At 60.5% G+C, this 42612-nt stretch carries 44 protein-coding genes; 26 read left to right on the forward strand and 18 right to left on the reverse strand.

Going from position 1 to position 42612, the window contains the following annotated elements; translation table 11 throughout:
* Positions 1-92: 92 nt before the first annotated feature.
* Positions 93-2717 carry a GNAT family N-acetyltransferase gene (locus G5221_RS19775; protein WP_421263763.1) on the reverse strand — a complete coding sequence of 875 codons (2625 nt, stop codon included), beginning with the start codon at positions 2715-2717 and terminating at the stop codon, positions 93-95.
* Positions 2718-2790: 73 nt separating this feature from the next.
* Positions 2791-2982 (reverse strand): hypothetical protein, encoded by a 192-nt coding sequence (locus G5221_RS19780; protein WP_005339486.1) that lies wholly within the window; start codon positions 2980-2982, stop codon positions 2791-2793.
* Between the two features lie 192 nt (positions 2983-3174).
* Here G5221_RS19780 and G5221_RS19785 point away from each other — a divergent pair, with 192 nt between their 5' ends.
* Positions 3175-4035 (forward strand): hypothetical protein, encoded by an 861-nt coding sequence (locus G5221_RS19785; RefSeq protein ID WP_421207222.1) that lies wholly within the window; start codon positions 3175-3177, stop codon positions 4033-4035.
* On the opposite strand, the gene ilvY is transcribed toward G5221_RS19785, so the two are convergent.
* Entirely contained in the window at positions 4024-4917 is an 894-nt protein-coding gene (gene ilvY / locus G5221_RS19790; protein ID WP_005342097.1) for an HTH-type transcriptional activator IlvY, read from the reverse strand. The two genes, G5221_RS19785 and ilvY, sit on opposite strands and share 12 nt — an antisense overlap.
* Before the next feature lie 221 nt (positions 4918-5138).
* On the opposite strand from ilvY, the gene ilvC reads away from it, so the two are divergent.
* A complete protein-coding gene (gene ilvC / locus G5221_RS19795) occupies positions 5139-6620 on the forward strand; it encodes a ketol-acid reductoisomerase (RefSeq protein WP_421207224.1) in 1482 nt (493 codons plus the stop codon).
* A gap of 252 nt (positions 6621-6872) precedes the next feature.
* Here ilvC and pgi read toward each other — a convergent pair whose 3' ends face one another.
* The 5 genes from pgi to coaBC form a co-directional block, all read right to left on the reverse strand.
* Positions 6873-8522 (reverse strand): glucose-6-phosphate isomerase, encoded by a 1650-nt coding sequence (gene pgi, locus G5221_RS19800; protein ID WP_247823751.1) that lies wholly within the window; start codon positions 8520-8522, stop codon positions 6873-6875.
* Positions 8523-8859: 337 nt separating this feature from the next.
* Positions 8860-9696 carry a mechanosensitive ion channel domain-containing protein gene (locus G5221_RS19805; RefSeq protein WP_088868140.1) on the reverse strand — a complete coding sequence of 279 codons (837 nt, stop codon included), beginning with the start codon at positions 9694-9696 and terminating at the stop codon, positions 8860-8862.
* A gap of 165 nt (positions 9697-9861) precedes the next feature.
* Positions 9862-10458: a nucleoid occlusion factor SlmA gene (gene slmA, locus G5221_RS19810; RefSeq protein ID WP_005339495.1), complete on the reverse strand. Its 597-nt coding sequence runs from the start codon at positions 10456-10458 to the stop codon at positions 9862-9864.
* 67 nt (positions 10459-10525) lie between these two features.
* A complete protein-coding gene (gene dut, locus G5221_RS19815) occupies positions 10526-10984 on the reverse strand; it encodes a dUTP diphosphatase (protein ID WP_005355985.1) in 459 nt (152 codons plus the stop codon).
* Between the two features lie 81 nt (positions 10985-11065).
* Positions 11066-12268: a bifunctional phosphopantothenoylcysteine decarboxylase/phosphopantothenate--cysteine ligase CoaBC gene (coaBC, locus tag G5221_RS19820; RefSeq protein WP_421263764.1), complete on the reverse strand. Its 1203-nt coding sequence runs from the start codon at positions 12266-12268 to the stop codon at positions 11066-11068.
* Positions 12269-12415: 147 nt separating this feature from the next.
* Here coaBC and radC point away from each other — a divergent pair, with 147 nt between their 5' ends.
* The 6 genes from radC (at position 12416) to G5221_RS19850 (ending at position 16078) form a co-directional block, all read left to right on the forward strand.
* Positions 12416-13090, forward strand: coding sequence for a RadC family protein (radC, locus tag G5221_RS19825; protein ID WP_252657257.1), 675 nt, complete (start codon positions 12416-12418; stop codon positions 13088-13090).
* Between the two features lie 136 nt (positions 13091-13226).
* Positions 13227-13463 (forward strand): 50S ribosomal protein L28, encoded by a 237-nt coding sequence (rpmB, locus tag G5221_RS19830; protein WP_005307492.1) that lies wholly within the window; start codon positions 13227-13229, stop codon positions 13461-13463.
* Positions 13464-13474: 11 nt separating this feature from the next.
* On the forward strand, positions 13475-13642 hold the full coding sequence (gene rpmG / locus G5221_RS19835) for a 50S ribosomal protein L33 (RefSeq protein ID WP_005307500.1): 168 nt from the start codon (positions 13475-13477) through the stop codon (positions 13640-13642).
* A gap of 93 nt (positions 13643-13735) precedes the next feature.
* Complete coding sequence (locus tag G5221_RS19840) at positions 13736-14191, forward strand: hypothetical protein (RefSeq protein WP_421263765.1); 456 nt, start codon at positions 13736-13738, stop codon at positions 14189-14191.
* Positions 14192-14215: 24 nt separating this feature from the next.
* The gene (mutM, locus tag G5221_RS19845; RefSeq protein WP_005357390.1) at positions 14216-15028 is read left to right on the forward strand and encodes a bifunctional DNA-formamidopyrimidine glycosylase/DNA-(apurinic or apyrimidinic site) lyase; all 813 of its coding nucleotides are present in this window, start codon (positions 14216-14218) and stop codon (positions 15026-15028) included.
* A gap of 114 nt (positions 15029-15142) precedes the next feature.
* Positions 15143-16078 carry a VirK/YbjX family protein gene (locus tag G5221_RS19850; RefSeq protein ID WP_421263766.1) on the forward strand — a complete coding sequence of 312 codons (936 nt, stop codon included), beginning with the start codon at positions 15143-15145 and terminating at the stop codon, positions 16076-16078.
* A gap of 91 nt (positions 16079-16169) precedes the next feature.
* Here the strand turns inward: G5221_RS19850 and coaD are convergent, their stop codons facing one another.
* Positions 16170-16655 carry a pantetheine-phosphate adenylyltransferase gene (coaD, locus tag G5221_RS19855; RefSeq protein WP_071914926.1) on the reverse strand — a complete coding sequence of 162 codons (486 nt, stop codon included), beginning with the start codon at positions 16653-16655 and terminating at the stop codon, positions 16170-16172.
* A gap of 134 nt (positions 16656-16789) precedes the next feature.
* Between coaD and G5221_RS19860 the strand changes: the two genes are divergently transcribed.
* Entirely contained in the window at positions 16790-17827 is a 1038-nt protein-coding gene (locus G5221_RS19860; protein ID WP_144716160.1) for a glycosyltransferase family 9 protein, read from the forward strand.
* A gap of 51 nt (positions 17828-17878) precedes the next feature.
* On the opposite strand, the gene G5221_RS19865 is transcribed toward G5221_RS19860, so the two are convergent.
* Complete coding sequence (locus tag G5221_RS19865; RefSeq protein ID WP_421263767.1) at positions 17879-18655, reverse strand: glycosyltransferase family 2 protein; 777 nt, start codon at positions 18653-18655, stop codon at positions 17879-17881.
* A 49-nt stretch (positions 18656-18704) separates the two neighbouring features.
* On the opposite strand from G5221_RS19865, the gene G5221_RS19870 reads away from it, so the two are divergent.
* The 6 genes from G5221_RS19870 to G5221_RS19895 all read left to right on the forward strand — a co-directional run bounded on the left by G5221_RS19870 (position 18705) and on the right by G5221_RS19895 (position 23195).
* A complete protein-coding gene (locus G5221_RS19870; protein WP_216952387.1) occupies positions 18705-19097 on the forward strand; it encodes a hypothetical protein in 393 nt (130 codons plus the stop codon).
* Positions 19098-19135: 38 nt separating this feature from the next.
* A complete protein-coding gene (gene waaF / locus G5221_RS19875; RefSeq protein ID WP_124243350.1) occupies positions 19136-20170 on the forward strand; it encodes a lipopolysaccharide heptosyltransferase II in 1035 nt (344 codons plus the stop codon).
* Between the two features lies 1 nt (position 20171).
* Positions 20172-21437, forward strand: coding sequence for a lipid IV(A) 3-deoxy-D-manno-octulosonic acid transferase (gene waaA / locus G5221_RS19880; protein WP_421263768.1), 1266 nt, complete (start codon positions 20172-20174; stop codon positions 21435-21437).
* 95 nt (positions 21438-21532) lie between these two features.
* A complete protein-coding gene (locus G5221_RS19885; protein ID WP_421263769.1) occupies positions 21533-22513 on the forward strand; it encodes an MDR family oxidoreductase in 981 nt (326 codons plus the stop codon).
* A 74-nt stretch (positions 22514-22587) separates the two neighbouring features.
* A complete protein-coding gene (locus G5221_RS19890) occupies positions 22588-22725 on the forward strand; it encodes a hypothetical protein (protein WP_216952376.1) in 138 nt (45 codons plus the stop codon).
* A 137-nt stretch (positions 22726-22862) separates the two neighbouring features.
* Positions 22863-23195 (forward strand): DUF2799 domain-containing protein, encoded by a 333-nt coding sequence (locus tag G5221_RS19895; protein ID WP_216952374.1) that lies wholly within the window; start codon positions 22863-22865, stop codon positions 23193-23195.
* An 18-nt stretch (positions 23196-23213) separates the two neighbouring features.
* On the opposite strand, the gene G5221_RS19900 is transcribed toward G5221_RS19895, so the two are convergent.
* Both G5221_RS19900 and G5221_RS19905 read right to left on the reverse strand, forming a co-directional pair.
* Positions 23214-23378, reverse strand: a complete 165-nt coding sequence (locus G5221_RS19900) for a hypothetical protein (protein WP_216952372.1) — start codon at positions 23376-23378, stop codon at positions 23214-23216.
* A gap of 112 nt (positions 23379-23490) precedes the next feature.
* Positions 23491-23931, reverse strand: a complete 441-nt coding sequence (locus tag G5221_RS19905; protein ID WP_216952370.1) for a flagellar basal body-associated FliL family protein — start codon at positions 23929-23931, stop codon at positions 23491-23493.
* Between the two features lie 145 nt (positions 23932-24076).
* Here G5221_RS19905 and G5221_RS19910 point away from each other — a divergent pair, with 145 nt between their 5' ends.
* Positions 24077-24613: a chorismate--pyruvate lyase family protein gene (locus G5221_RS19910; protein WP_005339534.1), complete on the forward strand. Its 537-nt coding sequence runs from the start codon at positions 24077-24079 to the stop codon at positions 24611-24613.
* Complete coding sequence (ubiA, locus tag G5221_RS19915) at positions 24610-25479, forward strand: 4-hydroxybenzoate octaprenyltransferase (RefSeq protein WP_005339536.1); 870 nt, start codon at positions 24610-24612, stop codon at positions 25477-25479. Before G5221_RS19910 ends, ubiA begins: the two co-directional genes overlap by 4 nt.
* A 69-nt stretch (positions 25480-25548) precedes the next feature.
* Here ubiA and plsB read toward each other — a convergent pair whose 3' ends face one another.
* A complete protein-coding gene (plsB, locus tag G5221_RS19920) occupies positions 25549-27972 on the reverse strand; it encodes a glycerol-3-phosphate 1-O-acyltransferase PlsB (RefSeq protein WP_058057057.1) in 2424 nt (807 codons plus the stop codon).
* A 204-nt stretch (positions 27973-28176) separates the two neighbouring features.
* On the opposite strand from plsB, the gene lexA reads away from it, so the two are divergent.
* From lexA to dinF, 4 genes are all read left to right on the forward strand, one after another.
* On the forward strand, positions 28177-28800 hold the full coding sequence (lexA, locus tag G5221_RS19925; protein WP_005339540.1) for a transcriptional repressor LexA: 624 nt from the start codon (positions 28177-28179) through the stop codon (positions 28798-28800).
* Between the two features lie 483 nt (positions 28801-29283).
* Positions 29284-29499 carry a hypothetical protein gene (locus G5221_RS19930; protein ID WP_019446524.1) on the forward strand — a complete coding sequence of 72 codons (216 nt, stop codon included), beginning with the start codon at positions 29284-29286 and terminating at the stop codon, positions 29497-29499.
* 210 nt (positions 29500-29709) lie between these two features.
* Positions 29710-30336 (forward strand): SCO family protein, encoded by a 627-nt coding sequence (locus G5221_RS19935; RefSeq protein WP_421263770.1) that lies wholly within the window; start codon positions 29710-29712, stop codon positions 30334-30336.
* Between the two features lie 2 nt (positions 30337-30338).
* Entirely contained in the window at positions 30339-31700 is a 1362-nt protein-coding gene (dinF, locus tag G5221_RS19940) for an MATE family efflux transporter DinF (RefSeq protein WP_421263771.1), read from the forward strand.
* A 13-nt stretch (positions 31701-31713) separates the two neighbouring features.
* On the opposite strand, the gene trmL is transcribed toward dinF, so the two are convergent.
* From trmL to G5221_RS19955, 3 genes are all read right to left on the reverse strand, one after another.
* The gene (trmL, locus tag G5221_RS19945; protein ID WP_421263772.1) at positions 31714-32178 is read right to left on the reverse strand and encodes a tRNA (uridine(34)/cytosine(34)/5-carboxymethylaminomethyluridine(34)-2'-O)-methyltransferase TrmL; all 465 of its coding nucleotides are present in this window, start codon (positions 32176-32178) and stop codon (positions 31714-31716) included.
* Positions 32179-32252: 74 nt separating this feature from the next.
* Positions 32253-33623, reverse strand: a complete 1371-nt coding sequence (locus G5221_RS19950; protein ID WP_421263773.1) for an ATP-binding protein — start codon at positions 33621-33623, stop codon at positions 32253-32255.
* Complete coding sequence (locus G5221_RS19955) at positions 33605-34300, reverse strand: response regulator (protein WP_227341731.1); 696 nt, start codon at positions 34298-34300, stop codon at positions 33605-33607. The genes G5221_RS19950 and G5221_RS19955 overlap by 19 nt, the downstream gene beginning before the upstream one ends.
* A gap of 85 nt (positions 34301-34385) precedes the next feature.
* On the opposite strand from G5221_RS19955, the gene G5221_RS19960 reads away from it, so the two are divergent.
* The 4 genes from G5221_RS19960 (at position 34386) to G5221_RS19975 (ending at position 37842) form a co-directional block, all read left to right on the forward strand.
* On the forward strand, positions 34386-35297 hold the full coding sequence (locus G5221_RS19960) for a cation diffusion facilitator family transporter (RefSeq protein WP_216952360.1): 912 nt from the start codon (positions 34386-34388) through the stop codon (positions 35295-35297).
* 8 nt (positions 35298-35305) lie between these two features.
* A complete protein-coding gene (gene cysE, locus G5221_RS19965; protein WP_005339552.1) occupies positions 35306-36085 on the forward strand; it encodes a serine O-acetyltransferase in 780 nt (259 codons plus the stop codon).
* A gap of 20 nt (positions 36086-36105) precedes the next feature.
* The gene (locus tag G5221_RS19970; RefSeq protein ID WP_421263774.1) at positions 36106-37386 is read left to right on the forward strand and encodes a hypothetical protein; all 1281 of its coding nucleotides are present in this window, start codon (positions 36106-36108) and stop codon (positions 37384-37386) included.
* 246 nt (positions 37387-37632) lie between these two features.
* Positions 37633-37842, forward strand: a complete 210-nt coding sequence (locus G5221_RS19975) for a cell division protein ZapB (RefSeq protein WP_005339554.1) — start codon at positions 37633-37635, stop codon at positions 37840-37842.
* A gap of 72 nt (positions 37843-37914) precedes the next feature.
* Here the strand turns inward: G5221_RS19975 and elbB are convergent, their stop codons facing one another.
* On the reverse strand, positions 37915-38565 hold the full coding sequence (elbB, locus tag G5221_RS19980; protein ID WP_216952358.1) for an isoprenoid biosynthesis glyoxalase ElbB: 651 nt from the start codon (positions 38563-38565) through the stop codon (positions 37915-37917).
* A gap of 400 nt (positions 38566-38965) precedes the next feature.
* Between elbB and polA the strand changes: the two genes are divergently transcribed.
* Positions 38966-41731 carry a DNA polymerase I gene (gene polA, locus G5221_RS19985; protein ID WP_421263775.1) on the forward strand — a complete coding sequence of 922 codons (2766 nt, stop codon included), beginning with the start codon at positions 38966-38968 and terminating at the stop codon, positions 41729-41731.
* 88 nt (positions 41732-41819) lie between these two features.
* Here the strand turns inward: polA and G5221_RS19990 are convergent, their stop codons facing one another.
* Entirely contained in the window at positions 41820-42359 is a 540-nt protein-coding gene (locus tag G5221_RS19990) for a gamma carbonic anhydrase family protein (protein ID WP_421263776.1), read from the reverse strand.
* Positions 42360-42612: the final 253 nt, after the last annotated feature.

A 42612-nucleotide genomic window follows, 5' to 3' on the forward strand; every position in this document is an offset into this window, starting at 1 on the left:
TTTTGTATTTTTAGCGCCTTAAACCACCAATATCTGGCTTTTCTCTGCCAAGTAAGAGTGCCAGATAGCCGATTATTCCCACCATTTTCTGGCTATATCCGAGCCTTATCAGCCATTTGAGCGAGTTTACAGGCGGCCAAATCAGCCTTCTGCTGGTTGCAGGGCAGTTCCATATTGACCACCCCCTCGTCCATCTGCACATCGATCTTGAAGCCAAGCCGTTTGGCGAGGTTGACCATGCCGCGATTGCTGGGCATGGTCATGCCGGATAGCTGGCCAATCCCCTGCTCTTTGGCGTAACGGATGATCTTCTCCATCATCAATTTGCCGAGCCCCACCCCTTTCAAGTCCGATCGCACCAGAATGGCAAACTCGGCATCGCTCAGGTCCGGGGTCGAGATAGCGCGTACCACGCCGAGGATTTGATCCTGCAGCTCGCCATCTTGCCCCACCGCTACGAAGGCCATCTCCCGGTCGTAATCGATCTGGGTCATGCGGGCCAGCTCTTCGTGACCCAGTTCGCCGACATCGGCGAAGAAGCGTTTGTACCTGTCTTCATCAGAGACTTGCAGCACGAACTGCTTGTGAGCCGGTTCATCTTCCGGCCGGATTGGGCGCAGCAGGATATGGCGCTGATCTTTAAGCCAGGCACCCTCCTCCAGTTCGGTGGGATAGGGGCGGATCGCCAGTCGGTTGATTATCGGGATGGCGGGGTCAGTCAGTGTGAGGCTGGCATCCAGTACCACCATCTCGGTACCGCATGCTTGCAGCGGGTGCAGGTCCAGCTCCTGAATCTCCGGAAAGGCGAGCAATAGCTCTGAGAGCTGGCAAAGCACTTGGCCCAAGGCATCGATATCCAGTCGTTCCGGTGTGGCCTGCTCACGGATCTTGCGACTCTTGAGTGCGCCGATGATCTGGTAACGGGCCAGTGCCTGATTGAGCGGTGGCAAGGCAGCCACCATCTCCTGCGGTTCCGCACCCGACTCACCCAGCAGAATGACGGGGCCAAAGATGGCGTCTTGCTGGATGCGTACCCGCAGTTCGAGGCCGCCGCTGCGGCGAGCCATGCGCTGTACCAGCAGCCCTTCGATACGGGCGCCCGGATCATGCTGTTTGACCCTGTCCAGAATGGCATCTGCGGCTTGCGCCACTTCGGCCGAGGTGCGCAGATTGAGTACCACTCCGTGTACGGCAGACTTGTGCAGGATATCGGGCGAGCGCAGTTTTACCGCTACTGGATAGCCGATCTGCTCGGCGGTGAGGGTCGCCTCGATGGCGTCGGTGACGATCCAGGTTGGCAGGGTCGATAGACCGGCGGCTTGTAAAATCGGGTGCACCAGATGGGTATCCAATCTTAGCTGTTTGCGCTCCTGCGCTTGGCGGATCAGCTGCTGGCACAGATCTACATTGAGCTGGTTGCCATGCAGGGATGCCGGTGTCTCCATCAACTGCTTCTGGTTGCGGCGGTATTCCACCATGTGCATGAAGGCGGCCATGGCGCTTTCCGGCGTGCGGTAGGTCGGGAAGCCCGCCTCGGTAAAGAGTTTGCGCCCCTCCTGCGCCGAGTATTCGCCCGCCCAGTTGGTGAGGATGTTGAAACGGCGCGCTCTGGGATGCTGTTTCAGATGGGCAATAAGATGGCTGGCCAGCGGCGCGCTCGGTGCCGTGAGCGAGGGGGCGTGGATGATCAGGATGGCGTCGATGCCATCTTCCTGCAACACGTTGTCCAGTGCCTCCTGATAGGTGGTGATGGTGGCATCGCTGCCGATATCGAGTGGCGGGCGAGCCAGCTTGCCGCCCCGCTCCAGCAGCACATCCACCGCCATATTGGCCAGTCCGCGGCCGTTGGAGATGATGGCGAGTCGCTCTCCCTTGAGGGTCATGGAGTGGCTGAGGGTTTCCACCGCGGCAAACAGTTCGTGGGTATCCCGTACCCGCAGCATGCCGGCGCGACGGATGGCGGCATCATAGACATTGTCGAGACCGTGGGCCGGATCGTGGCGCCCGCTTTTCAGCACCAGGATCGGCTTGTTGCGCGAGGCTGCCCGCGCCGCCGAGAGAAAGTGGCGGGCGTCGTGCAGCTTGTCCATGTAGATCAAGATGGCGCGGGTGACGCTGTCGCGGGAGAGCTGATCCAGCAGCTGGCCGAAGTCGATGTCGCAGTGATCACCCAGGGAGATGAAGGCGGAGAAGCCCAGCTCATGCTGCTTGGCCCAATCCAGAATGGTGGTGCTGACGGCGGCGGATTGCGAGAGAAAGGCGACCTGCCCCGGCTTGGCGGCAATGGGGGAAAAGCTGGCGTTGATCCCCTGGCCGGGCAGCAGCATCCCCATGCTGTTGGGGCCGAGCAGGCGAATGCCATATTGTTGGCAGACCCGTTTCAGCTCCAGTCGCTCCTCGGGGGAAAAGTCGGCGGCCAGTATGATGGCCGCCCCCGCGCCCTTCTGGCCGAGCGCTTCCAGCAACGGCAAGACCCGCTCCCGCCTGGTGCAGATGATGGCGAGATCCGGGGTCAGCGGCAGGCTGGCGATATCGGGATAGGCCAGCACGCCGGCGATGGCCTTGTTGCGCGGGGTGACGGGGAGGATGGGCCCTTTGAACTGGCCCGCCAGCAGGTGGCGCACGATCACATGACCCGCCTTGAGCGGGTCGGTCGAGGCGCCGATCACGGCGATTGAGTGGGGTTTGAACAGCCGATCCAGACCGCTTGCTTTCATGGGCACTCCCGACAAAAGGGGGAAGATACCAGTCTAATACGCCTTTGCTGCGGGTTCTGTGACCGGATCCTGATCACCGTTTGTTGAGGGCATTGGCACGCAGATAAAAGCGCAGTTCGCCTTGCACCCGGCGAATGGCTCCCAGGTGGCGTTCCTGCAGATAGATATCCTGCTCCCGGTCGAGCGCCGTGCTGGGCACGCCCATGCTTTGCAGATACTCGTCAAACAGGGTTGAACCCTTGATCTCTACCAGATGCTGTTTCATGGCTCTCCTCCCTGCGCCTTGGCGTTTGTTGATGAACGCCCAGTCTGCGATGACCTGTCGGGTTTGCCTATTGTCACTTTTGACACGAGATTTGACACGAGAGCGCTCACACATCTTTCAGAGAGGGCGCCGTTGAGGTGCTGGCTGGCGTTATAGTATGGCGAGGAGCATGAGGCACGGATGGTGCGCAGGATGATCAGAGTCTGGTGGTGGTGCATGGCACTGTGGACGGTTGGCGCAACGGCAACCGAGCAGCCTATCCGCGCCTGGAATCTGCTGCTGGATCATCCCAACCCCGCCGTCGTCCAGTTGCTGCGCCTCTCCCTCGATCTCACCGTGCCCGAATATGGCCCCTACCAGCTGGTTTCCAGCCCGCAGATGGAGCAGGGGCGGGCAGTGAAGGAGCTGCGCAGCGGCGAGCTGGTTCAGGTCGGTGTCTTTGCCCCCGATGGTGAGCGAGAGCGGGAGTTGCTGGCAATCCACATTCCGCTGGCCAAGGGGCTGCTGGGGTGGCGGGTGTGTCTGGTTCGGCAGGGGGATGAGGGGCGTTTTGCCGCGATCGGATCGTTGGCGGACTGGCATCGCGCCGGGCTCTCCATCGGTCAGCATAGATCCTGGCCAGACACCCAGTTGCTGCGGGCTAACGGCCTCAAGGTGACGGTGGGCAATCTCTATGAGGCGCTCTTCAACATGCTGCGCAAGAAGCGCTTTGACTGCTTCCTGCGCTCGGTCATCGAGGTCGAGGATGAACTGCGGCAGCACACGGATCTCGCCATCGAGCCCCGTCTGGTGTTTCGCTATCCGCTGGCGCTGCTCTTCTTTGTCTCGCCAAAATATCCGGAGCTGGCGCAGCGCATCGAGCTCGGCCTGCAGCGGGCGCGGCAGTCTGGTGCTTTTGACCGGGTCTTTGAAGAGGGATTTGGCAGCACCATTCGGCGGCTGAAACTGGATGAGCGGGTGCGCCTCGAGCTGCACAACCCCGACTTGCCGCTGCCCAGCCGCATCATGATGGCCGATCCGGCCCTTATCTATAATCCGGTGTCAGCGCAGTGAGCCCTGATTCTGCGCGGTATCCCAGAAGGCGCGGATCAGCGGCTCCTCCAGCCGCTTCTTGAGCACCCCGATCCCCACATCAAATGGCTTGAAGGCTGGCTTGAGGTCGATGATACGCACCTTGTCGCCGAGCGGGCTGTGGTCGATCACCGCCGCTGGCACCAATCCTACGCCACAGCCGAGCGCCACCATGGCGACGATTCCCTCGTTACCCGCCACTTCGGCATAGATGTTGGGGGCGATCCCCTTGTTGCGAAACCACTGATCGCTGCGTTTGCGGGCCAGCCCCTGCTCGGAGAGGATAACTGGCAGCTGCTCCCAGTCCGGCTCGCCCTGACGGAACCACTGGTTCAGCTGCGGGGCATTGCGCGGCGCGATAAAGACCAGCGGCACCAGTTGCAGGCTGGCGAACTCCAGCTTGGCGGGCAGAGCATCGGGACGGGCGGCGATGGCGAGATCGGCCTCGTCGGCCAGAATCTTGTCCACCGCCAGCGCCGGGTCGCCGGTCTCCAGCTTGATCTCCAGCTGGGGGTAGCGGCGGCGAAAGCGCTCCAGTACCTCGGGCAGCAGAAAGTAACTGGCGGTGACCGAGCAGAACACCCGCAGCCGCCCCTGCAGCGGTTCATCGCTGCGTTTGAGCTCCTGCTTGAGCTGGCGCCACTCCTGCAACAGGCCGCCACCAAACTCCCGCAGTTTCTCGCCGGCGGGGGTAAGCCGCACCGAGCGGTTGTCCCGCTCGAACAGGATGCAGCCGGTCTCCTGCTCCAACCGCTGGATGGCGCGACTCAGGGTGGAGGGGCTGACCGCCATGGCATCGGCGCTCTTGCCGAAGTGGAGGGAGTCGGCGAGGTGGAGAAACAGCTCGAGATTGCGAAGATCCATCTTTCAGCTCCTGGCGCGGCATGTGTGCCCGATATCCAGCGGTTGGCGGCTTGTTTCTGCCATCTCGCGGTACATTCAGCAGGCAATTATGAAGGGTGAGCGTTTCAGTTATTGCAACGTACTGTTTCGAATATATCAGTTCAGGCAATAAGTGTCCCGCGCTATAGTGGTTCAGACAACGCCGCTATCCGGCATGGAATCAATCGAACGGAGCAATCACCATGGCTAACTATTTCAACACCTTGAACCTGCGTCAGCAGTTGGCCCAATTGGGCAAGTGTCGTTTCATGCAGCGCGAAGAGTTCGCGGACGGCTGCAACGTGCTGAAGGGCAAGAAGGTGGTGATTGTGGGCTGTGGTGCCCAGGGTCTGAATCAGGGTCTGAACATGCGCGACTCCGGGCTGGATATCTCCTACGCCCTGCGCAAGGCTGCCATCACCGAGAAGCGTGCCTCTTGGCAGAAAGCCACCGACAACGGCTTCGTGGTCGGCACCTATGAAGAGCTGATCCCGACCGCCGATCTGGTGCTGAACCTGACTCCGGACAAGCAGCACTCCGACGTGGTGAAAACCGTGATGCCGCTGATGAAGCAGGGCGCCGCGCTGGGTTACTCCCACGGTTTCAACGTGGTGGAAGAGGGTCAGCAGATCCGCTCCGACATCACCGTCGTGATGGTGGCGCCCAAGTGCCCGGGTACCGAAGTGCGCGAAGAGTACAAGCGTGGCTTTGGTGTGCCGACCCTGATCGCCGTTCACCCGGAAAATGACCCGAAAGGCGAAGGCATGGCCATCGCCAAGGCGTGGGCCTCTGCCACCGGCGGCGACCGTGCCGGGGTGCTGGAATCCTCCTTCGTGGCGGAAGTGAAATCTGACCTGATGGGCGAGCAGACCATCCTCTGCGGCATGCTGCAGGCCGGTTCCCTGCTCTGCTACGACAAGCTGGTTGCCGAAGGGACAGACCCGGCCTACGCCGGCAAGTTGATCCAGTTCGGTTGGGAGACCATCACCGAAGCCCTGAAACAGGGTGGCATCAGCCTGATGATGGATCGCCTCTCCAACCCGGCCAAGCTGCGTGCCTTCGAGCTCTCCGAGCAGCTCAAGACCCTGATGCGCCCGCTGTTCGAGAAGCATATGGACGACATCATCGCCGGTGAGTTCTCCCGCGGCATGATGGCCGACTGGGCCGAAGACGACATCAAGCTGCTGACCTGGCGCGGAGAGACCGGCAAGTCCGCCTTCGAGAACGCCCCGGCGTTTGACGGCAAGATCGCCGAGCAGGAGTACTTCGACAAGGGTCTGGTCATGGTGGCCATGGTCAAGGCCGGGGTCGAGCTGGCGTTCGAAACCATGGTGGCCTCCGGCATCTACGAAGAGTCCGCCTACTACGAATCCCTGCACGAGCTGCCGCTGATCGCCAACACAGTTGCTCGCAAGCGTCTGTACGAGATGAACGTGGTCATCTCCGACACCGCCGAGTACGGTAACTACCTGTTCGCCAACGCTGCAGTGCCGTTGCTGCGCGAGCACTTCATGCCGACCCTGAAAGCGGGCGATCTGGGGGCCAGCAAGGCGGAAGGGCAGAGCGTGGATAACCTGGCGCTGCTGGCGGCCAACGAAGCGACCCGCAACCACCCGATCGAGAAGATCGGTCAGGTACTGCGTGGCTACATGAAGGACATGAAACGCATCGCCGTTGGCGGTTAATCAGGTATGACCCGCAACCATGCCTGGTGCGAGAAAATCGGCCAGGTACTGCGTGGTTATATGAAAGACATGAAACGCATTGCCGTTGGCGGTTAAGCCCGCATCGGGCTGGAGGATGAAGGGGCGGGGATGACGATCCCCGTCGCCGGTCGGACTGGACACCCGACCGGCCAGCCAGAAAAATCAGCCCGACAATCATAAAAAAGCCCCGCTCATCGAGCGGGGCTTTTGCATTCAGAAAGGCTGGATAAATCAGGCTTTCCACGCTTTCCAGGTGTTGATCAGACCGTTGGTGGAGCAGTCGTGGCTGGTGACAGCTTCGTTGTTGCCCAGCTCCGGCAGGATCTTGTTGGCCAGCTGTTTGCCCAGCTCCACGCCCCACTGGTCGAAGGAGAAAATGTTCCAGATTGCGCCCTGTACGAAGATCTTGTGCTCGTACATGGCGATCAGGGCACCCAGGGTTTTCGGGGTCAGGCTCTTGAACAGGATGGAGTTGGTCGGGCGGTTGCCTTCGAACACCTTGAACGGCACCAGATCCTTGACCTGCTCCAGGGTTTTTCCAGCCGCCAGGAACTCGGCTTCAACCTCTTCCTTGCTCTTGCCGAAGGCCAGTGCCTCGGTCTGGGCGAAGAAGTTGGCCAGCAGTTTCGGGTGGTGGTCACCGATCGGGTTGTGGCTGATGGCTGGTGCCAGGAAGTCACAGGGGATCAGCTTGGTGCCCTGATGGATCAGCTGGTAGAAGGCGTGCTGGCCGTTGGTACCCGGCTCACCCCAGATGATGGGGCCGGTCTGGTAGTCAACCGGCTTGCCGTTGCGATCCACGTACTTGCCGTTGGATTCCATGTTGCCTTGCTGGAAGTAGGCAGGGAAGCGGTGCATGTACTGGTCGTACGGCAGAATGGCTTCGGACTCGGCACCGTAGAAGTTGTTGTACCACAGGCCAATCAGCGCCAGCAGCACCGGCACGTTCTGCTCATAGGAGGCAGTGGCGAAGTGCATGTCCATTTCGAAGGCGCCTTGCAGCAGGGCTTCGAAGTTCTCGAAACCGACAGACAGGGCGATGGGCATGCCGATGGCAGACCAGGAGGAGTAGCGGCCGCCAACCCAGTCCCAGAACTCGAACATGTTGTTGGTGTCGATGCCGAACTCGGCCACGGCCTTGCCGTTGGTGGAGAGGGCGGCGAAGTGCTTGGCAACGTGGGCCTTGTCACCGGCGATCTTGATGAACCAGTCGCGGGCGGTCAGGGCGTTGGTCATGGTCTCCTGGGTGGTGAAGGTCTTGGAGGCCACCAGGAACAGGGTGGTTTCCGGATCGATCTTCTTCAGGGTCTCGGCGATGTGAGTGCCATCGACGTTGGAGACGAAGTGCATCTGCAGGTGGTTTTTGTAGGGACGCAGTGCCTCGGTGATCATCACCGGGCCGAGATCGGAGCCACCGATACCGATGTTGACCACGTGCTGGATCGCCTTGCCGGAGTAGCCTTTCCACTCGCCGGAGATGATCTTCTCGCAGAAGCCCTTCATCTTGGCCAGTACGGCGTTCACTTCCGGCATCACATCCTTGCCGTCGCTCTCGATGGGGCGGTCGGAGCGGTTGCGCAGGGCCACGTGCAGTACGGAGCGGCCTTCGGTCATGTTGATCTTGTCGCCATTGAACATGGCATCGATCGCGCTGCGAAGATCGGTCTCTTTGGCCAGATCAACCAGCAACTTGAGGGTTTCTTCGGTGATCAGGTTCTTCGAGTAATCAACCAGGATGTCGCCGCCGAAGGTGAGGGAAAACTTGTCAAAGCGCTTCGGGTCCTGCGCAAACAGATCCTTGAGTCGGGTCTCTTTGTTTGCTGCAAAGTGGGCTTCCAGTGCCTGCCAGGCCTGGGTTTGGGTTGGATTGATATTTTTCATAGGATTCCTGAAATGCCAAGTTGTGTTTGAACCTTGCAGGCAAGGTCCCGCCAAACCTTATTATCCGAGCATTATAGCGAGCCGATCGGGCGGCCCGTGTAACAGATTTTTACCGATTGTCTTTTACCGCAATGGGTCACGGTCGGGAGCATACAACCAGAACATTGGGATTATGTGTCACGAAAGCAAGGCGGATCTTGCGCTTGCTCATGATTGGGGCTGGCCCGCAGCTCTGAAATTGTTTTCATTCCGCCGGCCTGATTAAGCAGCGGATGGCGCGCCAGAAATGACAATGCCAGCCCGAAGGCTGGCATTGTGGGTTGCTGCTTTACCGCGATCACGCCTGCGTTTTTTGCATGTGCATCACCATCTGCGGGAAGGGGATCTCGATGCCTTCGGCATCAAAGGTCAGTTTCACCTTCTCGTGGAAGTCGAACCAGACACCCCAGTAGTCAGCGGTTTTCACCCAGGGGCGCACCACGATATTGACCGAGGAGTCGGCCAGCGCGGCAACGGCGATGGTAGCGGCCGGATCTTTCAGGATGCGCGGCTCTTCGCTTACCAGACGCTCGAGGATCTGTTTGGCCTTGCGCAGGTCAGAGCCGTAGCCGATGCCAAAGGTCATGTCGACGCGGCGGGTATCCATACGCGAGTAGTTGACGATGGTGCCGTTGAGGATGGCGGAGTTCGGTACTACCACCATCTTGTTGTCACCGGAGGTGAGGGTAGTGGTAAAGAGCTGAACGGACTGCACCACACCCGCAGTGCCTGCCACTTCGATAAACTCGCCCGCCTTGATGGGGCGGAAGATGATCAGCAGGAAGCCGGCAGCGAAGTTGGAGAGCGAGCCTTGCAGCGCCAGACCGATGGCCAGACCGGCGGCACCGATAATGGCGACGAAGGAGGCTGTCTGCACGCCGACACGGCCCAGCGCGGCGATCACTACGAACACCAGAATGGCGTATTTGAGGATGCTGCCGACGAAGTGGGTGACTGTGGTGTCCAGCTTGCGGGCCTGCATCACCTTGACCACGCCACCGCTGATGAGGTTGGCGGCGATATAGCCGACCAGCAGGGTCAGCAGGGCGGCGGCGATATTGACGCCGTATTCGATCAGCAGTCCCTGATTATTGACCAGCCAGGTCTGCGCTTCGGTAATGATTTCGGGTTCCATAGGATGTCCTGTCAGGTTCTAAAAGGTTTATGGTGGATAAATCTAACACCGCAGCGCGACAGTACGGGTCGCATCTGGTACTTCTTTTCTGCCATAATAACCTGACACAAAAAAGAAGGGAGGCTAAAGCCTCCCTTCTTTTTGCTGAATGATGCGAAAAAACCATCAGCTCTGCAGCAGTTGGCTGCGGATAAATTGCCACTGATCTTCAAAACCGGCGGTCGGCTTGAGCTTGAACTCGGAGCGCACGAACTGGCTGATGCGGCCTTCGGTGTAGGCCAGCAGCAGATTGGCCAGCATGGTCTCGTCGAGCTGGAAGCCCTGACCTTCGCGTAGCCGCTTTTCGCGCAGCACCTGCTTGATCTGGGTCTCCAGCTTGTCGAACAGGATGCTGATGCGATCCCGCAGCCGATCGTGCTCACCCAGCAGGGCGTCGCCATTGAGGATGCGGGTGATGCCGGGATTGCGCTCGGCGAACACCAGCAGCAGCTGCAGGATATGGTGGCAGCGCGCCATGGTGTCCTTCTCTTCCGCCATGATCAGATTGACCCGTGACAGCAGGGAATCCTCGATAAAGTCGATCAGCCCCTCGAACATCCGCGCCTTGCTGGGAAAATGTCGATAGAGGGCTGCTTCAGAGACGCCGACCTCGGCCGCCAGACGGGCCGTGGTGATGCGCTGACCCGGACTGGTTTCCAGCATATGGGCGAGCGCCTGCAGGATCTGATCGCGCCGACTCTGTTTCTGATTACTGCTTGCCATGGATTCCCCTAAAAAACAATGGCTTGATTCTATTATTAGGCACCGCCCATCGGGCTGGTGTGGTCTGTTATTGGCGACCAGAAGAACCAAAACCGCCTTCACCCCGTTCGCTCTGATTGAACTCATCGACCAGTTGGAAGCTGGCCTGAACTACCGGCATGATCACCAGCTGGGCGATGCGCTCGCCGGGTTGCATGGTGAACTCATCCTTGCCGCGGTTCCAGACCGAGACCATCAGCTGACCCTGATAGTCGGAATCGATGAGACCGACCAGGTTGCCCAGCACGATGCCGTGCTTATGGCCGAGACCGGAGCGGGGCAGAATGGTGGCACACAGACCCGGATCCTGGATGTGGATGGCCAGACCGGTCGGTACCAGAGTGGTATCGCCCGGAGCCAGAGTCAGCGGCGCATCCAGCAGTGCGCGCAGATCCATGCCGGCAGAGCCCGGTGTGGCGTAGGCGGGCAGCGGGAACTCGGTACCGATACGGGCATCCAGAATCTTCAGTTCAATTTGTGTAGTCATGAATCGCTTTTTCAGTTGGATCTTGTGTTGGCGCCCCTCTTGGCAAGGCGGGGCGCCGTGAGTCTTGTTCTTTCGGGACGCTCAGTGCCGGTAGTGGCGCGCAATCAGGGCGATCAGGTGACGGGCCAGCGTCAGCTTGTCGGCCAGCGGCAGCGGAGCCTGGCCCCCTTGCCAGAACACGGTCAGGGCGTTGTCATCGGCGTTGAAGCCTTGCCCCTCGCGGGACACATCGTTGGCGGCGATCATGTCCAGCCGCTTACGCTGCAACTTGTCGAGGGCGTATTGTTCCACATCCACGGTTTCGGCGGCAAATCCGACAGTGAAGGGTTTGTCTGAAAGGGCACCGACGGCCGCGATGATGTCGGGGTTTTTCACCAGCTTCACCACCATCTGGTCGTTGTCGCCGGTTTTCTTGATCTTCTGGCTGGCCACCTGCTCGGGACGGTAGTCGGCCACCGCGGCGCAGCCGATGAAGAGGTCGCACTCGCCGACCCGGCTCATCACCGCCTGATGCATCTGCTCGGCGCTCTCCACATCGACACGGGTCACGCCAGCAGGTGTAGCTAGCGTCACCGGGCCGCTCACCAGCGTCACTTCGGCGCCTGCTTCACGGGCAGCGCGAGCGATGGCGTAGCCCATCTTGCCGGAGCTGTGGTTGCTGATGTAGCGCACCGGATCCAGCGCCTCGCGGGTTGGCCCTGCGGTGAGCAGCAGTTTGACGCCTGCCAGCAAGGGCTCGGCGGCCAGCTGCTGACAGCAGCGATCCACCAGTTCGAGGGGATCCAGCATCCGGCCCGGGCCCACATCGCCACAGGCCTGGCTGCCGGCATCCGGCCCCCACAGCAGAATGCCGCGGCTGGCCAGGGTCTTGAGGTTGGCCTGGGTGGCGGCGTTGAGATACATCTGCTGGTTCATTGCTGGTGCCAGCGCGATGGGCGCCGGAGTGGCCAGACTGAGGGTGGTCAGCAGTTCGTCGGCCATGCCTGCAGCCATCCGCGCCATCAGGTTGGCGCTGGCGGGGGCGATCAGTACCAGATCGGCCCACTTGGCCAGCTCGATATGGCCCATGCCCGCTTCGGCAGAGGGATCCAGCAGGCTGTAGGCCACCGGATGACCGGAGACCGCCTGCAGGGTCAGCGGGGTGATGAACTCCTTGGCGGAGCGGGTCATCACCACCCGCACTTCGGCGCCCTGATCTTTCAGGCGGCGTACCAGCTCGGCACTCTTGTAGGCGGCGATCCCGCCACTGACACCCAACAGGATGCGTTTATCGGCCAATCTCATCTGCTGTTTCTCTATCCGGCTCATTCTGACTGGTCGGCTAAGATACCACAGGCAATGGATGACGACAGGGGTTGGCATCAAGGGGTGTGGTCGGGCGCGCGCAATTTTTTGCTATGTTTTTTCTCAACAGGGATGAGGGAGAGACAAATGAGCATCAAAGAGTGGCCGGAAGATGAACGCCCCAGAGAGAAGCTGCTGCGTCAGGGGCCTGCGGCGCTCTCCGATGCCGAGCTGCTCGCCATCTTTCTACGCACTGGCGTCAATGGCCTGAGTGCAGTGGATCTTTCACGTAATCTATTGAATCAATTCGGATCGCTGCGCAATCTGCTGGGCGCGGATCAGCGCGCTTTCTGCGAGGCCCACGGCCTTGGCCCGGCCAAATATGCCCAGTTGCAGGCGGTGCTGGAGATGGCCAAGCGCCATCTGGCGCAGCAGTTGCAGCGGGGCGATGCCCTCACCTCACCCCAGCTGACCCGCGACTATCTACAGGCCCAGTTGCGGGATCGGCCGCGCGAGGTGTTTGCCCTGCTGTTGCTCGACAATCAGCACAGAGTCATTCAATTTGTTGAGCTTTTTTACGGCACAATCGATTCGGCGAGCGTCTGGCCAAGAGAAATCGTGCAGATCGCGCTCAAACATAATGCAGCCGCGGTGATTCTGGCGCATAATCACCCGTCCGGCGTCGCCGAGCCCAGCAGGGCCGACCGCCAGATCACGGATCGGATCACGGCCGCTTTGGCCCTGATCGATATCAGAGTGCTGGATCACTTGGTGATCGGTGATGGCATCACGGTTTCTTTTGCCGAGCGCGGTTGGCTATAACTGTGCTCTGGCACCGTATTAGTTGATCTTTGATCACGGATGCTGTATAAAATGCCGCCTTCTGTTTGCCCCGCAATCGAAGGCCAGCGGGGCAGATATTTGCTCGAGCAATGAAGTAAGATTTGGAGAGACTGACATGTCTAGAGTATGCCAAGTAACCGGCAAGCGCCCGGCAGTTGGTAACAACCGTTCGCACGCTAACAACGCTACCAAGCGTCGTTTCCTGCCGAACCTGCACACTCACCGTTTCTGGGTTGAGAGTGAAAAACGCTTCGTAAGCCTGCGCGTATCCGCAAAAGGCATGCGTATCATCGACAAGCGTGGCGTTGAAGTGGTTCTGGCTGAACTGCGCGCCAGCGGTGTTAAGGTATAAGGAATTAGATCATGGCTAAAGGTATTCGCGAGAAAATTCGCCTGAACTCCAGCGCCGGTACTGGTCACTTCTATACCACTACCAAAAACAAGCGCACCATGCCCGAAAAAATGGAGATCAAAAAGTTTGATCCCGTTGTTCGTCAGCATGTGATCTACAAGGAAGGCAAAATCAAGTAATTACTTGATGCTGCATTCCCAAAAACCCGGCTTCGTGCCGGGTTTTTTTATGCGTCGAATTCAGTACACTGCCGGTTCAAAGGGAGACTTGCCATGTTCAAATTGAGCCGCAAAGGCTGGAATAACGTGATCATCGTGGTGGTGCTGATCGTGATCACCCTGTTGCATCGTATGGAGTTGGCCCAGCAGGAGAATAGCGCCAAGCGCGCTCGCCCCTTGCTGCCTGATGAGGCTGTGGTGCTCACCTGGCAGGGGCCGAGCTGGCAGATTGAGCGGATCGGTCAGGGCTGGCGCAGCGGGCCGGATCTGGGGCTCGACAGCGCGCAGCTGGATGCCCGGCTGGCACGTTGGCAGGGCTGGTTGTTACCCCCCGGTGAAGCGGTACGCGGTGCGCCGGTGACCATCAAGGTGTGGATTGCCGGCCAGAACGATCCGGTCGAGATCGGCCTCTATCAGAATCGCGGTCAGTATGGTGCCCAGCTGCCGTCCGGTCTCTGGCTCGCCCTCACAGCCGAGCAGTATCGCGATCTGCTGCGCCCTGCCCCCTGAGTTCCTTTTCCTTGCGAGGTACCCATGCCTGAATTGCCAGAAGTTGAAGTCAGCCGTCAGGGGATCTCCCCCTGGCTCACCGGTATCAAGGTGACGCGCGTGGTGGTGCGGGATGGCCGCCTGCGCTGGCCGATCCCCGGTGAGATTCAGGAGCTGGTGGACCTCACCATCCATCGGGTGCGCCGCCGTGCCAAATACCTGCTGCTGGAGACCGATTTCGGCACCGCCATCCTTCATCTGGGGATGTCCGGCAGCCTGCGGGTACTGGATATCGGCACCCCGGCCGAGAAGCACGACCACGTGGATATCGAGCTGGAGAATGGCAAGCTGCTGCGGCTAAACGATCCGCGCCGCTTCGGCGCCCTGCTCTGGACCAGGGAACCGGCCGAAGCCCACGCGCTGCTCGCCAAGCTGGGGCCCGAGCCGCTCACCGATGCCTTCAGTGCTGATTACCTGCAGGGGCGTGCCAAGGGGCGCAGCACTGCCATCAAGCAGTTCCTGATGGACAATCAGGTGGTGGTCGGGGTGGGCAACATCTACGCGAACGAGGCGCTCTATGCTGCCGGCATTCACCCCAAACGGGCGGCGGGCAATATCAGTGCCGAGCGGCTGGGAACCCTGGTGGCCGAGATCAAGCGGGTGTTGGCCGAGGCAATTCGCCAGGGCGGAACCACTCTCAAGGATTTCACCAGTGCCGATGGCAAGCCGGGCTATTTCGTGCAGCAGTTGCAGGTTTATGGCCGTGGCGGTCAGCCCTGTTTCCACTGTCACACCCTGCTGACCGAGACAAGAATGGGCCAGCGCACCACGGTTTTTTGCAGTCATTGCCAGCGCTGAGCGCACTTTTTGCCCCGATCCGGGGGAAGTTGTAACAGCGTATTTCCACTCTGTTGAAGATTTGCACAGCTGTCACTAGTATCCCGACCGTTCAGGCGGTTTGAGAATATAAAAATGACAGTTAAATCAATAGACTGGGAGTATCTATCCCGGCAGGAGCGCTATTGCGCAAAATCCATGGCCCGCTTCCTCTATCCCGAGGGGTGCGAGCGCCAAACCTTCAATCGCGGCAAGTTTGTGCTGCGCAGCCTGCTCTATCGCAAGTCGTTGAGCCGGGTCTTCAGCCTGTTTCAGTGCGACTCGCTCAAGGCACTGCCAGCTGTTTATCCCGAGCTGCTCGACAAGCCGATGCGTCCTTATCGCTTCGCCTGTGCCAGCGCCCGTCAACGGGCCGAGATGCTGGAAAATCACTATCGGTTGCTGCTGGAGTGCTACCCCCAGCTGATTGATCCCCTCTATCTGGGCGAGGGGATCGAGTTGGGGCACTATCCCCAGAGTGGCTGCCGCCTTCTGCTGCGCCATGATGGCACCTTCCGCCGCGAGGCCGAGCTGGCGCTCTCCATCGTCAACGGCGAGGGGCAGCGCCTCTACAGCTGCGCCTTTTCGCTGGCGGGTAGCGTGGATCATTTGATTCTGATGATCGGCTCCATGCAGGGGCCGGAGCCTGCGGTCGAGAATGCCCAGGATCGGGTGCGCGAGCTGACCAAAGAGGGACACGGCCTGCGGCCCAAATCCCTGCTGGTGCAGCTGGTGCTGCAACTGGCGCAGAGCATGGGGGCGGCCGAGGTGCTGGCGGTGCGCAAGCGGGCCCACGTGTTTCAGGCTAGGCGCTACAGCAGCAAGCAAAAAGCCAACCTGCAGGCCGATTATGACGAGCTGTGGCAGGAGTTCGACGCCCGGGATGTGGATGCCAACTTTGTCGCCCTGCAAACCCAGCCGCGCAAGCCGCTGGAGGAGATTGCCTCCAGGAAGCGGGCCATGTATCGGCGCCGCTACGAGTGGCTCGATCTGCTGGTTCAGGAGATGAACGAGCGGTTCGCCCGTCAGTAACCGGCAAGCAGGCTGACCTCTCCATAGCGAGAGAGATACAACAAGGGCTACCCGCGGGTAGCCCTTGTCGTTTCTGCCATCAGGGGAGGAATTAGCGCTGTTGCTGTTTGGCTGCGATTGCCTGGGCTACCACGGGGTCGACAAACTGGCGGATGTCGCCACCGTGCAGCGCCACCTCTTTCACCAAGGTGGAGGAGATAAAGGAGTTCTCCTCGGCCGGGGTGAGGAAGACGCTCTCAAGCGTGGGCATCAGGCGGCGGTTCATGTTGGCCAGCTGGAACTCGTACTCGAAGTCGGAGACGGCGCGCAGGCCGCGGATCAGCACATTGGCCTGATGCTCTTTGGCGAAATCGACCAGCAGCCCGGAGAAGCCGACCACCTTGACGTTGGGAAGCTGGCTGGTCACTTGCTGGACAAGCTGGACACGTTCCGCCAGATCGAACAGCGGGCGCTTGCTCGGGCTGTTGGCGACGCCGACGATCACCTCGTCAAACAGCTTGGCGGCGCGGCCGATCAGGTCGGCATGGCCATTGGTAACGGGATCAAATGTCCCGGGATAGATCACCCTGGTAGTCATCTTTGTGGTCCTGCAACCTGGAAATTTGGTCGCATTATAAGGTCGTCGCTTGAGAATAGCAGTGCATCAGGCAAGAATACGCCATCGCGCATCAAGCCTCCTTGCATTGGTGACAGGGAGCAAAGGGATTTTTTATGAAACGTATTCTGGTCGTTCGCAATGACAAGATTGGTGACTTCATGCTGGCGTGGCCTAGCTTCGCCATGCTCAAAGGCTCCATGGAGTGTCATGTGACTGCCCTGGTTCCGGCCTACACGGCGCCGCTGGCCCGGCTCTGCCCCTGGATTGACGAGGTGATCATCGATCCGGGCGTGCGGGCCGACAAGGAGCAACAGCGAGCGCTGCTGGCGCGGATCAAGGCGGCGGCGTTCGACGCGTCCATCTGCCTCTTCTCCAACTCCCGCAACGCCATGCTGGTGTGGAAGGCACATATCCCTTACCGGCTGGCGCCGGCGACCAAGCTGGCGCAGGTGCTCTACAACCAGCGACTGGTGCAGCGCCGCTCCCGCTCCCAGAAGCCGGAGTCCGAGTACAATCTGGAGCTGATCCGCCGCTTCCTGGCCGATCAGCAGGTGGCCGTGGTGGAGCCCCAGACCCCCTTCCTGCAGTTCGATGACGAGACCCTGCTACAGGTGCGCGAGCAATTGGCACTCAAGCTCAAGCTTGATGCCAGCCGCCCCTGGCTGATGGTACACGCCGGCAGCGGTGGCTCGGCTAACAACCTCTCCATCGAGCAGTACGCCCGCATCATCATCAAGCTCAATCAGGCCTGCCCCGAGCTGCAGTGCGTGCTGACCGCAGGCCCGGGCGAGGAGAAGATGGCCGAACAGCTGGCGGCCGAGCTGCTGGCCCACGGCGGCAACGGCTGGATCTACCGCTCCAGCGACGGTTTGCCGATGTTCTGTCAGGTGTTGGCCAACGCAGCCCTGTTTATCGCCGGCAGTACCGGCCCGCTCCATATCGCCGGTGCGCTCGATGTGCCGACCATCGGCTTCTTCCCGATGCGCCGCTCCGCTACTCCGCTGCGCTGGAAGCCCCTCAACAGCGAAGGGCGTCACCTCGCCTTCAGCCCGCCGGAGGATAGCGACCATCCTGAAGATATGAGTCAACTCGATCCCAAGACCATGGTGCCGGTGATGGCCCGCTGGGCGGCGCCTTTCTGGCGCAAGTAACCTATGCAGCAATGCAAACAGGGCCCCGCGGGGCCCTGTTTCGTATGACGGTTATTCCGGCTGCTGCGGTTGCTGGCGCACCCAGAGGTCGGCGTATTTGACGAAGGTGGAGTGGGCGGAGAGGATCGCCAGCAGCAGCCCCTGCTTGCCATCGAGGAAGCCCGCTTTGAGCAGGTACATCTTGATGAAGCAGCCGACGGCGTGCATCAGCCCCTGACTGAGGGAGCCCTTCTTGCCGCGAGCGGTGCGCTGATCGGCCCAGGCGCGGGCATAACCGGCGGATTTGACTAGATAGTGCTCCAGGTCCCGATAGGTGAAGTGGTGCAGGTCGCCGTAGAGGTTGACGATCTTCATGTTGGCGCGCACTTCCACCTTTTCGTGCACCAGCGCCTCGTTGTAGCTGGTGAGTGCCTTGGGGTAGAGGCGCAGCACCCGATCCGGATACCAGCCGCTGTGGCGGATAAAGCGGCCAAACACCCAGGAGAGGCGCGGGATCGAGTAGATGGTATCGCTGGCCGGATTGGCCATCACGTTGGCGATGGCGGTTTTCAGCTCGGGGGTGAGCCGCTCGTCGGCATCCAGCCACAGCACCCAGTCGGACAGCACGTGGGACTGGGCCAGTCGGCGCTGTTTGCCAAAGCCCGGCCACTTGGCGTTGACGAAGAAGCGGGCGCCAAACTCGGCGGCAATAGCCGGGGTCTCGTCCTGACTGCCCGAGTCCAAAATGACGATCTCGTCCACCAGTCCGTCGAGGGAGGCGAGGCACTTGCGCAGGTTGTCGGCTTCATTCTTGACGATCAGAACGGCAGCCAGAGTCGGTTTTTTCACGAAATGGGGCTCACGGTTATTGCCCGGCTGGCGGGTCGAATGCGTATTGATGGGCCATTCTAACGGAAAAACGGGTCAAAGAGAGAGCCGCCATTGCCCGTTTCTGCCAGCTGTTTACCTGCCCGGCTGGCGTTGCGTCTCTTCAGAAGACCTGTGGAAAAATGAGACGGCAGAGGTACCTGGCAAGGATCTTCTGTTATTTATCCGACCATTGCATGTGGTGCGTAATCTCGCCAGGCTGGGGGAAGGTCGCCGCTGGAAAAATGAGGAAGTGAAGGTGCCTAGCAGGGATCTTCTGTTATTTATCCGACCATTGCATGTGGCGCGTAATCTCGCCCAGTTGGAAGAAGATCGTCACTGGGAAAATGAGACGGCAGAGGCGATTGCCAAGGATCTTCTGTTATTTATCCGACCATTCTTGGGGCATAATCTCGTCCAGTGATGATTAACCGCCGGGCCAGACCCGAGAGAAGACGCGTAATGAAAATATTGGTGATCGGCCCCTCCTGGGTCGGCGATATGGTGATGTCCCAGAGTCTCTACAAGGCGATCAAGGCCAACCATCCCGAGTGCGAGCTGCACGTGATGGCTCCCGCCTGGTGCTGCGCCCTGCTGGAGCGGATGCCGGAGGTGGACAAGGCGATCACCATGCCCCTCGGCCACGGTGACTTCAAGCTGGTGGCGCGCCGCCGCCTCGGCAAACAACTGGCGGCCGAGAAGTACGATCAGGCCATCGTTCAACCCAACTCCATGAAGTCGGCGCTGATCCCCTGGTTTGCCCGCATTCCGGTGCGTACCGGCTGGAAAGGGGAGCACCGCTTCGGCCTGCTCAACGATATGCGCAGCAACAAATCCGCCTTCCCGCTGATGGTGGAGGGCTATCTGGCGCTCGCTTATCCCAAGGCGCAGATGAAGAGCCGGGCCGATATTCCGACCATTCCGCACCCCTCTCTGCACGTCGATCTGGTCAACCAGAGCAAGGCGCTGGAGCGACTGGGGCTGGATCGCGCCCGCCCGGTGCTTGTGCTCTGCCCCGGTGCCGAGTTTGGCCCGGCCAAGCGCTGGCCGGAGGGGCACTACGCCGTGGTGGCCCAGCAGCATCTGGACGAAGGGTGGCAGGTGTGGATCTTCGGCTCCAACAAGGATGTACCGGTAGCCAATACCATCCGGGATCGGGTCAACCTGCTGACTCGCCCCAACTGCCACGTGCTGGCGGGCAAGACCAGCCTGCACGAGGCGATCGATCTGATGGCGCTGGCCAGCCGGGTCATCTCTAACGACTCCGGCCTGATGCACATCGCCGCCGCCCTCAACCGGCCGCTGGTGGGCGTCTATGGCTCCACTTCGCCGCTCTACACCCCGCCGCTGGCGGATCGGGTCGAGATCGTTCACACCGACATCGAGTGTCGCCCCTGCTTCAAGCGCACCTGCAAGTTCGGCCATCTCAAGTGCCTGATCGACCTAGCGCCGGAGCAGGTGGTCGATGCCTGCAAGAAGCTGGAGCAGAGTCAGTAAGATGCCCTACCGTCTGCTCTACAACCTGCTGATCCATCTGGGATTGCCGCTGGCGCTGCTGGCGCTCTACAAGCCGAAGAAAGGCAAGCCCGGCTTTGGCAAGCGCTGGGCCGAGCATCTCGGGCGGCTGCCCGCCACCGGACAGGAGGCGCCGCTCTGGATCCATGCGGTGAGCGTGGGCGAGACGCTGGCCATCACGCCGCTCATTCGTGCCCTCAAGGCGGAGCGGCCCGATCTGCCGATCCTGCTCACCACCACCACCCGCACCGGCGCCGATCAGGCTGCCAGGCTGGGGGATCTGGTGATCCATCGCTACGCGCCGCTTGACTACCCCTGGGCCATTGCGGCCTTTCTCGACACCTTCAAGCCGCGCGCGCTCTGGGTGATGGAGACCGAGTTGTGGCCGAACTGGCTGGCCGCCTGCGAGGCGCGCCACCTGCCGGTGACCATCATCAACGCCCGTCTTTCCGAGCGTTCCTGCCAGCGTTATGCCCGCTTCCACGGCGCCTTCGATGCCCTGAGCCGGCCGCTGACCCATCTGCTCTGTCAGCATCAGGATGACGCAGACCGCTTCGCCCGCCTCGGCATCGAGCGTTCGCGGCTGGCGGTGACCGGCTCCATCAAGTTCGATATCCAGTTTGGTGACGAGGTGCAGGCCAAGGGGCGTGCCCTGCGCCAGCAGCTGGGGGCGGATCGGCCGGTCTGGATCGCCGCCAGCACCCATCAGGGTGAGGACGAGCAGGTGCTGGCCGCCTTCGATCTGCTGCTCAAACGCCATCCCGACGCGCTGCTCATTCTGGTGCCACGCCACCCCGAGCGGTTCGACCGGGTGGCCGAACTGTGTGCCCCTTATGGCTGCGTGCGTCGCACTGATGGTGCTGTGGTGCGTGCGGAGGATAAGGTCTATCTCGGCGATACCATGGGCGAGCTGCCGCTGATGCTGGCGGCGGCCGATGTGGCCTTTGTCGGCGGCAGTCTGGTGAAGATCGGCGGTCACAACCTGCTGGAACCGGCAGCCCTCGGCAAGCCCTGCCTGACGGGGCCCGCCTATTTCAACTTCAGCGACATTACCCGCCAGCTGGTGGCTCAGGGTGGCGCCGCCATCGTGGCCGATGCCGCCGAGCTGGGCGAGCGGGTGAGCCAGCTGTTTGCCGACGAGAGCGCCTGCCGCGAGATGGGCGAGCAGGCCCGCGCCGTGGTGCTGCGCAATCAGGGGGCGCTGGCCCGCACCCTCTCGCACTGCCTCACTGCGCTGGAGAACGACTGAACCCATAACGAGCATCGCACTGGCTCTGGATTTTCAACTGCAAAAGTGCCAAAGCAGCTAACCGTTCCGTTTCAATCCCCATCAAAGAGGCAACCATGTTCAAGGCTCTGTTACTGGAAAACCAAGACGGCAAGACTGTTCCGACTCTGACCCGGCTGGCCGAGAGCCAGTTGCCGGAAGGTGAAGTGCGGGTAGCGGTCGCTTACAGCTCCATCAACTACAAGGACGGGCTGGCCATCACCGGCAAGGGCAAGATAGTGCGCCAGTGGCCGCTGGTGCCCGGCATCGACTTCGCCGGTACCGTGCTCGAATCTGCCGACAGCCGCTATCAGACCGGCGACAAGGTGGTGCTGACCGGTTGGGGCGTGGGCGAAGGGCACTGGGGCGGCATGGCCGAACAGGCTCGGGTCAAGGGGGACTGGCTGGTGCCGTTGCCCGCCGGGCTGGATGAGCGCCAGGCCATGTGCATCGGTACCGCCGGGCTCACCGCCATGCTCTGCGTGCTGGCGCTGGAAGAGGCGGGCATTACTCCCGAAAGCGGCGAGGTGCTGGTCACCGGTGCGGCAGGCGGTGTGGGGGCCACCTCGGTCGCCCTGCTGGCGGCCCTTGGCTATCAGGTGGCGGCGCTGACCGGTCGTCCCGAAGAGCAGGGCGCCATGCTGACTGCGCTGGGTGCCAGCCGCATCGTGCCGCGCAGCGAGCTGCAGGTGCCTGCCAAACCGCTGGAGAAGCAGCTTTGGGCCGGTGCCATCGATACCGTCGGCAGTCAGGTGCTGGCCAAGCTGCTGGCCCAGATGAACTATGGCGGCGCTGTGGCAGCTTGTGGGCTGGCGGGCGGTTTCGATCTGCCGACCAGTGTGATGCCCTTTATCCTGCGTAATGTGCGGTTGCAGGGGGTCGATTCGGTGATGTGCCCGTTTGAACGTCGTCAACTGGCGTGGCAGCGACTGGCACGAGATCTTCCCGCCAGCTTCTTTGCTCAGGCGGTCACCGAGATTGGGCTGGAGCAGGTAGTGGAGGCCGCCGAGGCCATCACGCAAGGCCAGATCGCAGGTCGCACTCTGGTCAAACTTTGAACTCTCTCTGACTGGCGAGCCCGACAATTCCGGATAAAATTGGAGTGCGGGTGAACTATCCAAGGAGAGTGAAGATGGGTGGACACAAGCCGGATTACGACTCCTCTGATGATGATTGGGAGCCGGATTCCTGGGAAGAAGAGCTGGATCAGTGGGAAGAAGAAGGCTGGCAGGACGATGATCCCTTCGATGACCCCTTCAACAACCCGTGATCCATAGCATTGAATGAACAGGCGGGCATTGTGCCCGCCTGATTTTTTTGGTGCGCTCACAGGGTGGATGCAAGTTGCTTGTGGTCATCCCCTGGCTGGTCAAGAATGAACAGCTCAAACGACACTCAAGGATGACTATGCGACTTTCCATCATATTGCTGGCGGCCCTGCTGGGGGGCTGTGTCTCCAACGATGACCCTTGCGAGAAGGTGTGGAGCGAAGTGGGGGAGGCTGACGGCAAGCTGGGCTTCACCACCGAACGGGTTGAGTTCCATCAGGGCCAGTGTGGCAAGAAGGTGGATACCGAACTGTGGAAGCAGGGACATCAGAAGGGATTGGCATGGTATTGCCGCCCCGAGCATCTCTATCTGGCTGGCCGCTCAGGCGAGGAGTATCGCGGTGTCTGCCCGAACGATACCCAGGCGCGCAGATTGTTCGAGCAGGGACGACAGGGTTGGACCGATCAATAGTGCACTGACCGTGAGGGGTTACTCCTCTTTCAAGCGGAGTGGCAGGCAGAGGTAACCCTTGTCATTGGCGCTGCGGGCGCACTTGCCGCAGACGAATTTCGGCTTGCGAACAATTTTGCGCAACGCTTTGAGATCCGTTGGGATCTCGTGGCGACGCCACTCACACAGGGTCTTGCTGCCCATAACGACTACCTCTAAGACTCGACGGCCGTATTGTAATCGATTTTCATTTCGAGTGAATCGGTAAAGCTCGCTTATTGGCCGTTATGCCAATAAGCGATTGTTTCGGGAGGGATTACTGGTAGAGGAACTTGGTGAAGATAAGCTCGCGCACCGCTTTCTTGCCGGTCTCTTTGACCAGCAGTTCGTTGACCTTGGTTTCGCACTCCTTGCGCAACTCTTCACGGCTGACCAGGGATTTGATCTGCTCGGCGCTCTTGCTGCCCATCAAACGAATGATGGTATCTCGGATCAGCGGGTCATGCTGCTCCAGCAGCTTGAGGTCGGCTTCGTTTTCCGCCATTAGCTCCACCGTGACTCGGACATAACCGAGGGTTTTGCCGTTGCTCAGGTAGTTGGTGATGATGTCGGGGTCGAGCGCGTGGTAGGAAAAGCCCGGCTTGGCGGCTGCGGCTGCTTCTTCTCCCTCTGCGGGCGGCTCTTCTTCGGATGAGGCTTGTACATGCAGCGCACCACAGCTCAGTAACAACACCAGCAGAATTTTGAAGATCTTCATATAGATGGCTCATCAGCAAGAGATAACCCATTTTTGATGTTGCCATCGGGGTCGTCAAGCACGGATGTTCTTACATTTCGCTATTGATTTACGGATAATAAACCGGATTTTAACCTGAACACGGAAATCTCTGGATGGTGAAGCTGTGAAGTCCGAGTTGACTGTTCCCCTCACGCCGTTAAGCGGGTGGCTGGCCCCCGAATGTTGCGAATTGCCCGCCAGCTTGCGCCCCTGGCTGCTGGAGCCCGGCTCCATGACCCGGCGGCTGCGTCAGCACAATCGCCACTTTTCGGTGGAGTGGCTGGGCAATCACCCGGTCGCCCTTACTGCCGATGAGCAGTGGCTGGTGGATTCGGCCTCGCCGGCCGGTACCTGCCGCGAGGTGATCCTGCACGGGGATCGTGGGCCCGCCGTGCTGGGCTGGACCCTGTTTGCCGATGACGCACTGCAAGGGAGCGGCATTGCCGAGCTTGGCGAGCAGCCGCTGGGTGAGCGGGTATTTGGCCATGAGCCTGCCCGCCGCGATCACCTGCAGCTGGCCCGTTTCGATATTGCCGCCAATCCCCGTTGCCCGGCCGCCACTGTCTGGGGGCGTCGTTCCCGTCTGTTTCTGGGGCAGTGGCCACTGCTGGTGCACGAGCTGTTTCTGCCCTCTCTCGTCTGCGACAAGGAGCTGGAGTGAATCTGTTAACCAAGGAGCGGGGACTTGCCTATATGCAGTTGGCCCGCGTCGACAAACCCATAGGTACTCTGCTGCTGCTGTGGCCAACCCTGTGGGCGCTCTGGCTGGCCGCTGGTGGCCTGCCCAATCTCTGGGTGCTGACCGTGTTTGTGGTCGGCGTCTTTCTGATGCGCTCGGCAGGGTGCGTGATCAACGACTATGCGGATCGCAACTTCGACGGCCATGTCAAACGCACCGCTGGTCGCCCCTTGCCCACGGGCAGAGTCAAACCGTGGGAGGTGCTGGCGCTCTTCTTCGTGCTGGCGCTTATCTCGTTTGGTCTGGTGCTGACCATGAATCCGCTCACCATCGGTCTGTCGTTTGTCGCCCTGCTGCTGGCGGTGAGCTACCCCTTCATGAAGCGTTTTATCTCGAATCCCCAGCTGGTGCTCGGGATGGCCTTCTCCTGGTCGATCCCGATGGCCTATGCGGCGCAGGCGGATGCCCTGCCGCTGGTGGCCTGGTTGCTCTTTTTCGCCAATCTGCTCTGGACGGTGGCTTACGACACCCAGTACGCCATGGTGGATCGGGATGACGACCTCAAGATCGGCCTCAAATCCAGCGCCATCCTGTTTGGTCGTTACGACAAACGGATCATCGGCGCATTGCAACTCTCGACTCTGCTGCTGTTGCTGGCGGTCGGGCAGCTGATGACGCTGGGGGGCTGGTATTACTGGGGATTGCTGGGGGCGGCGGTGCTGTTTGTCTATCAGCAGCGGCTCATTCGCGAGCGGCAGCGGGAAGCCTGTTTCCAGGCGTTTCTCAACAACAACTATGTGGGGGCGCTGGTGTTTGCCGGTCTGGTGCTCGATTACCTGCTGGCGTGACATGTTCCCGCGCAGACTCCGATAAAAATGAAGGCCGCATCATGCGGCCTTCTTTGTTTGCGTTGCAGATCAGAGCTGATTGCCTGCCTGAATGGTGCGGCGGATCTTGTTGCTCAGCAGCGGCACTATGTTGTCGGCCAGCGCCTGGAAGCGGCCGAGATCCGGCTTGCACTCGGGAGAGAGGTAGCCCTCCTTGCGCAGTGTGTGGATCAGGGTGCTGAACAGCTTCTGGTCGAAGAACTCGGGGGCGTTGATGCCGTGCAGGGTGCCGAGGCGCTCTGCCATCATCAGGCCGTCCGCCTCCAGCTGCTCCGCCTCGATATGGGGCTGGGCCAGCACCCGGGTCAGCACGATGGCGTAGCGTTGCAGGGTCTCCTGAATGCTCTCCGCCAGCAGCAACAGACGCATCTGGTTGGCCGGATTGACCCAGTAGCCGTCATCGCGGGTCTCGATCAGTTGCTGGGTCTGCAGGGCGTCTAGCAGGCTGTCAACCAGCGCCGGCAGATCCTCCTCTTCATAACGCAGGAACAGCTCGGTCTTGAGCAGCGGATAGATGTCGATGCAGCGGGCCATGATCTCGCTGCGGGAGATCCCCTCGCACCGTTCGATCAATGCCGCCACCAGAGAGGGCATGGCAAACAGGTGGAGGATGTTGTTGCGGTAGTAGGTCAGCAGGATCGCCTGATAGCGGTCGAGACTGATGATCTGCCCCAACTTGTCCTCGCTCACCTCGAACTTGTTGAGCTCCATCGCCTGATCCAGCAGGGTCTTGGCATCCTCATCCGGAATGGTGCTCTGCGGGCTGTAGGGCACCGCCTTGAGCAGATCCAGATAGGTGTTGAGCTGGGCCTGCAACTCGTCGCGGGTCAGGGCGTGGCGCTCGGCGGCCAGCAGCGCCAGCGCGCTCAGGGTCAGGCCGTTGACCGCAGCAGCGCCGTTGATGCGGGTCATCAGCAGTTCGGCCAGATTGTTGACGGTGCCCGCCATCCACTCCGGACGCTCCTCTTCCCCGATGTGCTTTTTCCAGTCGGGGATGTGTTCGCTCAGGTAGCTGTTGAGGGTCAGCGGCTCGCCGAAGTTGACGAAACCACGGCCGTAGTTGCGCAGCTTGCGCAGGATACCGAGCACCTGCAGGAAGCTCTCTTTCTCCTTGCGACTCCCCTTGAGCTCGTTGTGGTAGGTGTTCACCTCCATCACGTGCTCGTAACCCAGATAGACCGGCACCAGAGTGACCGGCCTGTCCAGCCCGCGCATCATTGCCTGCAGGGTCATCGCCAGCATGCCGGTCTTGGGCGGCAGCAGACGGCCGGTACGGGAGCGACCGCCTTCGGTGAAGAACTCTACCGAGTAACCCTTGGCAAACAGCAGGTTGAGGTATTCCCGGAATACCGTGCTGTAGAGCGGGTTGCCCTTGAAGGTGCGGCGAATGAAGAAGGCGCCGCCGTGGCGGAAGATGGGGCCCGCCGGCCAGAAGTTGAGGTTGATGCCTGCCGCGATATGGGGCGGCACCATCCCCTGGTGGTAGATGACGTAGGAGAGCAGCAGGTAGTCCATGTGGCTGCGGTGGCAGGGAACGTAGACGATCTCGTGCCCTTCCTGCGCCAGCTGGCGTACCTTCTCGGCGCCATTGACCGACAAACCGCGGTAGAGCTTGTTCCACAGCCAGCCGAGGAAGCTCTCACCCAGGCGGATCAGCCGGTAGGAGAAGTTGGAGGCGATCTCGTCCATGTAGCCATGGGCACGCTTTTGCGCCTTCTCGAGGCTGATCCCTTCGCGCTGAGCCTCCTCTTCAATCGCCTGCTGGATCACCGCGGAGTCGAGCAACTGCTTGAACAGCAGGTTGCGGTTCGGCAGTTTCGGGCCGGTGGCGGCCAGCTGCTGGCGGCTGAAGTGGGTACGGGCCACTCGCGCCAGCTTGTGGGCGATCGCCTCGTCGGTGCCGTGCTTGTCGGCCATGTAGCGCAGGGAGAGGGGCGGCGAGAAGCGCACCAGATTCTCGCGACCCTTGAGGATCACGATAAGCGCCTTCTTCAGCCGGTTCGGTGCCAGGCTGCTGATGATGTTGAGGCCGGAGGCCTCCTCGCCTTCCCGACCCGGAGCGCGGCCCCAGAACAGGGTGACGGGCACCACCTGGATATCCAGCTCGGGATCCTGCTTGTGCAGATCCAGCAGCTGGTGGAACTCCTGCAGGAAGGGGAGCGGTTTGCTGCGTTTGCCAAACAGGGGAGGCGGACGGTCCAGACAGACATAGCGCGGCAGCAGCTGGCCGTTCAGTTCCAGCGGCGTGAAGGGGCCGGGCAGACCGAGATCCTCGCAGCACTGCTGCAGGGTCATCAGGTCGGTGATCGAACTGGTTTTCAGGGCATAGACGATGGGTCTGGCCGGATCCAGATTGAGTTCTGTGATGGGATTTTCCGGCAGGCTCTTGTGATTGACCAAGCCGCTGACCGGCCATTGCAAGATGGCTCTGGAAATCTTCTGTCCTAGGGACATGTGCGTCTGCTCTCCAAAAAAATGCGGCGTGAGCATAGCAAATCGACAGCCCCTTGTCGCCGAGAGGTACGATGAGTCGGCTGCGCAGGATCAAAACAGCAGTAAATGAGGGGTTGGTTGCGACAAATGTCAGCTGCGCCTTGCCTTGGCCACTGCACTGTATATACTGCCAGTGTGCTGTATAAAAAGACAGGTGCCAATTCTATGAAACCCCTTACCCCCCGCCAGGCCGAAGTGCTGGAGCTGATCAAGGTGAACATGAGCGAGACCGGCATGCCGCCGACTCGTGCCGAGATTGCCCAGAAGCTTGGTTTCAAGTCGGCCAATGCGGCCGAAGAACATCTGAAGGCCCTGGCCAAAAAAGGGGTCATCGAGATCATGCCGGGCACGTCCCGCGGCATTCGCCTGTTGCTCGAAGAGGAAGAAGTGCTGGAAGAGAGCGGCCTGCCGCTCATCGGCAAGGTAGCTGCCGGTGAACCTATCCTGGCTCAGGAGCATATCGAGAGCCACTATCAGGTGGATCCCGCCCTGTTCCACCCGCGCGCAGATTTTCTGCTGCGGGTACAGGGGATGAGCATGAAGAACATCGGCATTCTGGATGGCGATCTGCTGGCGGTGCACAAGACCCAGGAGGTGCGCAACGGTCAGGTAGTGGTCGCCCGTCTCGATGAGGATGTCACCGTCAAGCGCTTCCAGCGCAAGGGCAGTCAGGTATGGCTGCTGCCGGAAAATGAAGAGCTCTCCCCCATCGAGGTGGATCTCTCTTGCCAGCAGCTCACCATCGAGGGACTGGCTGTCGGGGTGATCCGCAACGCTGACTGGATGTAATCCTCCCCGCCAACTGCGTTTGCCACACGGCCTCCTTCGGGAGGCCGTGCTGTTTCTGGCGCACTTTCCCTGTCATATCAAACAGATCATCGGCGGCGGCATTTTTGTCCTGCGCGACCGGCTACCAATCATCCATTTCAGATATATGCTCAGATCAGTGCCCTGTCGCCGAGACAGTGCTTGGCACCTCCCTCTGACCATCGCAATGCGCAGGACGGGAGGGCCGGTAACAACGAGAATCGGGCAGTACACCTTCACGGGATATGAAGGGGGAGTGGGGAGATCCCGAGCCTTGTCAGGCAAAGGGGACCACTCGTAATGGTTGCAGATAGTCGTGACGGGCCTGTTCCCAGTTCAGGCCGACGAAGCAACATGACCTGTCGGTCAAGGAGGACTGGTATGGCATCAAGATCGCCATGGGATTCAGAGGCTGGGGCTGCGCCAGCGGAATCGTCAATCACCCGTTTCGTCAAAGGTAGCCGGATGACCTGGTTTTACGGTCTCTGGCTGCACCATCGTGGTTCGCACTGGACGCTCTGGCTGGGATGTCCGAAAGAGAAGGTGGTGCGTCTGGTATTGCTGTTCAAACGGGGTCACGGCGATCGCCAGGGGGAAGAGGGCTGGCTGGCCCCCGTGATTCCCATCGGCGTGCGGGCCATCGGCAAGATGTTGCAGCAGGGGCGTAACGCTCGCCCCTGAGCAGAAGATACCAACAAATCCACCCATAACCGGCACCCGAGGGGGCCGGTTTTTTTATGGATGAAATTGGCGATCAATCGTGCCAAATGGTCGACTCCCGAGAGGGTGCTGCACAAGGTTGACCCACCTTGGCGGTTCGCTGGGGTACAATGCCCCCCTCTTGTCCGGTCACTGCTGGCCATCTGTCTCGAACTGAAAGGGTCTCTTGTTATGATGAAGCTCCGCTATCCCCTGCTCTTTCTGCTGCTGACAGCCTGCCTGATCCTGGTGTTCTACGCCACGCAGCCAGAGCAGCCTGAACAGGCCGACTACTATCCGGCGGGGCGGGATATCAACGATTTCGCCTTTACCGATGCGGACAACCAGCCGTTCACTCCTGCCAACCTGAAGGGGCACTGGACCTTCCTGTTTGTCGGCTACACCTTCTGCCCCGATATCTGCCCCACCACCCTGGCAGATATGCGTTCCGTCTATGACCAGCTGAAGAAGATGGCGCCCGACAGTCAGGTGGTGTTTATCTCGGCGGATCCCCAGCGTGACGACATTCCACGCCTCAAGACCTATACCGCCTTCTTCAATCCCGAGTTCAAGGCGGCCACTGCCCCCCACGACAAGCTGTTCCCGTTCGTGCGCAATCTGGGGCTTATCTACTCCATCGCCAATCAGGGGGAGAAGGATTACCTGATCGATCACTCCGCCTCCATCGTGCTCATCAATCCCAAGGGCAAGCTGCTGGCGGTATTCCGCCCGCAGGTGGCGCCGGGTCAGGTGCCCAGGGTGCAGATGGCCACCATGCTCTCTGATTTCGCCCGCATCCTGAAGTTGGCAGGCCACTGAGCGTGACCCCAGCTGTTGCCCCCTGGTGGCGAGATCCCTCTCGCCACCGCGCCGTCTTTGCGCTCGCCCTGCCGATGGTTTTCTCCAATATCACCACCCCCCTGCTGGGGCTGGTGGACACCTGGGTGATCGGTCATCTCGGTCAGGCCTGGTTTCTGGGGGGCGTCTCGGTCGGTGCGACCCTGATCAACCTCATCTTCTGGTTGCTCGGCTTTTTGCGGATGTCGACCACCGGCCTGACGGCGCAGGCGCACGGCGCCGCCGACGGTCGTGCCCAGCTCGATACCCTGCTGCGGGCGCTGGGGCTGGCCATTACTCTTGGCCTGGCGCTGCTGTTGTTGCTCTTCCCCCTGTTGCCACGGCTGATCGCCCTGAGTGGCGGCTCGCCCGAGGTGCAGCTCTATGCGGGCCAATATGTGGCGGTGCGGATCTGGAGCGCCCCGGCGGCGCTCTGCAATCTGGTGGTCATGGGCTGGCTGTTGGGGATGCAGGATGCCCGCAGCCCCATGGTGATGTTGATCCTCACCAATCTGGTCAATATGGCGCTCGATGCCCTGTTTGTGCTGGGGCTCGGCTGGCAGGTGCGGGGTGTGGCGGCGGCCTCGGTCATGGCGGACTACTGTGCGCTGGCAGTTGGCATCTGGCTGGTACGCCGTCAACTGCGGCAACTGGCACCGACGGTGTGGCTAGATGGCTGGCAGCGCTGGCGGCAGCTTGCGCCCATGGTGCGGTTGCTCGGCCTCAACCGCGATATCCTCCTGCGCTCCCTCTGTTTGCAGCTCTGCTTCGCCTTCATGACTCTGCAAGGGGCACGACTGGGGGATGTGGCGGTGGCCGCCAATGCGGTGTTGCTCAACTTCCTGATGCTTATCTCCTACGGACTCGATGGTTTTGCCTATGCGGTGGAGGCCATGGTAGGACGAGCCATCGGTCAGCAGGATCGGCAGAAACTGCGGGAGGCCATCGTGCTCAATCTGGGCTGGGCCGCCCTCATTGCCAGTGGTTTTACCCTGCTGTTTGCCCTCTTCGGTGCCCACCTTATCGGCTATATCACCGACATTCCGGCCGTGGTGGCGGAGGCAAATCGTCAGCTTCCCTGGCTGATCGCCATGCCCTTGCTGGCAGTCTGGTGTTTCCTGCTGGATGGCGTATTTATCGGGGCGACCCGGGCCCGGGAGATGCGCAACAGCATGTTGCTGGCCGCGTTTGGCGGCTTCTTCCCGATCTGGTGGCTCTGTCAGTCGTGGGGTGTGGCCGCGTTATGGGCGGCGATGGCGGCGCTGATGGTGGGGCGCGGTCTGTCGCTGGGGGTCACTTGCTGGCGGCTGGAGCGCAGCGGGCGCCTGCTGGACGCCCGCCACTGATCATCTGTGGCGCTTACATGGCACCGTCGTAGCCGAGCTGGCGCCAGCTCTCGTAGACAAAGACAGACACCGCGTTGGAGAGGTTCATGCTGCGGCTCTGGGGCACCATAGGGATGCGTACCCGCTGCTCGAATGGCAGACTCTCGATGATCTCGATGGGCAGGCCGCGACTCTCCGGGCCAAACAGCAGGGCGTCGCCAAGGGCATATTGTGCTGCCGAGTGCGCGGTGCGGCCCTTGGTGGTGCAGGCAAACACCCGCTTGGGCGCCACGGCGGCCAGAAAGGCCTCATAGCTCGGCCAGCGCTTCACCTCGGCAAACTCGTGATAGTCGAGTCCCGCCCTCTTTACCCGCTTGTCATCCCACTCAAATCCCAGCGGCTCGATCAGATGGAGCCGGTAACCGGTATTGGCGCAAAGCCGGATGATATTGCCGGTGTTGGGCGGGATTTCCGGCTGGTAGAGGACGATATCGAGCATGACGAGCTCCTGCAAAGAGATGTAAAGCCAAGAAGGGGCGCCAGCATACCCAGCGCCCGTCCGGATGAAAAGGATCAGGCGATGGGCAGCTTGATCGTGATGGTCAGTCCGGTTGGATGATTGCTGCTGGCCGTAATGGTGCCGCCGTGACGCTGGATCGCCTCCGAGGCGATGGCCAGCCCCAGCCCGGTGCCGCCAGTCTTGGCGTTGCGGGCATCATCGACCCGGAAGAAGGGCTGGAACAGCAGCGCCTGCTGCTCGTCAGGCACCCCGGGGCCGTCATCCCGAATGGTCATCACCCACTCCAGTCCCTCCCGATACCACTCCACCTTGATGAACTCGCGGGCATATTTGAGGGCGTTGCGCAGGGGGTTCTCCACCGCCCGGGCCAACAGCTCGGGCCACATCTGGATCGACTCTGCGGGCAGCGGCGGCAGTCTGAGTTGTTTGCCGCTCTGATTCGCTTCGAACATGGCATCTTCGAGGATGGGTTCCAGCAGGTCGGCCAGCGGGTGTACCACCGGCGCCTCCACATGCTGCTGCACTCGCGACAGATCCAGCAGATCGCCGATCAGCTTGTCCAGCCGCCCGATCTCTGATTCGATCCGCGCCAGCTCGGCGCTGTCACCCTGCTTGCGGCGGATCAGCGCCTGCGCCAGTTGCATCCGGGTGAGGGGGCTGCGCAGCTCGTGGGAGATATCGGAAAGAAGCTGTTTCTGCTTCTGGATCATGCTCTTGAGCGTCTCCACCATGCGGCTGACGTTGTCCGCCAGCTGGCCAATCTCGTCGCCCCGTCCCAGGTTGGGGATCTGTACCTCCAGATTGCCAGCCGCCAGTTGGGAGACCGACTTCTGCAACTGCAGGATGGGGCGGGTCAGCCGCCAGGCGAGCAGCAGGCAGAGCGGGGTGCTGACCAGCATTGATATGCCCAGAATGCGGATCGGGTGATCCAGCACCTGTATGAACAGGAACAGGTAGGGGTTCTCGGCATTGAGGCCGAAATAGACGTGATAGCGATGGCCGCGGTGCTCCATCAGGAAGGGACCAGCGATCGCCTTGCGATCCTCGTTGCCCAGCATGGGTTTGGCCGGGTCATCGGCGTCCACCATAAAGCGCACCACAAACTTGCGCGGATGGGTGGTGGACTGGATCTGCCCCCTCTCGTCGCGCAGGTAGACATTGTCCACCGGGAGCATGGCGATCTTGTCCATCGTTTTGGCCAGATCGAAATCCTGATTCGGATCGGCAGCGTTGAGCAGGGCCTGCACATTTTTCTGCATTCGCACCGCCTCATGGGTCGGCAGCGGGATCTGGTTGCGAGGATCCAGAGTGGGCAGGCTGATCACGGCGGCCAGCATCACCAGCAGCATGAACCAGAACCAGAGGAAGATGTGGGTCGATATGCCGTTGAGGGAGCTGGTACTCTTTATTCTTGCTCTAGCCACAGGTAACCGCGCCCCCGTACGGTTTTGAAGCGGGGCTGGCCATCACTGCGGTCCGGCAGCTTCTTGCGCAGGTTGCTCAGGTGCATGTCGATGGCCCGATCGAAGGGCTCCAGCTTCTTGCCAAGCACCTGTTCGGAGAGGTGGCTCTTGCTGACAATCTGGCCGGGATTGCGCAGCAGGCACTCCAGCAGCCCGAATTCGGTGGCGGTCAGCTCCAGCAGTTGTACGCCGCAGCGGGCCTGCTGCAGGCCGGGTTGCAGCACGATATCCATGAAGTGCACTTCGTCGGAGGAGCTGCCACGCTGGGGCGGGGCACTCTGGGTACGGCGCAGGATGGCGCGAACCCGGGCCAGCAGCTCCCGATCGTCGAACGGCTTGGCCAGATAGTCGTCGGCACCCGCTTCCAGACCGTTAACCCGATCCTGGCTGTCGCCACGAGCGGTCAACATCAGCACCGGGGTTTCATGGGTCTTGCGCAGCTTGGTCAGCATGGCAAAGCCGTTGAGTTTGGGCATCATCACGTCCAGCAGCACCAGATCGAAGCTCTGCTCCGCCAGCCGTTGCAGCCCCTCTTCACCATCCTCGGCGACCGTGACCTGAAATCCCTCCAGGGTCAGAATTTCGGTGAGCAGCTGGGTCAATTCAAGATCGTCGTCGACCAGGAGTATTCTGTTCATCGGGTGTTATTCCGCAGATTTTCGCGCCAAACTGACGCCGGGGTCAGGGTATAATAAGTTTTTCATCGCCAGAGGAAAGCCGGTTTTGAGCCATCAACAATATTCCCGTTGGGTTACCTTTGCCAGCATGGCGGCCGTCACGACTGCCACCCTGCTCATCATCGGCAAACTGATCGCCTGGCTGATGACAGACTCGTCGACCCTGCTGGCGTCGCTCACCGACTCTTTTATGGATGTGAGTGCCTCCATCATCAACCTGCTGGCCATTCGCTATGCGCTGGCCCCCGCCGATGATGAACACCGCTTCGGTCACGGCAAGGCGGAGTCTCTGGCGGGGCTGATCCAGTCGGCCTTTATCTCCGGTTCCGCATTGCTGCTGGTGATGCACGGCATCTCCTCCCTGCTCAAACAGGCACCTATTGAACGGTTAGAGGCGGGTCTCTGGGTTAGTGGCGGTTCCATTGTGCTGACCCTTCTGCTGGTCAGTTTCCAGAGTTTCGTTATTCGCAAGACCAACAGCGTGGCCATCAAGGCGGACATGTTGCACTACCGCTCCGATCTGCTGCTCAACGCCGGTGTCTTGCTGGCGCTGGTGCTGGCGGGGCAGGGGTGGTACTGGGCTGACGGCCTGTTTGCCATCCTGATCGGGTTGTTCCTGTTGTGGGGGGCGGGACATATCGGCTACGAGTCGGTGCAGGCCCTGCTCGATCGTCAGTTGCCAGCGGAAGAACAAGCGAGAATAATGGCGCTCTGCTGTGCCGTAGAAGGTGTACACGGCGTACATGACCTGCGCACCCGTCAATCCGGGCCGACCCGATTCGTACAGTTGCATCTGGAACTGGATGATCAGATCCCCCTGGTCAAGGCCCATCAGATCGCCGATGAAGCCGAGCTGGCGGTACGCCAGGCATTCGAGCGGATGGATGTCATCATCCACATGGACCCCATCTCGGTGCTGACAAAAGAACAACAGAGCCCTCACCCAGAACAACAGTAGGCTGCAACATGGATGAACTGGTTGCCAAAACCTGGCACAAAATTCAGCAAGAAGCGGAGTGCATGGCGGCCCAGGAGCCGATGCTGGCCAGCTTCTTCCACTCCACCATTCTAAATCACAAGAATCTGCGTTCGGCCCTCAGCTTCCAGCTGGCCAACAAACTCGACAGCGCCACCATGCCCGCCATCGCTCTGCGCGAGGTGATCGAGCTGGCCCTGCGCAGCGAGCCCGAGTTGCTGACGGTAGTGGCGGCCGACATCTGCGCCGTGCAGGAGCGCGATCCTGCGGTCGATCTCTTCTCCACCCCGCTGCTTTACCTCAAGGGGTTCCATGCCCTGCAGGGCTATCGGGTCGCCAACTGGCTGTGGCGTCAGGGGCGCCGCTCGCTGGCCCTTTATCTGCAAAACCAGATCTCGGTGGTGTTCGGGGTGGATGTGCACCCGGCTGCCCGCATCGGCAAGGGGATCATGTTTGACCATGCCACCGGCATAGTGGTGGGCGAGACGGCGGTGATTGAAGATGATGTCTCCATCCTGCAGAGCGTGACCCTCGGTGGTACCGGCAAGGAGAGCGGCGATCGCCACCCCAAGATCCGCGAAGGGGTGATGATAGGGGCGGGCGCCAAGGTGCTCGGCAATATCGAAGTGGGCGTGGGTGCCAAAATTGGCGCGGGCAGCGTGGTGATCAACCCGGTGCCACCTCATACCACGGTTGCTGGCGTACCCGCCAAGATCGTCGGCCGTCCGGAGTGCGACAAGCCTTCACTGGATATGGATCAGTGTCTCTGATCTCCTGACCGGAGGCGTCGATGGCCAAACGCTGGTCGGGTTATCTGATTTTGGGGATGTGGCTGCTCAACCTGCTTCATCTCTATCTGGGTCTCTCCCCCTGGCCCGCGGCCATTGCAGCCTGGGGGGCGTCACTGCTCACCTGGCCCTGGCTGGTAGGGGCCGCCAGGCGGCAGGCGCTGGCCCTGTATAGTGCCGCCCTGCTGCTGTTGATCTTCTCCTGGTGGCAGGGCGCGACCCTCATTGCCGGTGACTGGCTGCTGCCCAATATCAATATGCTCACCATGTTTGCCGCGGTGAGCACCCTCAACCTTGCCACTTCCGGCTTGCTGACCGGCACCACCTCCTGGACCGGGCGCAAGGGGCTGTGGAGCACCATGGCCAGCCTCAATCTGCTGGGGGCGGTCATCAATCTCTCGGTGCTCTTTATCATCGGCGATCGGCTGGAGCGTAATGGCACCCTGGAGCGGCGTCAGGTGATGGTGCTGAGCCGGATTTTCTGTGCCGCCGCCTTCTGGTCACCCTTCTTTGTCGCCATGGCGGTGGCGCTCACCTATGCGCCGGGCTTGCAGCTCTCCCATATTTTGCCGTTCGGGATCCTCGCCGCCTTGCTGGCGATGGGACTGACCGCCTGGCAGGTGGAGCGGATCGGGGTGGCCGACTTTGCCGGTTATCCGCTGCGGTTGCAGACTCTGGGGCTGCCGGTCACGCTGGCGTTGCTGGTACTGCTCATCAAGCAGGTCTGGCCCCAGCTCGGCATTCTGGCGGTGATCGCGCTGGTGGCCCCGCTGCTGGCGCTGCTCTTTATGCCGAGGGTCGGGCGCAAGGCGGCCCTCAAGCGGCAGGTGGTGGAGCGCTTTCCCGCCATCGGCGGTCAGCTGGTGCTGTTTCTGGGGGCCGGTTTGCTGGCAGCAGGCATCAACAGTGCATTGTCGGTCATCGATTTCGGCTCCGGTCACGGTCTGCCGCTGTTCAACCACTTTGGCTGGCTTGAGGCATCCCTCACTCTGCTGCTGATCCTGCTGGTGGCCATCGTCGGGGTACATCCGCTCATCAGTATCTCCGGGCTGGCGCCGCTGCTCTGGCCGCTGGCGCCGGATCCCAGCCTGCTCGGCATGTGTTTCCTGCTGGGATGGGGGCTTGCCACCGGCACCAGTCCGCTCTCCGGATCCAATCTGGCGCTGGCCTCCCGCTACAACCTCAGTGCCGGGCTGATCCTGCGCTGGAACCTGCTCTACGGCCTGCTGATGTATGTCGTCGCCTGTCTGTTGCTGGGGGCTTATATCGCCTTGCATGGATAGCGACCGTGCCATCAGGATGGCATCAATGATGCGTTGGTAGCGGCGCTTTTTAGGTACGGTTTAGAGTGTTGTCGCGGCTCTGGCGCAGGATGCGAGAAAAATAGACGCATATTTAGACAATACATCTATGGAAGGCGCATTTTACAGCGCACTGGCTTGTTTGTGCCGATGCGCTCGGGGTATGCTGGCTTCACGCGCTTGAATCGCCCTCTGTGGGGCATCGCAATTGAACAAACAGGTATGCATATGTCACTAGAAGTCCTTGAGCAACTCGAATCCAAAGTACAATCCGCTGTCGACAACATCTCCCTGCTGAAGATGGAGCTGGACGAGCTGAAAGAGCAGAACAGCAAGCTGCAAGACGAGAACCATCAGCTGCGCAACGAGCACACTGCATGGCAGGAGCGTCTGCGTGCCCTGCTGGGCAAAATGGATCAGATGGGCGAAACCATCTAATTCATCGCCTTCAGGCAGAATTGAAAACGGGCCGCTCCATGAGCGGCCCGTCTGTTTTTGGCTGGGTGAGGATTATAGCGCCAGCAGCTGCTTGACTGTCTTCTCGATGCCGTCCGCCGCCTCGACAATATTGTTGGCCAGCATGTAGGCGGGGGTGGAGATCACCTTGCGCTCCTGATCCACTACGAACTCGTTGACCGGGCAGTTGAGATGGCTGCCACCCATCGCCTCGATGGCGTTGGCGGTACTCTCGTCATGGCCTATGGTCGCCAGCGTCCCGGCGCCATATATCAGCGGGATCATGGCGGGCGCGATGCAGATATACGCGGCCGGCTTGTTGGCTTTGGCAAAGCTCTGGCACGCTTTCAGCACATCGGGCTGGATCTGGCACTCGGCCCCCCGGATGGCGAAGTCGCACAGGTTCTTGGCTGCGCCAAAGCCGCCGGGCACCAGCAGCGCGTCGTAATCGGCCGCATCCAGCTCGGCCACATCCTTTATCTGGCCACGGCAGATGCGGGCCGCTTCGACCAGCACATTGCGGTTCTCTCCCTCGCTCACTTCACCGGTCAGGTGGTTGATGACATGGAGCTGCGCCACGTTCGGGGCGAAGCACTGGACGGCGGCTCCCTGACGGGCCAACGCCAGCAGGCTGATTACGGCCTCGTGGATTTCGGCCCCGTCAAAGACACCGCAGCCACTCAAAATCACGGCCACTTTTTTCATGGCAAACTCCTCGTTGTTGAAAATGTGAGCCAGGATGGATTGTTGTACTTTTGTATGGTTATCGCTCGCCCTCCGCTGGTCAAGTCATCTTGCTGTGCTAGGATTGTTTCGTTTTGGATCCTGCCGTACCTACTCCCTTAAATCTTTTTCCACATTGATCGAGATCATTCTAACTGTCTTGCGATCTGTTTTTACGATCTCAATTCATTGTTTTTAATGGCTTTTTATATTCTTATGCACAGTTTTATCACTGTGCACTCTGATGCGCCCCATTTTTGAACACAGAGTTATCCACAGATTGAGTCCCTTTATCAGGCGCTGTGTGCTGTTGCTGCGCCCCTTGGTGTGAGGGGGGCCCTGTGGCATCCTAGCGGCTGTTTATCTCTGGCAGGACGATTTCATGGCCCCTAGCAACCCCCTTATTCTGGTCGACGGCTCCTCTTATCTTTACCGCGCCTTCTTCGCCTCCCAGCAGGCCGATCTGCGCACATCGACCGGTTTGCCGAGCGGCGCCGTCCGTGTCATGGCCAACATGATGCGCAGCCTGCGCAAGCAATATCCTGACTGTCATGTGGCCGTGGTGTTTGATGCCAAGGGCAAGACCTTCCGCGACGACATCTATCCCGAGTACAAGGCGACCCGTGCCAGCATGCCGGACGATCTGCGCAGTCAGGTTGCCCCTATCCACCAGATGATCAAGGCGATGGGTTTCCCCTTCCTGATGGTGGAGGGGGTGGAGGCCGACGACGTGATCGGCACCCTGGCCCGCCAGGCGACCGAGAAGCAGCTGCCGGTACTGATCAGCACCGGTGACAAGGATATGGCACAGCTGGTCTCCGACCATGTCACCCTGATCGACACCATGAAAGATGTGAAGACCGATCGGGAAGGGGTGATCGAGAAGTTCGGCGTACCGCCCGAGCTCATCATCGACTATCTGGCCCTGATGGGTGACAAGGTCGACAACATCCCCGGCATGACCGGTGTCGGCGAGAAGACCGCACTGGCCCTGCTGCAGGGGATTGGCAGCATCGACGAGATTGCCGCCAATCTGGACAAGGTGGCCGCGCTCGGCTTTCGTGGCTCCAAGGCGTTCGCTGACAAGTTTCGCGAGCAGGAGGAGCAGGTTCGTCTCTCCTATCGACTGGCGACCATCAAGACCGATGTCGAGCTGGAACAGAGTCTGGAAGAGCTGTTGCTCAAGCCGGTCGACAAGGAGTCCCTGCTGGCGGTCTATCGCGAATACGAGCTGCGCAACCTGATCAAGGAGCTGGAATCCGGTGGTGAAGAGGGCAGCGAGAGCGCCGGACAGAACGAGGCTGGCGATGAGAGCGCCGCTCCGGTTGCCGCCATCGAAACCGACTACCGCTGCATTCTGGACGAAGCCGAGTTTGACGGCTGGCTGGAACAGCTGAAAGCGGCACCGCTGTTTGCCTTCGATACCGAAACCACCAGTCTCGACTATATGGAGGCGCGGATCGTCGGGGTCTCCTTCGCGGTTGAGCCGGGCAAGGCTGCTTATGTGCCGTTTGGCCATGACTATCTGGGGGCACCGGTACAGCTGAGCGAGGCCGTGGTGTTGGGCAAGCTCAAACCGCTGCTGGAAGATCCGACCCGTCTCAAGGTGGGGCAGAATCTCAAATACGATCGCAACGTGCTGCTCAACCACGACATCGACCTGCAAGGTATCGCCTACGACACCATGCTCGAATCCTATGTGCTCAACTCCACCGCCAGTCGCCACGACATGGATTCGCTGGCCAAGCGTTACCTCGGGGTTGAGACCACCTCCTTTGAAGATATTGCGGGCAAAGGGGTGAAACAGCTCACCTTCAACCAGATCGAGCTGGAGCAGGCCGCCCCCTATGCGGCGGAAGATGCCGATATCACCCTGCGTCTTCATCAGGCGCTGTGGGGTCAGCTGGAGGCCGTGCCGGGTCTCGCCAAGGTATTCAGCGAGATCGAACTGCCTCTGCTGCCAGTGCTGGCGCGGATGGAGTTGCTCGGCACCACTATCGATCCCAAGTTGCTGCACCAGCAGAGCCAGGAGATCGAGCTGCGCTTGGCGGAGCTGGAGAAGCAGGCCCATGAGCTGGCTGGACAGGAGTTCAACCTCTCCTCACCCAAGCAGCTTGGGGAGATCCTCTTCACCAAGCTGGGCCTACCGATCATCAAAAAGACGCCGAAGGGGGCACCGTCCACCGCAGAAGAGGTGCTGGCCGAGCTGGCGGAGACCTATGAGCTGCCGCAACTGCTGATGGAGCATCGTGGGCTGGCCAAGCTCAAGTCCACCTACACCGACAAGTTGCCGCTGATGATCAAGCCGCAGACCGGGCGGGTACATACCTCCTATCATCAGGCGGTAGCGGCTACGGGCCGTTTGTCATCATCTGATCCCAACCTGCAGAACATCCCGGTGCGCAACGAGCAGGGGCGCCGGATCCGTCAGGCCTTTATTCCGAGCGCCGGTTACAAGCTGGTGGCGGCGGACTACTCCCAGATCGAGCTGCGCATCATGGCGCACCTCTCCGGTGACAAGGGGTTGCTGACCGCCTTTGCCGAGGGCAAGGACATCCACAAGGCGACTGCCGCCGAGGTATTCAGTGTAGCGCTCGATGCGGTCACCACCGACATGCGCCGCAGCGCCAAGGCGATCAACTTCGGTCTTATCTACGGCATGAGTGCCTTCGGTTTGGCCAAGCAGCTGGGGATCGGTCGTGCCGAAGCGCAGAAGTACATGGATCTCTACTTCGAACGCTACCCGGGCGTGCTGGAGTATATGGAGCGTACCCGCCAGCAGGCGGAAGCCCAGGGTTATGTCGAGACCCTGTTTGGTCGTCGCCTCTATCTGCCGGATATCAAGTCCCGCAACGCCGGTCTGCGCAAGGCAGCCGAGCGGGCCGCCATCAACGCGCCTATGCAGGGCACGGCCGCCGATATCATCAAGCGCGCCATGATCAACGTGGACAGCTGGATTCGCGGTATCGAGGATGAGTCGATCCGCATGCTGATGCAGGTACACGATGAACTGGTGTTCGAGATCCGCGAAGAGAAGCTGGAGGAGTACATCGCCATCATCAAGGAGAAGATGTCGGCTGCTGCCGAACTGCATGTGCCGCTGCTGGTTGAAGCGGGTACCGGCGACAACTGGGATCAGGCCCACTGATTTCCGGTCAGCCGTTCTGCACGGCTATATATCTATATAAGAAGCGAAGCCCGGCATCATGCCGGGCTTCCTGTTTCTGCCAGCCCTATCAGGTCTCTTGCAGATACTCATCCTTGAGCAGCACATAATTGTCGGCCGAGGTCTTGAGGAAGGTGATCTCGGCGGGTTTGAGCGGACGAGCCTGTTTGACGGGATTCCCTATATATAGAAAGCCCGATTCGAGTCGCTTGCCCGGTGGCACCAGTGAACCTGCGCCGATCATCACATCATCTTCAACCACGACGCCATCAAGCAGAATGGCACCCATGCCGACCAGCACCCGGTTGCCTATGGTGCAGCCGTGCAGCATCGCCTTGTGACCGACCGTGACATCTTCACCGATCAGCAGTGGATAGCCGATTGGATTGCTGGCGCTCTTGCGAGTCAGGTGCAGCACAGTACCGTCCTGAATATTGCTGCGGGCGCCGATGCGGATATGGTTCACATCCCCCCGTGCCGCCACCATGGGCCAGATGCTGGCATCATCGGCCAGCTCGATATCGCCCACCAGGGTGGCACAGGGGTCTACATATACCCGTTTGCCCAATTGCGGGCGTTTTCCTTTGTAAGGTCTCAGTCGCAAGTCCATCTTGGCCTCCTTGTTTTCGGCCATTCTAGCAACCTGGAGGCGGTTTCTGTGGATAAGTGTGTATAAAAGCTGTGGTCGGAGATGAATAACTAAAAAAGTGCAGTTTTTTGCAATTTTATTGCCGATAAGGGGTTGCCAGAACGAATTCACTCCCTATAATGCGCCTCCATCGACAGGGCAAGCGGCAACGCAAACAACCGGGTCGGTAACCTCGAAAAGCCTTTGCAAATAAGGCTTGACTCGAGAAGGCGGT

It is taken from the genome of Aeromonas sp. 602200, assembly GCF_049173895.1.
GTDB lineage: Bacteria > Pseudomonadota > Gammaproteobacteria > Enterobacterales > Aeromonadaceae > Aeromonas > Aeromonas veronii_A.

Bases quoted from the DNA above. Each gene is read 5' to 3' on its own strand.
- slmA (WP_005339495.1), bottom strand. From the start codon at position 10,458: ATGGCAAGCAGTAATCAGAAACAGAGTCGGCGCGATCAGATCCTGCAG.
- G5221_RS19895 (WP_216952374.1), top strand. From the start codon at position 22,863: ATGCGACTTTCCATCATATTGCTGGCGGCCCTGCTGGGGGGCTGTGTC.
- waaA (WP_421263768.1), top strand. From the start codon at position 20,172: ATGCCCTACCGTCTGCTCTACAACCTGCTGATCCATCTGGGATTGCCG.
- G5221_RS19840 (WP_421263765.1), top strand. From the start codon at position 13,736: ATGTTCAAATTGAGCCGCAAAGGCTGGAATAACGTGATCATCGTGGTG.
- G5221_RS19970 (WP_421263774.1), top strand. From the start codon at position 36,106: ATGGCCAAACGCTGGTCGGGTTATCTGATTTTGGGGATGTGGCTGCTC.
- elbB (WP_216952358.1), bottom strand. From the start codon at position 38,565: ATGAAAAAAGTGGCCGTGATTTTGAGTGGCTGCGGTGTCTTTGACGGG.
- G5221_RS19860 (WP_144716160.1), top strand. From the start codon at position 16,790: ATGAAACGTATTCTGGTCGTTCGCAATGACAAGATTGGTGACTTCATG.
- ilvY (WP_005342097.1), bottom strand. From the start codon at position 4,917: ATGGATCTTCGCAATCTCGAGCTGTTTCTCCACCTCGCCGACTCCCTC.
- pgi (WP_247823751.1), bottom strand. From the start codon at position 8,522: ATGAAAAATATCAATCCAACCCAAACCCAGGCCTGGCAGGCACTGGAA.
- trmL (WP_421263772.1), bottom strand. From the start codon at position 32,178: ATGCTCGATATCGTCCTCTACCAGCCGGAAATCCCGCCCAACACCGGC.
- G5221_RS19890 (WP_216952376.1), top strand. From the start codon at position 22,588: ATGGGTGGACACAAGCCGGATTACGACTCCTCTGATGATGATTGGGAG.
- G5221_RS19990 (WP_421263776.1), bottom strand. From the start codon at position 42,359: ATGGACTTGCGACTGAGACCTTACAAAGGAAAACGCCCGCAATTGGGC.
- polA (WP_421263775.1), top strand. From the start codon at position 38,966: ATGGCCCCTAGCAACCCCCTTATTCTGGTCGACGGCTCCTCTTATCTT.
- ilvC (WP_421207224.1), top strand. From the start codon at position 5,139: ATGGCTAACTATTTCAACACCTTGAACCTGCGTCAGCAGTTGGCCCAA.
- G5221_RS19780 (WP_005339486.1), bottom strand. From the start codon at position 2,982: ATGAAACAGCATCTGGTAGAGATCAAGGGTTCAACCCTGTTTGACGAG.
- G5221_RS19975 (WP_005339554.1), top strand. From the start codon at position 37,633: ATGTCACTAGAAGTCCTTGAGCAACTCGAATCCAAAGTACAATCCGCT.
- G5221_RS19785 (WP_421207222.1), top strand. From the start codon at position 3,175: ATGATCAGAGTCTGGTGGTGGTGCATGGCACTGTGGACGGTTGGCGCA.
- radC (WP_252657257.1), top strand. From the start codon at position 12,416: ATGAGCATCAAAGAGTGGCCGGAAGATGAACGCCCCAGAGAGAAGCTG.
- mutM (WP_005357390.1), top strand. From the start codon at position 14,216: ATGCCTGAATTGCCAGAAGTTGAAGTCAGCCGTCAGGGGATCTCCCCC.
- G5221_RS19930 (WP_019446524.1), top strand. From the start codon at position 29,284: ATGACCTGGTTTTACGGTCTCTGGCTGCACCATCGTGGTTCGCACTGG.
- plsB (WP_058057057.1), bottom strand. From the start codon at position 27,972: ATGTCCCTAGGACAGAAGATTTCCAGAGCCATCTTGCAATGGCCGGTC.
- rpmB (WP_005307492.1), top strand. From the start codon at position 13,227: ATGTCTAGAGTATGCCAAGTAACCGGCAAGCGCCCGGCAGTTGGTAAC.
- rpmG (WP_005307500.1), top strand. From the start codon at position 13,475: ATGGCTAAAGGTATTCGCGAGAAAATTCGCCTGAACTCCAGCGCCGGT.
- dut (WP_005355985.1), bottom strand. From the start codon at position 10,984: ATGACTACACAAATTGAACTGAAGATTCTGGATGCCCGTATCGGTACC.
- coaD (WP_071914926.1), bottom strand. From the start codon at position 16,655: ATGACTACCAGGGTGATCTATCCCGGGACATTTGATCCCGTTACCAAT.
- G5221_RS19775 (WP_421263763.1), bottom strand. From the start codon at position 2,717: ATGAAAGCAAGCGGTCTGGATCGGCTGTTCAAACCCCACTCAATCGCC.
- G5221_RS19850 (WP_421263766.1), top strand. From the start codon at position 15,143: ATGACAGTTAAATCAATAGACTGGGAGTATCTATCCCGGCAGGAGCGC.
- cysE (WP_005339552.1), top strand. From the start codon at position 35,306: ATGGATGAACTGGTTGCCAAAACCTGGCACAAAATTCAGCAAGAAGCG.
- waaF (WP_124243350.1), top strand. From the start codon at position 19,136: ATGAAAATATTGGTGATCGGCCCCTCCTGGGTCGGCGATATGGTGATG.
- G5221_RS19900 (WP_216952372.1), bottom strand. From the start codon at position 23,378: ATGGGCAGCAAGACCCTGTGTGAGTGGCGTCGCCACGAGATCCCAACG.
- lexA (WP_005339540.1), top strand. From the start codon at position 28,177: ATGAAACCCCTTACCCCCCGCCAGGCCGAAGTGCTGGAGCTGATCAAG.
- G5221_RS19885 (WP_421263769.1), top strand. From the start codon at position 21,533: ATGTTCAAGGCTCTGTTACTGGAAAACCAAGACGGCAAGACTGTTCCG.
- G5221_RS19905 (WP_216952370.1), bottom strand. From the start codon at position 23,931: ATGAAGATCTTCAAAATTCTGCTGGTGTTGTTACTGAGCTGTGGTGCG.
- G5221_RS19935 (WP_421263770.1), top strand. From the start codon at position 29,710: ATGATGAAGCTCCGCTATCCCCTGCTCTTTCTGCTGCTGACAGCCTGC.
- G5221_RS19870 (WP_216952387.1), top strand. From the start codon at position 18,705: ATGGGCCATTCTAACGGAAAAACGGGTCAAAGAGAGAGCCGCCATTGC.
- coaBC (WP_421263764.1), bottom strand. From the start codon at position 12,268: ATGAGATTGGCCGATAAACGCATCCTGTTGGGTGTCAGTGGCGGGATC.
- G5221_RS19955 (WP_227341731.1), bottom strand. From the start codon at position 34,300: ATGAACAGAATACTCCTGGTCGACGACGATCTTGAATTGACCCAGCTG.
- G5221_RS19805 (WP_088868140.1), bottom strand. From the start codon at position 9,696: ATGGAACCCGAAATCATTACCGAAGCGCAGACCTGGCTGGTCAATAAT.